Source organism: Fuscovulum sp. (genome assembly GCA_035192965.1).
Taxonomy (GTDB): Bacteria; Pseudomonadota; Alphaproteobacteria; order Rhodobacterales; family Rhodobacteraceae; genus Paragemmobacter.
Genome location: CP136571.1, coordinates 931,060 through 987,217, shown reverse-complemented (window position 1 = coordinate 987,217; position 56,158 = coordinate 931,060). Strand labels below are relative to the sequence as shown.

56 protein-coding genes (1 of these 56 cut by a window edge) are annotated in these 56,158 nt (G+C 65.4%); 31 read left to right on the top strand and 25 right to left on the bottom strand.

The window, feature by feature from the left end; all coding sequences use genetic code 11:
* Positions 1-106: 106 nt before the first annotated feature.
* The 8 genes from RSE12_04905 to RSE12_04870 all read right to left on the bottom strand — a co-directional run bounded on the left by RSE12_04905 (position 107) and on the right by RSE12_04870 (position 9,623).
* The gene (locus RSE12_04905; protein WRH63680.1) at positions 107-1,726 is read right to left on the bottom strand and encodes a GMC family oxidoreductase N-terminal domain-containing protein; all 1,620 of its coding nucleotides are present in this window, start codon (positions 1,724-1,726) and stop codon (positions 107-109) included.
* Positions 1,727-1,809: 83 nt separating this feature from the next.
* Positions 1,810-2,613: a carnitinyl-CoA dehydratase gene (locus tag RSE12_04900; GenBank protein ID WRH63679.1), complete on the bottom strand. Its 804-nt coding sequence runs from the start codon at positions 2,611-2,613 to the stop codon at positions 1,810-1,812.
* Positions 2,610-4,607, bottom strand: a complete 1,998-nt coding sequence (locus RSE12_04895; GenBank protein WRH63678.1) for an acetate--CoA ligase family protein — start codon at positions 4,605-4,607, stop codon at positions 2,610-2,612. The genes RSE12_04900 and RSE12_04895 overlap by 4 nt, the downstream gene beginning before the upstream one ends.
* 261 nt (positions 4,608-4,868) lie before the next feature.
* Entirely contained in the window at positions 4,869-6,032 is a 1,164-nt protein-coding gene (locus RSE12_04890) for an acyl-CoA dehydrogenase family protein (protein ID WRH63677.1), read from the bottom strand.
* An 11-nt stretch (positions 6,033-6,043) separates the two neighbouring features.
* On the bottom strand, positions 6,044-6,799 hold the full coding sequence (locus RSE12_04885) for an SDR family oxidoreductase (GenBank protein WRH63676.1): 756 nt from the start codon (positions 6,797-6,799) through the stop codon (positions 6,044-6,046).
* A complete protein-coding gene (locus tag RSE12_04880) occupies positions 6,796-8,250 on the bottom strand; it encodes a carnitine 3-dehydrogenase (GenBank protein WRH63675.1) in 1,455 nt (484 codons plus the stop codon). The genes RSE12_04885 and RSE12_04880 overlap by 4 nt, the downstream gene beginning before the upstream one ends.
* A 19-nt stretch (positions 8,251-8,269) precedes the next feature.
* Positions 8,270-8,707, bottom strand: a complete 438-nt coding sequence (locus tag RSE12_04875) for a hypothetical protein (GenBank protein ID WRH63674.1) — start codon at positions 8,705-8,707, stop codon at positions 8,270-8,272.
* A gap of 1 nt (position 8,708) precedes the next feature.
* On the bottom strand, positions 8,709-9,623 hold the full coding sequence (locus RSE12_04870; GenBank protein ID WRH63673.1) for a 3-keto-5-aminohexanoate cleavage protein: 915 nt from the start codon (positions 9,621-9,623) through the stop codon (positions 8,709-8,711).
* A 74-nt stretch (positions 9,624-9,697) separates the two neighbouring features.
* On the opposite strand from RSE12_04870, the gene RSE12_04865 reads away from it, so the two are divergent.
* Positions 9,698-10,687 (top strand): GlxA family transcriptional regulator, encoded by a 990-nt coding sequence (locus RSE12_04865; protein WRH63672.1) that lies wholly within the window; start codon positions 9,698-9,700, stop codon positions 10,685-10,687.
* A 248-nt stretch (positions 10,688-10,935) separates the two neighbouring features.
* Here the strand turns inward: RSE12_04865 and RSE12_04860 are convergent, their stop codons facing one another.
* Together RSE12_04860 and trpS are read right to left on the bottom strand one after the other, a co-directional pair.
* Positions 10,936-12,030, bottom strand: coding sequence for a hypothetical protein (locus RSE12_04860; GenBank protein WRH63671.1), 1,095 nt, complete (start codon positions 12,028-12,030; stop codon positions 10,936-10,938).
* Positions 12,031-12,045: 15 nt separating this feature from the next.
* Positions 12,046-13,092 (bottom strand): tryptophan--tRNA ligase, encoded by a 1,047-nt coding sequence (gene trpS, locus RSE12_04855; GenBank protein ID WRH63670.1) that lies wholly within the window; start codon positions 13,090-13,092, stop codon positions 12,046-12,048.
* 101 nt (positions 13,093-13,193) lie between these two features.
* Here trpS and RSE12_04850 point away from each other — a divergent pair, with 101 nt between their 5' ends.
* On the top strand, positions 13,194-13,877 hold the full coding sequence (locus RSE12_04850; protein ID WRH63669.1) for a rhomboid family intramembrane serine protease: 684 nt from the start codon (positions 13,194-13,196) through the stop codon (positions 13,875-13,877).
* A 3-nt stretch (positions 13,878-13,880) separates the two neighbouring features.
* Here RSE12_04850 and murJ read toward each other — a convergent pair whose 3' ends face one another.
* From murJ to RSE12_04835, 3 genes are read right to left on the bottom strand one after another with little or no spacing between them, the layout of a single operon-like run.
* The gene (murJ, locus tag RSE12_04845; protein ID WRH63668.1) at positions 13,881-15,425 is read right to left on the bottom strand and encodes a murein biosynthesis integral membrane protein MurJ; all 1,545 of its coding nucleotides are present in this window, start codon (positions 15,423-15,425) and stop codon (positions 13,881-13,883) included.
* The gene (locus RSE12_04840) at positions 15,425-18,223 is read right to left on the bottom strand and encodes a [protein-PII] uridylyltransferase (protein ID WRH63667.1); all 2,799 of its coding nucleotides are present in this window, start codon (positions 18,221-18,223) and stop codon (positions 15,425-15,427) included. Before RSE12_04840 ends, murJ begins: the two co-directional genes overlap by 1 nt.
* 22 nt (positions 18,224-18,245) lie before the next feature.
* On the bottom strand, positions 18,246-19,403 hold the full coding sequence (locus RSE12_04835; protein ID WRH63666.1) for a penicillin-binding protein activator: 1,158 nt from the start codon (positions 19,401-19,403) through the stop codon (positions 18,246-18,248).
* A 105-nt stretch (positions 19,404-19,508) separates the two neighbouring features.
* Between RSE12_04835 and rsmI the strand changes: the two genes are divergently transcribed.
* The 3 genes from rsmI to gshB all read left to right on the top strand — a co-directional run bounded on the left by rsmI (position 19,509) and on the right by gshB (position 21,998).
* Positions 19,509-20,384 carry a 16S rRNA (cytidine(1402)-2'-O)-methyltransferase gene (gene rsmI / locus RSE12_04830; protein WRH63665.1) on the top strand — a complete coding sequence of 292 codons (876 nt, stop codon included), beginning with the start codon at positions 19,509-19,511 and terminating at the stop codon, positions 20,382-20,384.
* A gap of 73 nt (positions 20,385-20,457) precedes the next feature.
* Positions 20,458-20,868, top strand: a complete 411-nt coding sequence (locus tag RSE12_04825; GenBank protein WRH63664.1) for a YraN family protein — start codon at positions 20,458-20,460, stop codon at positions 20,866-20,868.
* A gap of 185 nt (positions 20,869-21,053) precedes the next feature.
* A complete protein-coding gene (gene gshB / locus RSE12_04820; protein WRH63663.1) occupies positions 21,054-21,998 on the top strand; it encodes a glutathione synthase in 945 nt (314 codons plus the stop codon).
* Positions 21,999-22,105: 107 nt separating this feature from the next.
* On the opposite strand, the gene RSE12_04815 is transcribed toward gshB, so the two are convergent.
* From RSE12_04815 to cobU, 4 genes are all read right to left on the bottom strand, one after another.
* A complete protein-coding gene (locus RSE12_04815; protein ID WRH63662.1) occupies positions 22,106-23,620 on the bottom strand; it encodes a YifB family Mg chelatase-like AAA ATPase in 1,515 nt (504 codons plus the stop codon).
* A gap of 44 nt (positions 23,621-23,664) precedes the next feature.
* Positions 23,665-24,537, bottom strand: a complete 873-nt coding sequence (locus tag RSE12_04810; protein WRH63661.1) for a glutathione S-transferase — start codon at positions 24,535-24,537, stop codon at positions 23,665-23,667.
* 101 nt (positions 24,538-24,638) lie between these two features.
* Positions 24,639-25,223 carry a histidine phosphatase family protein gene (locus tag RSE12_04805; GenBank protein ID WRH63660.1) on the bottom strand — a complete coding sequence of 195 codons (585 nt, stop codon included), beginning with the start codon at positions 25,221-25,223 and terminating at the stop codon, positions 24,639-24,641.
* Positions 25,214-25,774 carry a bifunctional adenosylcobinamide kinase/adenosylcobinamide-phosphate guanylyltransferase gene (gene cobU, locus RSE12_04800; GenBank protein WRH63659.1) on the bottom strand — a complete coding sequence of 187 codons (561 nt, stop codon included), beginning with the start codon at positions 25,772-25,774 and terminating at the stop codon, positions 25,214-25,216. The genes RSE12_04805 and cobU overlap by 10 nt, the downstream gene beginning before the upstream one ends.
* A 71-nt stretch (positions 25,775-25,845) precedes the next feature.
* On the opposite strand from cobU, the gene RSE12_04795 reads away from it, so the two are divergent.
* The 21 genes from RSE12_04795 to RSE12_04695 all read left to right on the top strand — a co-directional run bounded on the left by RSE12_04795 (position 25,846) and on the right by RSE12_04695 (position 45,749).
* Positions 25,846-26,724, top strand: a complete 879-nt coding sequence (locus RSE12_04795; GenBank protein ID WRH63658.1) for an RNA polymerase factor sigma-32 — start codon at positions 25,846-25,848, stop codon at positions 26,722-26,724.
* Positions 26,721-27,542 carry a ChaN family lipoprotein gene (locus RSE12_04790; GenBank protein WRH63657.1) on the top strand — a complete coding sequence of 274 codons (822 nt, stop codon included), beginning with the start codon at positions 26,721-26,723 and terminating at the stop codon, positions 27,540-27,542. The genes RSE12_04795 and RSE12_04790 overlap by 4 nt, the downstream gene beginning before the upstream one ends.
* An 82-nt stretch (positions 27,543-27,624) precedes the next feature.
* Positions 27,625-28,821 (top strand): bifunctional phosphopantothenoylcysteine decarboxylase/phosphopantothenate--cysteine ligase CoaBC, encoded by a 1,197-nt coding sequence (coaBC, locus tag RSE12_04785; protein WRH63656.1) that lies wholly within the window; start codon positions 27,625-27,627, stop codon positions 28,819-28,821.
* 64 nt (positions 28,822-28,885) lie between these two features.
* Positions 28,886-29,353: a dUTP diphosphatase gene (gene dut, locus RSE12_04780; protein WRH63655.1), complete on the top strand. Its 468-nt coding sequence runs from the start codon at positions 28,886-28,888 to the stop codon at positions 29,351-29,353.
* Positions 29,350-30,387, top strand: a complete 1,038-nt coding sequence (locus RSE12_04775) for a HesA/MoeB/ThiF family protein (GenBank protein WRH63654.1) — start codon at positions 29,350-29,352, stop codon at positions 30,385-30,387. The genes dut and RSE12_04775 overlap by 4 nt, the downstream gene beginning before the upstream one ends.
* 525 nt (positions 30,388-30,912) lie before the next feature.
* On the top strand, positions 30,913-31,698 hold the full coding sequence (locus RSE12_04770; GenBank protein ID WRH63653.1) for a transporter substrate-binding domain-containing protein: 786 nt from the start codon (positions 30,913-30,915) through the stop codon (positions 31,696-31,698).
* Between the two features lie 52 nt (positions 31,699-31,750).
* Positions 31,751-32,548: an amino acid ABC transporter permease gene (locus RSE12_04765; protein WRH63652.1), complete on the top strand. Its 798-nt coding sequence runs from the start codon at positions 31,751-31,753 to the stop codon at positions 32,546-32,548.
* Between the two features lie 135 nt (positions 32,549-32,683).
* Positions 32,684-34,702, top strand: a complete 2,019-nt coding sequence (locus RSE12_04760) for a M3 family metallopeptidase (protein ID WRH63651.1) — start codon at positions 32,684-32,686, stop codon at positions 34,700-34,702.
* A 71-nt stretch (positions 34,703-34,773) separates the two neighbouring features.
* Entirely contained in the window at positions 34,774-35,640 is an 867-nt protein-coding gene (locus RSE12_04755; GenBank protein ID WRH63650.1) for a branched-chain amino acid aminotransferase, read from the top strand.
* Between the two features lie 190 nt (positions 35,641-35,830).
* Positions 35,831-36,286, top strand: a complete 456-nt coding sequence (locus RSE12_04750; protein ID WRH63649.1) for a universal stress protein — start codon at positions 35,831-35,833, stop codon at positions 36,284-36,286.
* 89 nt (positions 36,287-36,375) lie between these two features.
* Positions 36,376-36,531, top strand: coding sequence for a hypothetical protein (locus RSE12_04745; protein WRH63648.1), 156 nt, complete (start codon positions 36,376-36,378; stop codon positions 36,529-36,531).
* A gap of 104 nt (positions 36,532-36,635) precedes the next feature.
* Positions 36,636-37,196 (top strand): NifU family protein, encoded by a 561-nt coding sequence (locus RSE12_04740; GenBank protein ID WRH63647.1) that lies wholly within the window; start codon positions 36,636-36,638, stop codon positions 37,194-37,196.
* 6 nt (positions 37,197-37,202) lie between these two features.
* Positions 37,203-37,841: a tRNA (adenosine(37)-N6)-threonylcarbamoyltransferase complex dimerization subunit type 1 TsaB gene (gene tsaB / locus RSE12_04735; GenBank protein ID WRH63646.1), complete on the top strand. Its 639-nt coding sequence runs from the start codon at positions 37,203-37,205 to the stop codon at positions 37,839-37,841.
* A gap of 13 nt (positions 37,842-37,854) precedes the next feature.
* The gene (gene rimI, locus RSE12_04730) at positions 37,855-38,268 is read left to right on the top strand and encodes a ribosomal protein S18-alanine N-acetyltransferase (GenBank protein WRH63645.1); all 414 of its coding nucleotides are present in this window, start codon (positions 37,855-37,857) and stop codon (positions 38,266-38,268) included.
* Positions 38,269-38,469: 201 nt separating this feature from the next.
* Positions 38,470-39,465: a BMP family ABC transporter substrate-binding protein gene (locus RSE12_04725; protein WRH63644.1), complete on the top strand. Its 996-nt coding sequence runs from the start codon at positions 38,470-38,472 to the stop codon at positions 39,463-39,465.
* Between the two features lie 108 nt (positions 39,466-39,573).
* Positions 39,574-41,136 (top strand): ABC transporter ATP-binding protein, encoded by a 1,563-nt coding sequence (locus tag RSE12_04720; GenBank protein WRH63643.1) that lies wholly within the window; start codon positions 39,574-39,576, stop codon positions 41,134-41,136.
* Positions 41,136-42,242 (top strand): ABC transporter permease, encoded by a 1,107-nt coding sequence (locus tag RSE12_04715; protein WRH63642.1) that lies wholly within the window; start codon positions 41,136-41,138, stop codon positions 42,240-42,242. Before RSE12_04720 ends, RSE12_04715 begins: the two co-directional genes overlap by 1 nt.
* Positions 42,242-43,210: an ABC transporter permease gene (locus RSE12_04710; protein WRH63641.1), complete on the top strand. Its 969-nt coding sequence runs from the start codon at positions 42,242-42,244 to the stop codon at positions 43,208-43,210. Before RSE12_04715 ends, RSE12_04710 begins: the two co-directional genes overlap by 1 nt.
* Positions 43,194-44,006 (top strand): purine-nucleoside phosphorylase, encoded by an 813-nt coding sequence (locus tag RSE12_04705; protein ID WRH63640.1) that lies wholly within the window; start codon positions 43,194-43,196, stop codon positions 44,004-44,006. Before RSE12_04710 ends, RSE12_04705 begins: the two co-directional genes overlap by 17 nt.
* 73 nt (positions 44,007-44,079) lie before the next feature.
* Positions 44,080-44,997 carry a sulfite exporter TauE/SafE family protein gene (locus RSE12_04700; protein ID WRH63639.1) on the top strand — a complete coding sequence of 306 codons (918 nt, stop codon included), beginning with the start codon at positions 44,080-44,082 and terminating at the stop codon, positions 44,995-44,997.
* Positions 44,994-45,749, top strand: a complete 756-nt coding sequence (locus RSE12_04695) for a TIGR02186 family protein (protein WRH63638.1) — start codon at positions 44,994-44,996, stop codon at positions 45,747-45,749. The genes RSE12_04700 and RSE12_04695 overlap by 4 nt, the downstream gene beginning before the upstream one ends.
* Here RSE12_04695 and RSE12_04690 read toward each other — a convergent pair.
* The 6 genes from RSE12_04690 to RSE12_04665 form a co-directional block, all read right to left on the bottom strand.
* Positions 45,746-47,056, bottom strand: coding sequence for an MATE family efflux transporter (locus tag RSE12_04690; protein ID WRH63637.1), 1,311 nt, complete (start codon positions 47,054-47,056; stop codon positions 45,746-45,748). The genes RSE12_04695 and RSE12_04690 overlap by 4 nt on opposite strands.
* Before the next feature lie 99 nt (positions 47,057-47,155).
* Complete coding sequence (locus tag RSE12_04685) at positions 47,156-48,067, bottom strand: FAD:protein FMN transferase (GenBank protein ID WRH63636.1); 912 nt, start codon at positions 48,065-48,067, stop codon at positions 47,156-47,158.
* Between the two features lie 31 nt (positions 48,068-48,098).
* Positions 48,099-50,306: a PepSY domain-containing protein gene (locus RSE12_04680; protein WRH63635.1), complete on the bottom strand. Its 2,208-nt coding sequence runs from the start codon at positions 50,304-50,306 to the stop codon at positions 48,099-48,101.
* Between the two features lie 12 nt (positions 50,307-50,318).
* Positions 50,319-50,789, bottom strand: a complete 471-nt coding sequence (locus RSE12_04675; protein ID WRH63634.1) for a DUF2271 domain-containing protein — start codon at positions 50,787-50,789, stop codon at positions 50,319-50,321.
* 14 nt (positions 50,790-50,803) lie between these two features.
* Positions 50,804-51,169 (bottom strand): hypothetical protein, encoded by a 366-nt coding sequence (locus tag RSE12_04670; GenBank protein ID WRH63633.1) that lies wholly within the window; start codon positions 51,167-51,169, stop codon positions 50,804-50,806.
* A gap of 41 nt (positions 51,170-51,210) precedes the next feature.
* A complete protein-coding gene (locus RSE12_04665) occupies positions 51,211-51,519 on the bottom strand; it encodes a PepSY domain-containing protein (GenBank protein WRH63632.1) in 309 nt (102 codons plus the stop codon).
* 147 nt (positions 51,520-51,666) lie between these two features.
* Between RSE12_04665 and RSE12_04660 the strand changes: the two genes are divergently transcribed.
* The 3 genes from RSE12_04660 to RSE12_04650 are packed head-to-tail and all read left to right on the top strand — an operon-like array spanning position 51,667 to position 54,376.
* Positions 51,667-52,326 (top strand): response regulator transcription factor, encoded by a 660-nt coding sequence (locus tag RSE12_04660; GenBank protein ID WRH63631.1) that lies wholly within the window; start codon positions 51,667-51,669, stop codon positions 52,324-52,326.
* On the top strand, positions 52,323-53,672 hold the full coding sequence (locus RSE12_04655; protein WRH63630.1) for an ATP-binding protein: 1,350 nt from the start codon (positions 52,323-52,325) through the stop codon (positions 53,670-53,672). Before RSE12_04660 ends, RSE12_04655 begins: the two co-directional genes overlap by 4 nt.
* Positions 53,669-54,376 (top strand): VIT family protein, encoded by a 708-nt coding sequence (locus tag RSE12_04650; protein WRH63629.1) that lies wholly within the window; start codon positions 53,669-53,671, stop codon positions 54,374-54,376. Before RSE12_04655 ends, RSE12_04650 begins: the two co-directional genes overlap by 4 nt.
* A 27-nt stretch (positions 54,377-54,403) precedes the next feature.
* On the opposite strand, the gene RSE12_04645 is transcribed toward RSE12_04650, so the two are convergent.
* On the bottom strand, positions 54,404-54,910 hold the full coding sequence (locus tag RSE12_04645) for a PaaI family thioesterase (GenBank protein WRH63628.1): 507 nt from the start codon (positions 54,908-54,910) through the stop codon (positions 54,404-54,406).
* A complete protein-coding gene (locus tag RSE12_04640; protein WRH63627.1) occupies positions 54,907-55,353 on the bottom strand; it encodes a PaaI family thioesterase in 447 nt (148 codons plus the stop codon). Before RSE12_04640 ends, RSE12_04645 begins: the two co-directional genes overlap by 4 nt.
* Positions 55,354-55,491: 138 nt before the next feature.
* On the opposite strand from RSE12_04640, the gene RSE12_04635 reads away from it, so the two are divergent.
* Together RSE12_04635 and RSE12_04630 are read left to right on the top strand one after the other, a co-directional pair.
* Positions 55,492-55,875, top strand: coding sequence for a MerR family DNA-binding transcriptional regulator (locus tag RSE12_04635; GenBank protein WRH63626.1), 384 nt, complete (start codon positions 55,492-55,494; stop codon positions 55,873-55,875).
* A 186-nt stretch (positions 55,876-56,061) separates the two neighbouring features.
* Positions 56,062-56,158: the 5' end (the start) of a MerR family DNA-binding transcriptional regulator gene (locus RSE12_04630; GenBank protein WRH63625.1), read on the top strand. The gene runs 317 nt beyond the window's last position; 97 of the gene's 414 nt are visible here — the first part of the coding sequence; the start codon lies at positions 56,062-56,064; its stop codon lies off the right edge, out of view.

Below are 56,158 nucleotides of genomic sequence, written 5' to 3'. Positions count from 1 at the left end.
TCAGTCCAAACCAACGCCCGTCTGCCCGTCTCAAACGGGGTCGCAGCCCGTGGAAACGCCGTTCGAGGGGGCTCGATGCCCCCGAGGACGGCACCCCCGTTTGGGCTCACCGCGCGTCGGCCAGCACCAGATCGGCCCCCTTCCAGCCCAGCATCATCGCAGGTGCGTTGGTGTTCCCGGCGATCAGGTTCGGGAAACTGGATGCATCGATCACGCGCAACCCGGCCACGCCATGCACGCGCAGTCGTGCATCCACCACGCTGCTGGCCGCATCCGGCCCCATGCGGCAGGTGCAGGATGGGTGGTAAACCGTGCCGGAACGCTTTCGGAAATCGTCGATCAGGGCCTCATCCGTTGCCACCTCTGGCCCCGGCCGCAACTCTTCTGCAATCAGCCGCGCCAGCGGCGGCTGGGCTGCAAGATGCCGCAGATACTTCACCGCCAGCAGCATTTCCTGAACGTCATGGTCGGTTGAAAAGGCATTCGCCGTGATCACCGGGTGCCGCATCGGATCGGAAGATCCGATGCGGATATGCCCCCGGCTCGTCGGGCGGCAATTCGACAGGCCGATCGACATCCCCGGAAACGGGTCCGGCGTCAGGATCGGGCGTTCGCCATCCCGGGGGATCAGGGTGGAAAAGGCCTGCATGTAAAGCTGCATGTTCGGCCGATCCAGATCGGGCGATGTCCGAAAGAACCCGCCCCCATGGTTGATGGATTTCGACAGCGGCCCTGCGCCCGCCAGAACGTATTTCATGCCCGCAAGCAGCTTGCCCCACCAGGGACGCAACTCGTCATTGTAGGTCGGCACCTTCATCCGCCAGGTGTAGTTGATGCCCTGATGGTCGCTCAGATGATCGCCCACATTCGGGTTGTCGCGCAGCACCGGGATACCAAGACCCTGCAACAACGCCCCCGGCCCGATGCCCGACAGTTGCAGCAGTTGCGGCGAGTTGATCGCGCCCCCCGACAGGATCACCTCGGCCTTCGCACGCAGGGTGCGGGTCTGCCCGCCCTGCACATACTCAACCCCGACGGCGCGGCCCTGTTCGATCACGACCCGCGTCACCATGGCACCGGTAATCACCCTGCAATTCGGGCGGCTCATCGCGGGCCGCAGAAAGGCGCGCGCTGCCGAATTGCGGCGGGCCTTTCGAATGGTCATCTGATAGGTGCCCGTGCCTTCCTGCCGCGCGCCGTTGAAATCCGGGTTATGCGGCAGGCCCGCGCTTTCACAGGCCGCGACATAGTCTTTCACCAGCGGATGCAGTCCCGTGCGATTGGCCGAAACGAACAGCGGCCCGCCCGCGCCGCGAAAATCATCTCCCCCGGCCTCGGTATCCTCCATCGCCTTATAGGCTGACAGCACATCCTCCCAACCCCAACCGGGATTGCCCGCCGCGGCCCATTCGTCATAATCCGCCCGATGGCCCCGGATATAAACCATCGCGTTGATCGATGATGACCCGCCCAGCACTTTGCCCCGCGGCCAGTGATCCCGCTGTCCGGCAAGGCCCGGATCGGGTTCCGTCTTATAAAGCCAGTTCACCGCCGGATCGTAGAACAGCTTGCCATAGCCCAAGGGCAGCATGACAAAGAAGCGCCGGTCACTGCCCCCCGCTTCCAGCACCGTCACCCGGTGCTTGCCGCTAGCGGTCAGCCTATCGGCAAGCACACAGCCCGCCGATCCCGCCCCCACGATGATGTAGTCCGTCTCGTCGCTCATGGCCCACCTCTGCTGGTGGCGGAGCCTAGCGTCACGCCATAGGGCAGCGTGACAAGCAGCGACAGGAAACTGTCGTTTCCGTGTTACTTTCCCTTCCAGACCGGATCGCGTTTCTCGGCAAAGGCACGTGCGCCTTCCAACTGATCTTCGCTGGAATACAACCTGTCCACTGTAGGCATCTGCCGCTTGGTGATACGGTTCAGCGCATCCTGAAAGCGCAGCGCCTCGGCCTCGCGCACCACTTCCTTGATTGCGGCGTAAACCAAGGGCGGCCCGCTTTCCAACAGCCGCGCCAGGTCCCATGCCTTGGGCAGCAGATCCTCGGCTGTGGTGATCTCCTTCAGGATGCCCCAGCGCAACGCCTCTTCGGCATCGAACCAGCGCCCGGTCAGCAGCAGGTCCATCGCCACGTGATAGGGGATGCGCTTTGGCAACTTGATCGACGCTGCATCCGCCACCGTGCCCGACCGGATTTCTGGCAGCGCAAAGGTCGCATTGCCTGACGCAAGGATCAGGTCGCAGGAGAGCGCCAATTCCAGCCCCCCGCCACAGCAGATGCCGTTCACCGCCGCAATCACCGGCTTGTTCAGGTTGGGCAGTTCCTGAAGGCCCCCAAAGCCGCCCACGCCGTAATCACCATCCACCGCATCGCCCCCGGCGGCGGCCTTCAGGTCCCATCCGGGGCAAAAGAACTTTTCCCCCTCGGCCCGCAGGATAGCCACGCGCAGGCTGTCGTCATCGCGAAACTCGCGGAATGTCAGGCCCATGATCCGGCTGGTCGCCAGATCGATCGCATTGGCCTTGGGCCGGTCCAGCGTCACCTCCAGAACCGCACCTTCGCGCCGTGTCCGGATCGGGCCTTCGGTTCGCATCTGCATACCGCTCATTCCGCTTCCTCCCATATGACCGCGTCCACTGCGACCGCACCTTCGGCGGTCAGCATCAGCGGGTTGATCTCGATTTCCTCCAGCGATGGGGTGGCCTGCAACATCGCCTGCAAAGCCATCACTGCCCGCACCGCCGCTCCAACATCGGCCTTGGCCCGCCCACGATAGCCGTCCAGCAGCGGCCAGAGCCGCAGCTGCCGCAGCGCCGCCGCCACCTCATCCTGTGTCACCGGCAAGACCAGCGTCACCGTATCGGCCAGAACCTCTGCCGTGACACCGCCAAAGCCCAGCGTCACTGTCGCCCCATAAACCGGATCGCGGCGCAGGCCGACCAGAAGTTCGGCCACCACGCCCGCGACCATCTCTTCGGCCAGATAGCCTTGCGCCCCCGCCATCTCGGCTTGGCCCTCCAGCGCGGAAAGGCCAAGGCGGACAGCCCCCGCTTCGGTCTTGTGCGCGAAACCTAGCCCTTTCAGCGCCAGTGGCGCAGTCAGACCTGCTGCCTTTGCCACCAGTTCCGGCAAGGTCGCCGCGGTCACGGAACGCGGCACCACCACCCCAGCCCCGGCGATCAGCGCCTTGGAAGACGCCTCATCCCGCATCCGAAGTGTCCGCTCACCCACCACCGGCCAAGGCCGCCACCCCCCCAGGTTCGGCCCCGTCTGGGCGGCCTTGATCGCGCCCAGGGCGGTTTCCAGCCCCATCATCGGCACGACATTCGGCGCGGCCATCCGCATTGCCAGCGCCTCATCAAAGTTTTCGGGCAAAGACGCCACGGCAAAGGCGGGTTTGCCCGTAGTGGCCGCCGCAGCCACCACCGCATCCAGCGCGGGCTGGAAGCTGGAAGGATCACACCGGTCCGGGCGCGGCGGGTCGATGATGAAGATGCCGGCGTCATAGCCCGCCAGCATCGTGGTGAAGACATCCGTCGTCCGCGGCCCGTCCCCCCAGATGAAGGTGTGGTAATCCAACGGGTTGGAGATAAAGACGATAGGGCCCAGGATATCGCCCAGCCTTTGCCGTTGCGCGGCGGATGGCGGCGGAAAATCCACGCCGAAGGGTGCTGCAAGGTCGGCCACCAGCCCCGCTTCGCCCCCCGAACAGGATAGCGAACACAGGCGCGGGCCAATCTGCGGGCCGCAATGGTGAAAGATCTTCAACGTCTCGATCAGTTCGGCAGGCGTGGCCACTTCTGCCACGCCGCAGGCGCGCAAGAAGGCGGAAGAGGCGGCGCCGCCACCGGCCAGCGACGCAGTATGGGACGCTGCCGCCGTGCGCGACAGTTCGGTCTTGCCCGATTTGATGCAGACGATTCCTTTGCCCGCCGCCCGCGCGCGTTCGGCCAGATCGGCAAAGGCGGCGGCATCGTCGATGCCTTCGACATACATGCCCAGCGCGGTCACCCGCTCATCCGCCAACAGCGCACCTGCCAGCTCCGCCAACCCCACCTGCGCCGCATTGCCCAGGCAGGCCACATAGGCCACCGGCAAACCCCGCGCCTGCATGGTCAGGTTTATGACGATGTTGGAAGATTGCGACAGCAGCGCCACCCCCCGCTCTACCCGCACCCCGCCATGCTGATCCGGCCAGAGCAGCGCGCCGTCGAGGTAGTTGATGACGCCATAGCAATTGGGGCCGAGGATCGGCATGTCCCCCGCCGCCGCAACCAGCCGCGCCTGAAGATCGGCCTCCCCTGCCTCTTCCCAGCCGCTTGCGAAACAGGTCGCACCGCCCGCCCCCATCGCTGCCAATTCCGCCACCACATCCAGCGTGGCATGGCGGTTCACGCCGATGAAGGTGGCATCCGGGGCGTGGGGCAAATCGGCCAGCGACCGGAAACAGGGTGCCCCCCCAATCTCATCCCGCGTGGGGTGAACAGGCCAGACCGGGCCGTCAAAACCCATCTTCCGGCATTGCTCGACCACGTTTTTCGCCCAGCCAGAACCGAGGACGGCAATGGAACGCGGGCGCAGCAGGCGGCGAAGGTCCCTCATGCCTGCCCCCGCGCGCGGGTGGAAAGCCCCGGGGGCGCTTCGCCCCCCGGCCCCCCCGAGGATATTTTAGAACGGATGAAAAGGCAGGCCGTGCCCCCTGCCCCAAACCGGGACAGGAGGACTTCACCCGTTACGGTCATCGGCGTCCCCGCCTGTACCGTGATGTCAGTCTGGACCGAGAGATTTAACATTCCGTTACTTCATCTGTTTGAAAATATCCTCGGGGGGTCCGGGGGGCAGACGGCCCCCCGGCGGTTGGGTTCATGCACCAAAGGCCCGCAGCATCTGGCGGCTGATGATGTGGCGCTGAATCTCGGACGTGCCTTCCCAGATGCGTTCCACCCGCGCATCGCGCCAGATGCGTTCCAGCGGCAGGTCGTCCATCAGCCCCATCCCGCCGTGAATCTGGATCGCCTCATCCGCGATGAAGGCCAGCACTTCGGTGGCCTTCAGCTTGGCCATGCTCATATCCGCCTCGGTCACCGTGCCCTGATCGAACTTCCAGGCCGCTTCCCAAGTCAGCAATTCGGCCGCCTTCAACTCCAACGCCATATCGGCCAGCTTGAAGCTGATCCCTTGAAACTTGCCGATCTGTTGCCCGAATTGCTGGCGTTCGGCTGCGTATTGCACCGCATGGGTCAAGGCCCGTTCGGCCCGGCCAAGGCAGGTCGCAGCAACCTGAAGCCGCGTCGCGCCAAGCCAGGTATTGGCAACCTCAAACCCCTTGTGCACCTCGCCCAGGATCTGGCTTTTCGGGATGCGGCAATTGTCGAATTCCAGAATGGCGTTGGTATATCCCCGGTGGCTGACGTTCCGGTATCCGTCGCGCACCGTGAAACCGGGGGTGCCCTTGTCGACAAAGAAGGCCGTGATCAGCTTTTTCTTTCCACGCGGGGTGTCTTCTTCGCCACTGGCCATGAAACAGATGGCGAAATCGGCCAGATCGGCGTGGCTGATGAAATGCTTTGTGCCGTTCAGCACCCAGTCATCGCCATCCGGTTTCGCGCTGGCCTTCATCCCGCGCAGATCGGACCCGGCGCCCGGTTCCGTCATGGCAAGGCAATCCCATTTCTCGCCCCTGATGCAGGGATAAAGGTATTTCTGCCGCTGCTCTTCCGTCGCGGCCAAGAGGATGTTCGATGGCCGCGCGACACAGGTCCAGTGCAAGGCATAGTTGGCTTTGCCCAACTCTTTTTCATAAAGCAGCCAGGACAGCGTATCGAGGCCTGCCCCCCCCACCTCGGCCGGCATGTTGGCGGCATATAGACCTGCCTGCATCGCCTTGGCCTGAATCTCCTTTATCAGGTCCATTCGCAGGTGGCCTGTGCGCTCCACCTCCATTTCATGGGGATAAAGCTCGTTCTCGACGAAGCTGCGCGTTGTCTCGACGATCATCTGCTGTTCTTCGGTCAGGCCGAATTGCATGGCGGTCTTCCTTACGGATCAACGTTATAGGTCATGCCGTCGACGGCAAGCGCCTGCCCCGACACCATCTTCGCCCCGTCCGAGGCAAGGAACAGCGCCATGGCGGCCACATCTTCGGGATCGGTCAGCCGCTTCATCGCAGTGCCGCTGGCATAGCCCTGTCGCACGGCGTCAGGGGTCATGCCCTTGGCCACGGCCTCTGCCTCGATCACGCGGTCGATGCGGGGGCCGTTCACGGACCCAGGGCATATCGCGTTGGCGCGGATGCCGTAAGGGCCAAGCTCCATCGCCACGGTCTTCATCAGCCCGATCACGCCCCATTTCGCCGCCACATAGGGCGCGCGGAACGGCGTCCCATAAAGGCCCGAGGTGGAGGAGGTGAAGATCATCACCCCGGACCCCGCCGGTTTCATCAGCCGTGCCGCGTGCTTGGCCGCGATCATCGCACCATCAAGGTTCACACCAAGGCAGCTGTGCCATTCGCCAAGGTCCATATCCTCGATTGCAGCCGTCGGCCCCTTGATCCCGGCATTGGCGCAAAGCACATCCAGCCCGCCCCATTGCGCCGCGATGGCCGCGAAAAGCGTGACCATCTCACCTTCGTTCGACGCATCACAGCGCGTGGCGTTGATGCCTTGCGGCACGGCCAAAACGGCGGCGGCATCCACGTCTGTTACCCAGACGCGATCACCCGCATCGGCAAAGGCCCGCGCCATCACCAGCCCGATGCCATTCGCCCCCGCTGTGATCAAGACGCGGCGTGTCACTTCTTCTGGCCCACATGGCGGCCCGCGGCCTCCGGGCGCGGCAGGGATTTGTGCGCCTCGGCAATCGGCAGCAGGCGATCAAGGATGGCCGCAGGCGCGGCGCAGGTCTTGCCTGCCTTCATGTCCACATGCAGCAGCATCTGTTCCAGCGTGGCCACCGCCGCCCCGTCCTTCAAGATGCGGACAAAGACATGCAGGCGTTTCTCATCGGCATGCAGCACCTGCACCGTACCCGTCAGCGCATTACCCAGCTTGGCCTCGCCCAGATGCATGATGTGGGTTTCCGCAGTGTAATAGCTGAACCCTGTGCCAACATAGGCGATATCCGCCCCGATATGGCGCAGGAACGCGTCCGAGGTTTCTGACGCCGCGAACAGATAGCGGCTTTCGGTCATGTGGCCGTTGTAATCGATCCAGCCCGGCAGCACGGTCAGCCGCGCGCATTCCATCGGGCCGGTGCCGAGCACCGCCACGGGCATGGTGGCGCGGCGGCGGGCGTCATGTTCCAGAAGTACTTTGCCCGCACCCCAGTTGCGTTCCTTCAGCACCCGCAGGAAGCCGATCAGGTTCTGGTCGCGGATGCGTTCCAACTCACGGATCGTGTGGTGGCCCGATTGCGCATCCGACTGCCCGGCGATCAGGTCGACAAGTTCATCGTTGAACTCGGGCACATCCATCAGCTTGGTCCAGGGCCAGGTCAGGCAGGGGCCGAATTGCGCCATGAAATGCTTCATCCCTGCCTCACCGCCCGCAACGCGGTAGGTCTCGAACAGGCCCATCTGGCCCCAGCGCAGGCCAAAGCCCATGCGGATCGCCTCGTCGATTTCCTCGGTCGTGGCGACACCGTCCTTCACCAGCCACAGCGCCTCGCGCCACACGGCCTCGAGGAAGCGGTCGGCGATATGAGCGTCGATCTCTTTGCGCACATGCAGGGGAAACATCCCAATCTCGCGCAGCGTTTCCTTCACGCCTTCGATCAGCGCCGGGTCGGATTTGGCGGATGGCACAACCTCGGCCAGGGGCAGCAGGTAAACCGGGTTGAACGGGTGAGCGACAAAGATGGTCGCCGGATTGGCCGCATTCTGTTGCAATTCGCTGGGCTTGAAGCCGCTGGTCGATGATCCGATGGGCGTGTCCGGAGCCACCTGCTGGATCTGGGCAAAGACGCGATGCTTCAGGTCCAGCCTTTCCGACACGGATTCCTGAATGTAATCGGCACCTTCCACCGCCTCGGTGATCGTGCCGGCAAAGGACAGCCGCCCCTCATTGGGCATCGGGCCATCCGACAGCGCAGGAAGCGCCTTGCGCGCATTGGCGATCACTTCGCCAACTTTGCGCGGGGCTTCCGGATCGGGGTCGAACACCACCACGTCCCAACCATTGAGCAAGAACCGCGCCGCCCAACCGCCGCCGATGACCCCGCCCCCGATGATGCCCGCCTTGCGCGCCATGTCCGTCTCCCGTTTCTGTCTATCCGGCCCAGATCAAGGCCACTATCAGCAGGGCCACCACAGCGGCCCCGATCATCGCCATCCGCGGCAGGGTCGGCCCCGCCTGTCCTGCCCCGGCAGGCCGATCCCCCGACCGCCCCCCGGTCTCACTTCCGGCTTCCCGCCCTTTTCCGGCCAAACGCATCGCCTCGTCCGAAAAAGCCACCATCACCGCGGCGCCCGGCGGCATCTGTGGCAGCACCATCCCGTGCCGCGCAGCCAGCATCTCAGGCGGTACCTCGCCCTGCCGCACGGACTGCGCCTCTTCGGGTGTCACGCGCACCGAAGCGCCAACCGACAGCGCCTTGAGCAGAAAGCCAGTCTCCATCGGCTCCAACACCCACCCGTGGCCCAGCGGGATGACCTTGCCCGCCGCGATCAGGGCCTGGGGAGGTGGGATGGGGCCGACCTTTTCCATGCTATTTCGGCAGTGGCGGGCGTTTTTCCAGCTTCAGCCGCGCGCGCACTTCGGCCGGTGTGATCACCCGCGCGCCCATGTTTTCGATGATGCTGCAGGCCCGCTCCACAAGCTGCGCATTCGTGGCCAGCACGCCCTTTTCCAGCCAGAGGTTATCTTCCAGCCCCACCCGCACATTGCCACCCGCCAGCACGGCAGCGGCAACATAGGCCATCTGGTTGCGCCCGATGGAAAAAGCCGACCAATTCCAATTGCTTGGCACATTGTTGACCATCGCCATGAAGGTGTTCAGGTCATCAGGCGCGCCCCACGGCACGCCCATGCACAGTTGCACAAGCACCGGATCGGGGATCGCGCCTTCCTTGACCAGTTCCTTGGCCAGCCAAAGGTGGCCGGTGTCAAACGCCTCGATCTCGATCCGCACGCCTGCCGCCGTCATGCGCCGCGCCATGTCGCGCAGCATGCCGGGGGTGTTGACCATGACGTAGTCGGCTTCGTTGAAATTCATGGTGCCGCAATCAAGCGTGCAGATTTCCGGGCGGCATTCCACGACATGCGCCACCCGTTCCGTGGCGCCGGCCATATCGGACCGCGGGCCGATGCGGCCCATATCTTCGGTCCCTTCGAAATAGATGTCGCCGCCCATCCCGGCGGTCAGGTTCAGCACCACGTCGGTGGCAGAATCCCGAATACGTTCAGTCACTTCGCGGTAAAGCGCGGGGTCACGGGCGGGCTTGCCTGTTTCGGGATCGCGGACGTGGCAATGCACCACGGCCGCACCGGCCTTGGCGGCGGCGATGGCACTTTCGGCGATCTGCTGGGGGCTGCGCGGCACATGCGGGCTGCGGTCCTGTGTGCCGCCCGATCCGGTAACGGCACAGGTGATAAAAACCTCGCGGTTCATGGCCAGCGGCATGAAGATCCCTCCCTTGAATTGGGTGCCAGATTAACGGCCTTGCGCCGCTCTGTATTGCACTTTACGCAATATTCATGCCGCAAAGCGCCAGACCTGACAAAGCAAGCATCTTCACGGCCAGCCGGGAACCGCTAACCATCGCGGTGCTGGTGCTGCCGCATGCGTCGATCCTGGAGGTGGCATCCGTGCTTGATCCGATGCGGGCGGCGAACCGGCACCTGGGGGAAGAGGCCTATCGCTGGCGGGTGGTGTCGCCCGATGGGCGGCCGGTGCCGCTGACATGCGGGATTGAACTGCCCTCTTCCGGGCCGCTGGGCGCGGCAGAGGGGGCGGATGTGCTGATGGTGATTGTGGGCTATCGGCAGGAAGAGGTGGCGACGCGGGCTTTTTTGCGCGACTTGCGGCGGATCGCGGGGCGGTTTCGCATGGTGGCCGGGGTGGATGCAGGGGCCTGGGTGATGGCGCGGGTGGGGTTGCTGGATGGCTATCGCGCCACCGTCCATTGGGAGGAACTGGAGGATTTTGCCGCTGCATTCCCGCAAATGGAGTGTCTGCCAGACCGCTATGTCATTGATCGCAATAGGGTAACTGTCGGTGGGGCAGGGCCTGCGCAGGATTTGATGCTGCATCTGATAGGGGCGCGGCACGGGGCGCCGCTGGCGCGGCAGGTGGCGGCGTCATTCCTGACGACCGAGCGCGCGGGGCATGAACCGCAGGTCGCCCCACCGCAGCGGGATGCGCGGCTGGATGGGCGGGTGGCCGAGGCGATTGCGCGGATGGAGGCGCGGCTGGACGACCCGCCCGCGATGGCGGGGCTGGCGCGGGAGGTGGGGCTGTCGCCCCGGCGTATGGAAAGCCTGTTCCGCCAATACCTTGGCGAAAGCCCGGCCGCCTATGGCCTTGGCCTGCGATTGCAGGCGGCGCGGCGGATGGTGACGGACACGCGCCACCCGCTGGCCGAGGTGGCGCTGCGGACGGGGTTTTCATCGCCCTCGACGCTCAGCCGGGCGTTCAGCAAACGGTTCGGCATTGCGCCCGGTCGGTTGCGGCGGGAACGAGGCTAAGTCCCTGCGGGCGCTGGGTTTATTTTCGACTTTTGGCGGGAGTCCCAGTGCAGCGCGCGGTGCAGCGCCCGGTGCAGACGGGCGTATGCACGCAGCGCACGGTCATCGGGCGTTAACCATGGATGGAATCGACCAAATTCCTTGGAAGGAATTTGCAAAATTCTTCGAAGAATTTTGGTTGCGCTCTTCCACACTGGACACGCTTCCGACAAGGGTCCCATGGGTATTTGGGCCAAGGTGAAACAGCCTCAGCCCAGATCCTTTGTCTCGGCTGTGGCGCGGCGGAGGGCGGCGAAAAGGCGGCTTTGCAGGGCGTTGCCGATAAGGAGCGCCGCCGAGAGCAGGAGGCCAACGATCCCCGCAGTGAGCGCATAGGCCGTGCTGGTGATCCGCACCGTGGCGCGCAACAGGCGGGCCTTTCCCAACACCTCGGCCCTTGCCACCACGCGGGGACCCAGCGCCTCGGTCGCGCGGGCGAGGCGGGTGGCATCGGTGGCATCATCAACAAGTGGCAGCAGGTGCAGCGCGGTGGTGGTGTCCGAGGCCGCGCGGATGCGTTCCAGATCGGCGGCGATGCTGACAATCGGGGCGAAGGCATCTGCCCGCAGGCTGGCCGCGATGTCATCCATGCTGCCTGCCCGGCGAAGCGCGATCCAATCCACCCCGTCGGTCGGCGCGCGGGCGAGCGTGGCGTTGAGCCGGGGCGAGAGGCGGCCCATGTTGCGGGCAAGCTTCAGGCCCGATGCCCCGGCCTTGGCCACCAGCGATGTGCCACCCGAGGCGACGACGGTGACCGTTGCGCCCAGCCCCACGATGGCGAGGGTGACGTCGATCCGGTCAACCTCTTCCCCCGCCATGTAGTCAATCGCACCCCGGGTGATGGCGGCCATGTCGCCGATGGGGGTTAGGGCGATGGGGGCATGGCAGAGAAAGACGTTGGAGAGCGAACAGGCGGCAGGGTCATAGGCGCAGGCGGCGCAATTGGCGGCATTGGCAAAGAAGCCCGCATCTTCGGCGCGGGCGGCATCAAAGGCGGCGCGCAAGTCCGGGGGCAGGCTTTGCCCCTGTTCGGTGGCGAGCGCCTCCAGCGCGTCGAGCGCGATCCAGTTGCGCGGGCTTTCCGCAAGACGCGCGGTGATGCGGTCGGGGATGGTGATGGGTGCAAGCCGCGCCAGTTGGCGGTTGACGGCCGCCGCAACCTCATCCCCTGCCGCGTCGCGATAGGGGGAAAGGGCAGGATCGGCCCAGATGCGGGCAGCGGCGGCAAGGGTCAGGGCCAGCGACACGACAAGCGCCAGCGTCAACCCCCGCCGCATCCAGCGCCGGAGCCGGTGCCGGATCATCCGCCCGCCACCGGATCAGCCCCGGCGCGAGCGGATCATGCCCACGATATCATAGACCTGATCCAGAATTGGCCGGGCGATGGCATCGGCGCGGTCCGCCCCTGCGCCGAGGATACGGTCAATCTCGGCCGGGTCCTGCATCAGGCGGTTCATTTCCAGCGTGATGGGTTCCAGCTTTGCCACCGCCAGATCGGCCAGCGCGGGTTTGAACGTACCAAACTGCGCGCCGGCATAGTCAGCAATCACCTGTTCCGCCGTATGCCCGGCAAGGGCCGCGTAGATGTTCACCAGATTGCGCGCCTCGGGCCGGTCTTTCAGACCGTCGAGAGTGTCCGGCAGCGGTTCTGGGTCGGTCTTGGCCTTGCGGATTTTCTTGGAAATCGTGTCGGCGTCATCTGTCAGATTGATGCGCGATTGATCGGACGGGTCGGATTTCGACATCTTCTTCGTGCCGTCGCGCAAGCTCATCACCCGTGTTGCCGCGCCTTCGATGACCGGTTCGACGATCGGGAAGAAGTTCACGCCATAGTCATTGTTGAACTTGATCGCGATGTCGCGGCACAGTTCCAGATGCTGTTTCTGGTCATCGCCCACGGGAACATGGGTGGCCTTGTAGGCCAGAATGTCGGCAGCCATGAGCGAGGGATAGGCGAAGAGGCCCAGCGAGACGTTTTCCGAATTCTTGCCAGCCTTGTCCTTGAACTGGGTCATCCGCGACATCCAGCCCATGCGGGCGATGCAGTTGAAGATCCAGCCCAGTTCGACATGTGCCGCAACCTGCGACTGGTTGAACAGGATCGACCGCGCGGGGTCGATCCCGGCTGCGATGAAGGCGGCAGCGCCTTCGCGGGTTTGCTGGCGCAGTTTCACCGGATCTTGCCAGACGGTGATCGCGTGCATGTCGACCATGCAGTAGATCGTTTCGATCCCTTCGTCCTGCTTTTCCACGAAACGCTTCAGCGCGCCGAGGTAATTGCCCAGCGTCAGCCCACCGGAGGGCTGAATGCCGGAGAAGATGCGGGCGGGAAAGGAAGCCTGAGGCGTTTGGACCGGCTCGGCCATGATATGCTCCGTCTGGATAAGGTCGGGCTTTCGGCTTATCGCTGGGGCGGCGGGGCGTCAATCGACGCCGTGGACCGCCGAACCTTGGAAGTGGAAGCACGATGCAGGACCGGAATGCCCCCCCTTTGAACCCGTTGCCGGTGATTGTGTGGATCCTCGCGCTGCCCATCATCGCGATGGAGGTGGTGCTGGGCTTGGGCGGATCGGGCATCGTGGGCGGGATGGAGGGCGCGGGCTGGCGGTTGCAGGCGCTGGAGCGGTTCGTGTTTTCGCCCCCGCTGATGCGGCAGATGATCGAGACGGGGGTTTATCCGGCGGAGCATCTGATGCGGCTGGTGACCTATGTCTTTGTGCATGGCGGCACGACCCATGCGCTGTTCGTCGTGGTGATCCTGCTCGCGCTGGGGAAAATGGTGGGTGAAGTTTTCCGCTGGTGGGCGGTGGTGGTGGTGTTCTTTGGTGCGGCCATTGCCGGGGCGTTGGCCTTCATGGCGGTGCCGGGAAATGCGGCGCCGTTGTTCGGGGGCTATCCCGCGGTGTACGGGCTGATCGGGGCGTTCACCTTTCTGCTTTGGGTCAATCTGGCGGCAGTGGGGGCGAACAAGTATCGCGCGTTTACCTTCATCGGGTTCCTGCTGGGGGTGCAGCTTCTGTTCGGGCTGTTCTTCGGTGGGGGGTATGAATGGGTGGCCGATCTGGCGGGGTTCGCCTGCGGGTTCCTGCTTTCCTTCGTGGTCAGCCCCGGGGGATGGGGGCGGGTGCTGGCGAAGATGCGGCAGCGATAGGGTTTAGCGCTTGCGGCGCAGGGCAGAGGTCACGTCGGACAGGCGGGCCGCGCCGAGGGTGAAGGCGGCGGCGGCGTAGGTGGCTATGCCCGCGGTGACGAGGGCGGCAAGGGCGGCGTAGCGCCAGCCTTCGGTACCGAGCGCGGGGCCAAGGGCGATGGTGCCGCCCCAAAGCGCCACGCCCATCAGGAGGCTTGCGGCGATGATGCGCGGCATTCGGCGACGGAAGCGGTCATCAAAGCGGGCCTCGGGGCCCATTTTGCGGGTGCCGTGCCAGAGTTGGAAAACCATGGTCCAGCCTGCGATGGTGGTGGCGAGTGCCGCGGCGGCGAAGCCGATCAGCGGCAGCAGGCCCACGGCGACGACGGCATTCACGATCATCGACCAGACGGCAAAGCGGAAGGGGCTGCGGGTGTCTTCGCGGGCATAGTAGAGCGGCTGGAACACCTTGTGCAGCACAAAGGCGGGCAGGCCCGCGCCGTAGATGGCCAGTGCCAGTGCGGTGGCGGCGGCGTCATCCGCGCCGAAAGCGCCGCGCTGGAACAGGACGGTGGTCAGCGGCAGGGCGATGACCACAAGGGCCACGGCGGCGGGGATGGTCAGAAACAGCGCGAATTCGGTGCCGCGGTTGAAGGAGGCGCGGCCCCCTTCGGCATCGCCCGCGCGCAAGCGGCGGGAAAGGTCGGGCAGCAGGACGGTGCCCACGGCGATGGCGACGACGCCGAGGGGGAGTTGGTAAAGGCGATCAGCGTAGGAAAGCCAGGCCACCGCGCCTTCGGTGAAAGAGGCGACCTGACGGCCTACAAGAAGGTTCACCTGCACCACACCGCCCGCCAGCACGGCAGGGGCTGCGATGATGGCAAGGCGTTTGAGTTCCGGGGTCATCCGGGGCCAACCGGGCGTGAAGCGAAAACCCGCGCGGTGGGCAGAGACCCATGTGAAAGCCAGTTGCGCGACGCCGGTGAGTGGCACGGTCCAGGCCAGCGTAAGCCCCATATCCCAGCCCCAATGATCCGCCAGAAGCATCGCGGCGATGAACATCAGGTTCATCAGGACGGGCACGAAACTGGCTTCGGTAAAGCGGCCAAAGGCGTTCAACACGCCAGACAGCAGCGCCACCAGCGAGATGAAGAGGATGTAGGAAAATGAGATGCGGCCGAACAGCACGGCAAGGTCAAACCGTGCGTCGCCCGCAAAGCCCGACGCCATGAGCCAAACCAGCCAGGGCATGGCAAGCGTGCCCAGAACGGAAAAGACGATCAGGATACCCGCCAGCCCGTTAAAGGCATCGCGGGCAAAGCCCTGCGCATCTTCGCCGCCTTCCAGCTTTTTGGAAAACATCGGTACAAAGGCCATGTTGAACGCGCCTTCGGCAAAGAAGCGGCGGAACATGTTGGGCAGCGAAAAGGCGATCAGGAACGCCTCGGCCACCGGGCCCGCGCCCAGATAGGCGGCCATCATCACATCCCGCGCAAAGCCCGCGCCGCGCGACAGCAGCGTCCAGCCCCCGACGGTGAGGATCGACCGGATGAGACGGATCGGTTGCATCAGCCCTGACCCTGCGCCCGTTCCGCGCCTTCGGCGATGGCTTGGCGCAGCTTCTTTTCCAGCGCTTCCTGCTTGCTTTTGGCGTGGAGTTTCAGGCCGAACATGTCTTTCACATAGAAGCTGTCGACCACCTGCGCGCCGAAGGTCGCGATCACGGCGCTGGCGATATAGATGTTGTTGCCCGCCAGCGTGCGCGTCAGATCATAGAGCAGACCGGGGCGGTCGCGGGTATCCACCTCGATGATCGTATAGATATCGGACCCTTCATTGTCGAAGGTGATATGGGTGGGAAAGCGGAATTCGCGTTCGCGCTTTTTCACCTTGTCGCGGTCTTTCAGCGCGTCGCGCGGGACAACCTCGCCGCGCAATGTCTTGTCGATCATGGCCCGCAGGCGCGGCAGGCGCATCACCTCATAGGGGCGGCCATCGCCATCCTGCACCCAGAAGACGGCGGTGGCATAGCCGTCCTTGGATGTATAGGTCCGCGCATCAACGACGTTTGCCCCCACCAGCGCCAAGGCCCCAGCAAGGCGCGAAAAGATACCGGGGTGATCGGCAAGCGCGAAACAGGCGCGGGTGGCATCGCGATCCGGGTCGGGGTGCAGGTCGATACGGATATCAGTATCCGGCAAGTCCTTCAGCAGATGGGCAAAGACGCCATGCGTTTCGGTCGGCAGGCCCTGCCAATAGGGCGCGTAATGGCGCGTGGTTTCATGCCGCAGATCGGCGGCGGGCCAATCGGCCAGGCGTTCGCGCAGGGCGCGCTTTGCCTCATCCTCGCGGTTTTCGCGGTTGAGCGATTCAAGCCCCGCCTCCAGCGCTGTGGCGGTCTGGCCATAAAGCTGGCGCAGAAGCATGGCCTTCCAGTTGTTCCATGTGCCGGGGCCGACGCCGCGGATATCGCAGACGGTCAGCACGGTCAGCAGATCCAGCCGCTTGCGCGATTTCACCACCTTGGCGAAATCGCGCACGGTGCGCGGATCGCCGATATCGCGTTTCTGCGCGGTGTCCGACATCAGCAGGTGATAGCGCACCAGCCATTCGACGGTTTCCGTTTCCTCGGCCGACAGGCCAAGGCGCGGGCAGACGCGGCGGGCGATCTGTGCGCCAAGGATCGAATGATCGTCAGGCCGGCCCTTGCCGATATCGTGCAGGAACAGCGCGATATAGAGGATCTTGCGGTTCACCCCGGCTTCGAGGATTGCCGAGGCAACCGGCAACTCCTCAACCAGTTCACGGCGTTCGATCTGCGCGAGGATCGAGATGCACTGGATGATGTGTTCGTCCACCGTGTAGTGATGGTAGACGTTGAACTGCATCATCGCGACGACGGGTTCAAACTCGGGGATGAAGGCGCCCAGCACGCCCAATTCGTTCATCCGGCGCAAGGCGCGTTCGGGGTTGCCGTGTTTGAGCAGCAGGTCGAGGAAGATCTGCACCGCCTCGGGGTCGGATTGCATGTCTTCGTCGATCAGATCCAGCCGGGCGGCGATCTGGCGCATGATGTTGGGGTGCAGCAGATAGCCGGTGCGAAGCGCCTCTTCAAAAGCGCGCAAGATATTCAGCTTGTCGGCGAAAAAGCCCTGCGGATCGACGATATCCAGCCGCCCCTGCACCAGCTTGTAGCCCGGCTTTACCCGCTTGGTCCGGCGGAACATGCCCATCAGGCTGGCCTCTGCCTTGGCGTGGCGGGCCTCAAGCTGAGTCAGGAAGACGCGGGTCAGTTCGCCCACGCGGGTGGCGTGGCGGAAATAATCCTGCATGAAATGTTCAACGGCGCGTCTGCCGCCTTTGTCCGTATATCCCATGCGGGCGGCGACCTCGACCTGCAGGTCGAAGGTCAGCTGATCCATGGCGCGACCGGTGATGTGATGCAGATGGCAGCGCGCGGCCCATAGGAAATCTTCGGCGCGGGTGAAGACATCGTATTCTTCGCGGCTGAGCAGGCCCGCCGCGACCAAACCTTCGGAATCGGCCACACGGTTGAGGTATTTGCCGATCCAATACAGGGTTTGCAGATCGCGCAGGCCGCCCTTGCCCTCTTTCACGTTGGGTTCCAGAACGTAGCGCTGCCCGCCCTGCCGTTTGTGACGATCGGCGCGTTCGCGCAGCTTGGCGTCGATGAATTCCGGGCCGGTGTTGCGGAACAATTCACCCCAGAGCCTGTCGCCCAGTTCGGTGGCGAGCGGTTCGTATCCGGCGATGAAGCGGTGTTCCAGAAGGGCGGTGCGGATGGTGATATCCTCGCGCCCGAGACGCAGGCAATCCTTCACCGTGCGCGAGGCATGGCCGACCTTCAGCTTCAGGTCCCACAGCATGTAGAGCATGGATTCGATCACCGATTCCGCCCAGGGCGTGATCTTCCACGGGGTGAGGAACAGCAGGTCGACATCGGAATGCGGGGCCATTTCCGCCCGGCCATAGCCGCCTACGGCGAGGACGGTCATGCGTTCCGCCTCGGTCGGATTGGACAGAGGGTGCAGGGTGCGGCGGGCGATGTCGAAGGCGGTGGCGACAAGGCCATCGGTCAGGTGGGCCTGGGCCCGGATCAGGGCGCGGGCGTCATGCGGGCGCGCGGTGAAGGCCGCGGTCAGCGCGGCGTTGCCCTTGGTGCGGGCGTCCGTCAGATGGCGGACTGTGATAGCGCGCGCGGCCTTGGGATCGGCGGCGCTGGCAAGATCGGCGATGATGGCCGCGCGCAGGGCGGGCACGTCGATGATCTGCGCCCCCGGCAGGATCATGCCGGGGGGTTCGGGGGGAAGTGCGCGGTCGGATGGGGCCAGCGCGGCCTTGGTCATGGCGGGCGGCCCTGTCGTCGCGTCAGAAGCCCGCGCCGCCAAAGCTGCGCGGTGCCGGGTCGATCAGGGTGACAGCGCTGTTCTGGATGCGCGCGATGGCAAGGCCGCGTTCGTTGGTGCCATCGTTCAGCAGGCGGAACACGCCGTTTACGCCGACAAAACCCGCCCCTTGGGTGAGCGAGGCGCGGTCCATGCCGCGGCCCTGCTTGGCCAGCGCGCCGATGGCGGCGATGCCATCATAGGCGATGGCTGACACCGGATGCGGCTGTTCGCCGAACGCCGCCTGGTAGCGGGCCTGATATTGCGCGAACAGCGCCGGATCGGGCATGGCGAAGATGCCGCCCTGCACGCCGGGCAGCGACAGGGTGGCGGCCGGAATGTCCCAACGGGTAAGGCCCACATATTGCGTGGTGGCCGGGCTGACGCCGTTTTCCGACAGAAGCTGCGTGACCAGCGGCAATGCGCCCGCCGTATCGGCGGTCAGGAAGACCGCCTGCGCGCCGGTGGATTTCGCCTGCGCCGCGATGGCGGGGACGGCCTGAACGATGCCGTTTTGCGAGAATTCGTAAGACCCGGTCGCCACGATGCTGCCTCCGGCAGCGGTCACGCCGCGCTGGATGGCCGTGCGTCCCGCTTCGCCCTGGGCGTTGCGGTCATGCACGATCATGATCTTGGACTGGCCGTTGCGGACGGCATAGGTGGCAAGGCGGCGGGCGGTGTTGTCGAAGGTCGGGCCAAGGACAAAGACATTGCCCCCGGCGATGGCCGGGTTGTTCGAGAAGCTCAGCACGTTCACCCCGGCAGAGGCCACGGCGACGCCTGCGGCATTCGCCTCTTCGGCGAAAACGGGGCCGAGGATCACGACCGCGCCATCGGCAATCGCCTGCGTGGCGGCGGCGCTGGCCTGTCCGGGCTGGCCAGCGGTGGGATAGACACGCAGGTCGATCTGCACGCCACCAAGATCGGTGATCGCCAGACGCGCGGCGTTTTCGATCGACCGGGCGAGAAGCTGGTCACTGGCCTGCCCCGACCCCGACGGCACCAGAAGAGCCACCGGCACGGCGTTGCCCGATGGAACGGTGGTGCCCACGCTGGGCTGACAGGCCGCAAGCACAACCGCAGACAAGGCAAGAACAGCCCGACCCAACGACTTGCGGGCAGTGCGCAAAACAGAGAACATGCGGTTTCCTCACTCCTTGGTCGCGGCAACGCGCGCCGGCCTTTAACTGCGGGCAAGCGTAAGGGGTTCCACCGGGGAAGTAAACTTGTCAGGGGAGCCCCGCGCATGCCTTCGCCCAACCCGGCCTGGGAGATCAAACCGCTTGCCGCAGGTCTTTACCTTGTCGCCACCCCCATCGGCGCGGCGCGCGACATCACGCTGCGCGCGCTGGATATCCTTGCCTCGGCCGATGTGCTGGCGGCCGAGGACACGCGCACGTTGCGGCATCTGATGGAAATTCACGGCATCCCGCTGAACGGGCGGCAAGTGATCCCGTGCCATGACCATAACGAGGCTGCCGCCGCCCCGCGCCTGCTGCGTGCGGTGGCAGAGGGAAAGTCGGTCGCCTATGCGTCCGAGGCGGGCACGCCGCTGATATCGGACCCCGGTTTCGTGATTGCGCGGGAAGCGGTGGCGCAGGGGTTGCCGGTGATCGCAGCGCCCGGTGCATCGGCGCTGCTGTGTGCGCTGGCGGTTGCGGGCTTGCCGGCGGACCGATTTCATTTCGCTGGCTTCCCCCCGGCCACGCACAGCGCGCGGCTGCGGTTTCTGGAGGAGTTGCGCGAGGTGCAGGCGACGCTGGTGCTCTACGAATCGCCCAAGCGGCTGGCGGCGTCGCTGGCCGATGCTGCCACCGCGCTGGGGCCGGGCCGACAAGGCGCTGTGTGCCGGGAATTGACCAAGCGATTCGAAGAGGTGATCCGCGCACCGCTGGGCGAACTGGCAACGACCTTTGCCGCACGCGAGGTGAAGGGAGAGATCGTGGTGCTGATCGACCGCGCCGACCTGACCCGCGCCGATTCCACCACCTGGGAAGAGGCGCTGGACCGCGCCATGACCACCCTGTCGGTCAAGGACGCCGCCGCCATGGTGGCCGAAGCCTTCGATCTGCCGCGCCGGGATGTGTATCAGGTGGCGCTGGCGCGGGGAAAAGGGCGTTAGGGAAATCTTCGGAAATTTGTTGCAGTCTTGGGGGGAGCGGGCAGAATCCGGGCGGCAGTAAGGGGTGAAGTGGATGCAGATTTGTGACGATGTTCGGGGCATCACGCCTGCCGCTTCGGACGCGCAGGTGGTTCGGGGAAAAAGGTCCTATCTGGCAGGATTGGCCGCGGAAGATCAGGTCGCGCGCCATTATTCGGGTGGCGGGATGCCGGTCTGCGCGCGCCGTTGGCGCGGACGTGCAGGTGAAATCGATATCATCGCCCGGGATGGGGACAAGGTGGTTTTCATCGAGGTGAAGCAAAGCCGCACACATGACGAGGCGGCAGCGCATTTGACCCCTTGGCAGATGCAGCGGATCTGGAACACGGCCGAGGAATTTCTGGCAGGCGAACCGCAAGGGGCGCTGACCGATGTGCGCATCGACGTGGCTTTGGTTGATGGCATGGGGCGGATCGAAATCCTCCAGAACGCCTATGCGGCCTGAGACTTGCCATTTCGCGGTTGCGGGTGGCTAGGCGCGGCAATCGGGCAGGGTGCGGTCGGACGATTCATTCACGCGGGTTGCTGTTCTGCCCGGCAGGAGGCCATGGCCGCAGACAGGCGCGGGACTGGTTTGCATCCGGGGCGCGGTTGCGCCATCAAGGGGGGACTGACAGCCCGGAGTGAAAGATGCCTCTCAAGGTCGCCCTGCAGATGGACCCGATCGGTTCGGTGAACATCAACGCTGATTCCACCTTTCGGATCGCGCTTGAGGCGCAGGCACGGGGGCATTCGCTGTTTTTCTACACGCCGGACCGGCTGGCCTTTGTCGAAGGCCGGGTGATGGCGCGGGGTTGGCCGATCGAGCTGCGCCGCGAGGTGGGCAATCACGTGACCTATGGCGAGGAAACCGAGGTCGATCTTTCCGATTTCGACGTGGTCTGGCTGCGGCAGGATCCGCCTTTCGATATGGGCTACATCACCACGACGCATCTGCTGGACATGATCCATCCCGGCACGCTGGTGGTGAATGATCCATTCTGGGTGCGCAACTTTCCGGAAAAGCTGCTGGTCCTGCGCTTTCCCGATCTGACGCCGCCCACGGCGATTGCCCGCGATCTGGCCACGATCCGCGCCTTCAAGGCGCGCCATGGCGACATCATCCTGAAGCCGCTTTATGGCAATGGCGGCGCGGGGGTGTTCCGTCTGGACCCGAATGACCGCAACCTCGCCTCGCTGCACGAAATGTTCACCGGCATGAATCGCGAGCCGCTGATCGTGCAGAAGTTCCTGCCGGATGTGTCAAAGGGCGACAAGCGGGTGATTCTGGTGGATGGCGAGCCCATCGGTGCGATCAACCGCGTGCCGCAGGATGGCGAGACACGGTCGAACATGCATGCGGGGGGGCGGCCCGAAAAGATTGGGCTGACAGAGCGCGATCTGGAGATTTGCGCGCGGATCGGGCCGGTTCTGCGCGAAAAGGGACAGGTTTTCGTGGGCATCGATGTGATCGGCGACTGGCTGACCGAGATCAACGTAACCTCGCCCACAGGATTGCAGGAACTCGAGCGGTTCGACGGCACCAATGGGGCTGCACGCATCTGGGAAGCGATCGAGGCGAAGCGGTCGCGGTAAGGGCGAATTTTCTGCGAAAATTCGGGGCTGCCTTCTGCGAAGGCAGTTTTGTGCGCGGCTCAAGTGAGCCTGGGCTGACGCTGAATTTTCGCAGGAAATTCGTTGCGTCAGCCCTTTGCTCCGATGACCAGACGGTAACCGACGGCTTCGGCGATGTGTGGGCGGCGGACGGCTTCGCTGCCGTCCAGATCTGCGATGGTGCGGGCCACGCGCAGGATGCGGTGATAGCCGCGCGCCGTCAGGCCGAAGCGTTCGGCGGCGCGCGCCAGAAAATCACGCCCCTCGGCATCGGGGCTGGCGGTTTCTTCCAGCAGGCTGCCCTCCATATCGGCATTCACCCGCAGGCTGGGATGGGCGGCGAAGCGCGCGGCCTGTCGGGCGCGGGCGGCGGCGACGCGGGCGGCGACGGTGGCAGAGGTGTCGCCGGTCGGCGGCAGATCAAGATCCTGCCACGCCACGGGCGGTGCCTCTACCCGCAGATCGAAGCGGTCCATCAGGGGGCCGGAGATGCGGCCCAGATAATCCTCGCCGCAGATCGGGGCCTTGGTGCAGGCGCGGGCCGGATCGGTGAGATAGCCGCATTTGCAGGGGTTGGCGGCGGCGATCAGCAGGAAACGGCAGGGATAGCGGATATGGGCATTGGCGCGGGCGACCACGACCTCGCCCGTCTCAATCGGTTGACGCAGGGTTTCCAGAACGGGGCGCGCGAATTCCGGGAATTCATCCAGAAAGAGCACCCCATTATGGGCAAGGCTGATTTCACCCGGTTTCGCGCCTTTGCCGCCGCCCACGATGGCGGCCATGGACGCGGTATGATGCGGTTCGCGGAAGGGGCGGCTGCGGGAGATGCCGCCTTCGCTGATCAACCCCGCCAGCGAATGCACCATGGAGGTTTCCAGCGCCTCTGCCGCCGAAAGGGGCGGCAGGATGCCGGGCAGGCGGGCGGCAAGCATGGATTTGCCCGAGCCAGGGGTCCCGATCATCAGCATGTGATGGCGGCCTGCGGCGGCGATTTCCAGCGCCCGCTTGGCGCGTTCCTGACCCTTGACCTCGCGCAGGTCGCGGGGGGCGGGGCCGGTGGTGACCTCGCCCGCCTCGGCGGGCGTCAGGGCCATCTGGCCGGTGTAGTGGCGGACGACCTCATCCAGCGAGGCTGCCGCGAGCACCTGCACCGCGCCGACCCAGGCCGCCTCGGGGCCCGAGGCGCGGGGGCAAAGGAGCGCGCGGTCTTCCTCGGCGGCGGCCATGGCAGCAGGCAGCGCACCTGCAACGGCGATCAGGCGGCCGTCGAGGGACAATTCGCCCAACGCCACCGTCGCCTCGACCATATCCTTGGGGATGATGTCGAGCGCGGCGAGCAGGGCCAGCGCGATGGGCAGATCGAAATGCGAACCTTCCTTGGGCAGGTCGGCAGGGGAGAGGTTCACGATGATCCGGCGCGAAGGGAGCGCGATGGACAGGGCGGCAAGGGCGGCGCGCACGCGTTCCTTTGCCTCGGACACGGCCTTATCGGGCAGGCCCACCACGCCGAAATAGGGCATGCCGGGGGCCACGGCGCATTGCACCTCGACCATCCGCGCCTCAACCCCTTCGAAGGCGACCGTAAAGGCCCGTGCCAGCATGATCCCCGCCCTTTTGCCCGGTGTGAGCCTAGGGCGGGAATGGTTTACGATCGGTAAATTGCCATGAAAGCGGGCCAGGCTTCGGGGTCGGCCACCGTTTTGTCGCGGCAGAATGCGTTGCAAAAGCCAAAGCGGCGGCCATCCAATTCCAGCGCATGGGTGACAGGGGTGCCGGAATAAGGGCAGAGGGCGTTTTCGGTATCCAACCCCTCGACCGCCCGCGCGGGCAGCGGCGTGGGGCCGGGCCAGGGGCGGGTGGGATAGTCGCGGCGGTAGTAGTCCTGATCCGCGCCGTCGAACAGGCCCATGGCCCGCCAGCGGCGGAAGGACGGGTGCGAAAGGTGGGCCGCGACATAGTCCATCCCGGCAGAGCCCATGGGAAGGTTATAGGTGGCGACGCGGGTGGCCACAGGGGCGAAGAAGGCATCGGCGGCCGAATAGTCGCCACAGAGCCAGGGGCCGGTGCTGCCCGTCTGTTCCCGCGCCCAGCCCCAGATCACCTGCAACCTGTCCAGATCGGCCAGCACCTCGGGCGGGGGGCTGCAATCGGTATAGCTGACACGCAGGTTCATCGGGCAATAGCCGCGCAGGGCGGTAAACCCTGCATGCATTTCGGCCGCCAGAACGCGGGCAATGGCGCGGACCTTTGGGTCTGCAGGCCACAGCCCCGCCTCGGGGTGGCGGGAGGCAAGTTCCTCGGCAATGGCGATGGTTTCTGGCACAACCACGCCATCGGGGGTGCGCATGGTGGGCGCGGTTTTGGCGGGGTGAAACTGCTTGAGCAGGGTGGGCAGTTCATCGGTATAGAGCCGCGCGCGGTGGAGCTTTACCGGAATGCCGAAAGCATCGAAGAAGAGCCAGCCCCGCAGGCTCCAGGATGAATAGGCACGGTCGCCGATCACGAGGTCATAGGTCATAGGTACATCCCCTGTTTCGGGGCGACCCTAGCCTGCCGCAGCGCGGCAGGGAAATGGCCTTTGCTGATGCGATACATCACGGGCTGTGATCACGAACGGCGTCAGGGGCAGTGGTTGACCGCAATCAGCGCACGTCCTTGCGGGCCATGGTGGATGCGGGTGACCGACAGATTGTCGATGCCTTGGGCGAAGACCTCGGCCGGGGTGCAGGCGCGGGCGGCCTGCACCTGTGTAAGGATGGCACCGAAATGCGCGACGATCACCAGATCGCGCCCAAGGTGGGCCGATACCAGCCGGTCCACGGCGGCGGTGACGCGGGCGGCGGCTGTGTTCCAGCTTTCGCCACCCGGCGGCGTGTGGTCGCCCGGGTCTTCCCAATAGGCGCGGGACAGGTCGGGGTGGGTTTGGGCGATCACATCCCAGGGCTGGCCGTCCCATTCCCCGAAATGCAATTCTCGGAGGGCGGGATCATGCGGCAGGCGGTGGCGGCCAAGGGCCAGCGCATCGGCTGTGGCAGAGGCGCGGATCAGATCGGACGAGATCAGCACCGCATCTCGTGGCAAATGGGCATCCAGCCGGGCAATGCGGGCATGGTCAGACAGATCGGCAGGCACATCGCGCCAGCCGACCATGGTTTTCTCATGCGTCGGGCCGTGACGGACCATCCAGAGCCGGGTCACATCCATGACGGCATCCGCCCTTTGAGCAGCAGAGGCAGCCCCGCCATCACGCCGACCACCAGATCGGCCTGCGCTGCCAGGCGCTGGTTCAGCCGCCCCTGCGCATCGCGGAAGGTGCGGGCAAGGGCATTGTCGGGCACGATGCCCCATCCAACCTCATTCGACACCATAATCACCGGGGCGGGGCAGCCCGCCAGTGCAGCCAGCAGTGATGCGGTTTCCGCCTCAAGATCATGGTCGGCCAGCAGGTGGTTGGTCAGCCATAGGGTGGCGCAATCGACCAGCACCACCTCGCCCTGCCCTGCCCCGGCCAAAGCGGCGCAGAGGTCAAGCGGAGCCTCGACCGTTTCCCACCCTGCCCCCCGGTCGGCGCGGTGGCGGGCGATACGGTCGCGCATCTCATCATCCCAGGCCTCGGCCGTGGCGATATAGCGGCGCGGGCGGGTGCTGCCGGTGGCAAGCCGTTCGGCAAGGGCCGATTTGCCCGACCGTGCGCCGCCGATCACAAAGGTGAATCGTGGAAGCAAGAAAATTTCGTCGGTGATTGATCCAGTCAAGTGCGCGCCCCGTATCTATCCTTGAAAATGGCAGGAAATGCCTCTGCGCGTTGTCTGACTGGGGGTTCATCATGGCGCTCGACGGATATAACGACCAAACGATGTCTCGCCAAGCGATGCGGGCGGAACTTCTGGATGCGGAAACGGAATTGCGGCTAGCCTATGCCTGGCGCGATCAGCGCGATGAACAGGCGCTGCATCGGCTGGTGACAGCCTATATGCGTCTGGCGATCAGCATGGCGGCGAAGTTCCGCCGTTATGGCGCGCCGATGAATGACCTGATCCAAGAGGCCAGCCTTGGCCTGATGAAGGCGGCCGAGAAGTTCGATCCCGATCGCGGGGTGCGCTTTTCCACCTATGCGGTGTGGTGGATCAAGGCGAGCATTCAGGATTACGTGATGCGGAACTGGTCCATGGTACGGACGGGTTCCACCTCCAGCCAGAAGGCGCTGTTCTTCAACCTGCGCCGGGTGCAGGCCAAGCTGGAGCGTGAGGCATCGCAGCGCGGCGAAACGCTGGATCAATTCCAGCTGCGTCAGTTGGTGGCCACCGAAGTGGGCGTGTCGCTGGCGGATGTAGAGATGATGGAAGGGCGGCTGTCCGGTTCCGACTTTTCATTGAACGCGGCGCAGTCGACAGATGAAGACGGGCGCGAATGGATTGACGCGCTGGAAGATGATGGCCCGCAGGCGGCCGAGTCGGTGGAAGTGGCGCATGATGCGGAACGCCTGCGCCAGTGGCTGGTGACGGCAATGGCCGCGCTGAACGCGCGCGAGCGGTATATCGTGGCCGAACGCAAGCTGAAGGATGAGCCGCGCACGCTGGAATCGCTGGGCGAAGAGCTGGGCTTGTCGAAAGAACGGGTGCGTCAGTTGGAAGCCGCAGCCTTCGCCAAGATGCGCCGCAGCCTGGAGCAGCAATCGCGCGAGGTTGTCGCGTTGCTGGCATGATCCGCGCCGTGATCCCCGTGCTGCTGGCGCTGCATCTTGGCGGGGCGGCAGCAGCACGTGAGATCGCGCCGGATGCCTTGGACAGCCTGCCGATGGTGGATGTCGTTGTGCTGGGCGAGGTGCATGACAACCCGGCCCATCACCGCAATCAGGCGCGCGCCTTGCGTGCCATCGCCCCTGCCGCGTTGGTGTTCGAGATGTTGCAGCAGCAGCATGTGGATGCCCTGCCCGACGATCTGACAGACCGCGATGCGGTCCAGGCCGCGACGGAGTGGGAAGCGCGGGGCTGGCCTGATTTTTCCATGTATCACCCGCTGTTCACCGCCGCGCCCGACGCCCGCATCTATGCGGGCGATGTGGCACGCCCCATCGTGACGCGGGCGCTGCGTGAAGGGGCCGCGGTGGCCTTTGGCGACGCGGCGGTGCAGTTCGGGCTGACGACGCCCTACCCGCCCGAGGTGCAGAAGGAACGCGAGACCGATCTTCTGGCCGCGCATTGCTTTGCCATGCCTGCCGACGCGATGGGCGGCATGGTGGAGGCGCAGCGCCTGCGCGATGCCGTGCTGGCGCAGGCGGCGCTGACGGCACTGCGCGAAACGGGCGGCCCGGTGGCGGTAATCACCGGGGTGGAACATGCGCGCACCGATATCGGGGTGCCCGCGCTGATCCGGCAGGCGCAGCCGGGGGTGACGGTGCTGTCTATCGGGCAGGTGGAACAGGTGCCGGGCGGGCGGCCCCCGCATCATTTGTGGATCGTGACGGATGGCGTGGCCGACCGGGGCGATCCCTGCGAAGCCTTCGGGTCGACCGAAGGCTGATGCGCGCCGATCAGGATGCAAGGTTGAGTTTGCGCCCGCGCACCCCTACACCAAGGGCTGACAGGACAAGCGGAGCCTTCCGATGCTGGCCGACAAGCGCATCCTTTTGATCATCGGGGGCGGCATTGCCGCCTACAAGTCGTTGGAACTGATCCGGCTTTTGCGCAAGGCGGGCGCGGCGGTGACGCCCGTGCTGACCAAGGCGGCGGCAGAGTTCGTGACGCCGCTGTCGGTTTCGGCCTTGGCGGGAGAGAAGGTCTATACCCAGTTGTTCGACCTGACGGATGAGGCCGAGATGGGCCATATCCAACTGTCGCGTGTTGCGGACCTGCTGGTCGTGGCCCCGGCGACCGCGGACCTGATGGCCAAGATGGCGCAAGGGCGGGCGGATGATCTGGCATCGACCCTGCTTTTGGCCACGGACACGCCGGTGATGATTGCCCCGGCGATGAACGTGCGGATGTGGCAACACCCGGCGACGCAGCGGAATATCGCGGTGCTGCAAGAGGATGGCGTCCGCCTCATCGGCCCGGATGAGGGCGAGATGGCCTGTGGCGAATACGGGCCCGGGCGGATGGCGGAACCCGCAGCGATACTAGAGGCGATCCAGGGCGCGCTACCGGCGGGGCCGCTGGTGGGAAAGCATGTGCTGGTGACCTCGGGGCCGACGCATGAACCGATTGATCCGGTCCGCTATATCGCCAACCGATCCTCTGGCGCGCAGGGCACGGCGATTGCGGCGGCGCTGCGCGATCTGGGCGCGCGGGTGACGTTCGTGACAGGGCCAGCCACAGTGCCGCCACCCCACGGGGTGGATGTGGTACGGGTGGAAACTGCGCGGGCCATGCTGGCAGCGGTGGAGGCGGCACTTCCCGCCGATGCCGCCGTAATGGCGGCGGCCGTGGCCGATTGGCGGGTGGCCGAGGAATCGCGCAGCAAGATCAAGAAGGTGGCAGGCGCGGCCTTGCCCGTGCTGAGCTTTGCCGAAAATCCCGATATCCTGAAAACCGTGGCGCAATCCCTGACCCACCGCCCCCGGCTGGTGGTGGGTTTTGCCGCGGAAACCGATGATGTGCTGGCGCATGCGCAGGCAAAGCTCGCGCGCAAGGGATGCGATTGGATCGTGGCCAATGACGTATCGCCAGAAACCGGCATCATGGGCGGGGCCGAGAATGCGGTGACGTTGATTTCTGCCGCAGGATCAGAGGCTTGGCCGCGCCTGCCCAAGGATGAGGTGGCGCGCAGGCTGGCCCTGCGGATCGCCGGGGCGCTGGCGTGAAGACAAAATTCTTCGAAGAATTTTGCCAAGAATTTTCGAAAATTCTTGGGTGCAGGAGGGGTGAATGACGCCAGTGCTGAAAGTGCTGTGGGAAGACTGGGCGGATCGCGCCCTTGGCCTGCCCGCCTATGAAACGCCCGGCGCGGCGGGGGCGGACCTGCGCGCCAATCTGCCGCCGGAACAGCGGGATACAGGGTTCACGCTGGCCCCGATGCAGCGGGCGATCGTGCCGACGGGGCTGCGGGTGGAGATCCCGTTCGGGTTTGAGATGCAGATCCGGCCCCGGTCGGGCCTTGCGCTGAAGCATGGCATCACCCTGCCCAACACGCCCGGCACCATCGACAGCGATTATCGCGGGCCGCTGGGTGTGGCGCTGGTCAACCTTGGGGATGCGCCCTATGTCATCGCCCATGGCGACAGGGTGGCGCAAATGATTGTGGCGCCCGTTATTCAGGTGGGATTTCAAGTGGTTGACAGCCTGACGGATACGGCGCGGGGCGAAGGCGGCTTCGGGTCCACGGGGACGCGATGATCCTTGTTCTGGCGATGGCGGGGGCGCTCTGGGGGATCGGGGCGCTGATGAAGGTGCCGTCATCGGTGCGGTTTGCCATGCTGGCGCTGCTTTGGGCGGCGGTGGTGGGGCTGCATGTGGCGCTGCCGGACGGGCATCCGCTGCGGTTGGCGACAGGCGGCGCGGCGCAGGGCTGGGTTGCGCTGGGGATCCTCGCGGCGCTGGTGCTGGCCTATCGGGCGGGGCTGCGGCGGTTGCGGGCGAAGGTGGCCCCTGCGGCGGCGCAAGCGCCGTCAGGGGCCTTTCGCCAGGCGGAACTGGATCGCTATGCGCGGCATATCATGCTGCGGGAAATCGGCGGACCGGGGCAGAGAAAGCTGAAGGATTCCAAGGTGTTGGTGATTGGCGCCGGGGGGCTTGGCTCGCCTGCGCTGCTGTATCTGGCGGGGGCCGGGGTGGGGGTTCTGGGCTTTGTCGATGATGACATGGTCGATGGGTCCAACCTGCAGCGCCAGATCATCCATGCCGATCAGCGGATCGGGATGCCCAAGGTGTTTTCCGCCGAAATCGCCCTGCGCGCGCTGAACCCGTTCATCGAGTTGCGTCCCTATCACCGGCGGCTGGACGAAGCGGCGGCGCGGGCGCTGTTTGCCGATTATGACCTGATCCTCGACGGGACCGACAATTTCGACACCCGCTATATGGTGAACCGCCTGGCGGTGGAATTGGGCAAGCCGTTGATTTCCGGGGCAATCACGCAATGGGAGGGGCAGCTTTCACTGTTTGATCCGGCCCATGGCGGGCCGTGCTATGAATGCGTCTTTCCCACCCGGCCGGCGCCGGGGATGGTGCCGACCTGCGCCGAGGCGGGGGTGGCCGCACCATTGCCCGGGGTCATTGGCGCGATGATGGCGATGGAGGCGGTCAAGCAGATCACCGGCGCGGGCGAAGGGTTGCGCGGGCGGCTGATGATCCATGATGCGCTTTATGCCGAGACGCGGGTGATCGGGATCACGCCGCGCGCCGATTGCCCGGTTTGCGACGCAAAGGGTTGAGAACGCAGGATTTACGGTTCGGATTTGGTGCAAAAGGCGGTGCCGCTGACGGTGCAGCGCGTGGTGCAGACGGCTGTGCATACGCGCGGTGCGAGATTGGTTCGTTAACCATCGGCGGAGAAAGACAGCGCGGGCTTGCGGGATTGCGCCAATCGCGGGGGTTTGGAAACCGGATACTTAGGGTTTGCCCCTAAGACAGGCGACGAGAGCGCGGTATCCCGATGTGAGGTCAAGGGCGGGGCTGGATCAAGGGCGGGTCAGGCCTGTGCCTGCTGCTGGTCGGCGGTTTGGTCTGGCGGCGATCTGGGAGGAGAGCGAAGTGCGGCGGTCGGGGATTGGCGCAGGGATGGGGTTGGATGGACCGCGGCGTTGCGAACAGGGGGTGCCGGGGGTGCTTTGCCGAAGAAACAGCCGCCAGCGCGGCAATTGCAGCGTCGCCGATGCCTTGGCCGGTGGCAGCCACTTGCCTTTGCGCGCGGTCAAGGGAATAGTCCCGCATCCTCAATCTCTGCCGGAGTGCGACGCATGAAATTCCTGCCCTTTCTTGGCCTGATGGCCGCCACCCTGACCGCCCCCGCCTTTGCCCAGGACGTGCCTGATCTGGCCGGGCGCGAGGTGGTGGTGGTGACCGAGAACGCCTATCCGCCGCTGCAGTTTCTGGACAAGACCGGGCAGGCCGTGGGCTGGGAATATGACGCGATGGCGGAAATCGCCAAGCGGCTGAACATCACTGTGAAGTACGAAAACATCTCTTGGGATGCGATGATCCCGGCCGTGTCGGAAGGGCAGTTCGATCTGGGCATGACGGGCATCACCATCCGCGATGACCGCAAGGACAAGGTCGATTTCTCGGACGCCTATATGCGGTCGGAGATGCTGATGATGGTGCGCGGCGATGAGACGCGGTTCACCGATGCAGCCAGCTTTGGCGCGAACCCCGACCTGCTGATGGCCGCGCAGCCCGGCACCACGCCGTTCTATGTGGGTGTCTATGAGGTGCTGGACGGGAATGAGGAAAACGCCCGGATCGTGAAGTTCGAAACCTTTGGCGCGGGGCTTGAGGCGCTCAAGGCCGGGGATGTGGACCTTGTGCTGTCGGACAGCACTGCCGCCAATGGTTATGTCGCGGGGTCCGAAGGCGCGCTGAAGATCATCGGCGAACCGCTGGGGGCCGAGGATTTCGGCTTCATCTTCCCCAAAGGTTCCGATCTGGTCGCCCCGATGAATGCGGCGATTGCCAGCATGAAGGCCGATGGCACGCTGGATGCGCTGAACACCAAGTGGTTCCTCGAATACAAGATGAGCGAGTGAGCCAGTCCGTTCCTGAAAAGGGGGCCCCGGCAGACAAGCCGGGGCCTTTCGCATGACCCCGAACCCGAAACTGGAAAACGATTTTCCCTGGTGGCTGCTGATCGTGGCCGGCCTTGGCGTTTGGCTGTTCTATGAGGTCTGGGCCAATGCGGACTATGCCGCCGTGATGGCCACGCTGTCGCGGGGCATCTGGATCACGATCATGGTATCGGTCGTGGGCTATGCCGGGGCCTGCCTTCTGGGCCTTGCGCTGGCGGTGGGGTGCCTGTCGCGGTTCCTGATCCTGCGGCAGGTGTGCCGGTTCTATATCGAAGTGATGCGTGGCGTGCCGATCATCGTGCTGCTGCTTTACGTGGCCTTCGTTCTGTCGCCCTTGGTGGTGGCGGGGTGGAATGCGGTGGCGGAACCACTTGGGATGGACCCGATCCGCACGCGGGATTTTCCGCTGCTGTGGCGAGCAGTGCTGGCGTTGGTGCTGGCCTATGCGGCCTTTCTGGCCGAGATTTTCCGCGCCGGATTGCAGGCGGTGGATGAGGGGCAAGTGGAAGCGGCCAAGGCGCTGGGCCTGAACGGGTGGCAGCGGTTCCGGCATATCACATTCCCGCAGGCGTTCCGGATGATCCTGCCGCCCTTGGGCAATGATTTCGTGGCGATGGTGAAGGATTCGTCGCTGGTGTCGGTGCTGGGCGTGGGGGATATCACGCAGCTGGCCAAGGTGACGGCGGCGGGGAATTTCAAGTATTTCGAGACGTACAACGTTGCCGCGCTGATCTATCTGACCATGACCATCGGGCTGAGCCTGCTGATGCGGCGCCTAGAGCGGCGGTTGAAGGCGAAGGACGGGCGCTGAGGTGCCGTCCAGGAGCGGGGGGCCAGCCCCCCGCACCCCCCGGGATATTTGGGCAGAGAAGACAATAGGAGCGCTTCGGGGGTGGACCCGGGCGGCTGGGCTGCCTAGCTTTGTGGGCAAAGGAGACCTCATCCCATGACCAATCCCCTGCTTGCCCCCTGGACCGCCGCCTTTGGCCTGCCGCCCTTTGCCGCGATCACGGATGCCGATTTCGGCCCGGCCTTTGACGTGGCGCTGACGGAGGCGCGGGCGGCGGTGGCGGGAATTGCGGAGCAGGAGGCCGCGCCGACATTCGCCAATACCATCGCGGCGCTGGAACTGGCGGAAGGGAACCTCGATCGGGTGTCGGGGGTGTTCTACAACCTTGCCGGGGCTGACAGCACGGAGGCGCGCGAGGCGCTGATGCGCGATCTGGCCCCGAAGATGAGCGCCTTTGCCTCTGAGGTGACCAACAACAAGCGGCTGTTCGCGCGGATCGATGATCTTTGGGCGCGGCGGGATGGGCTGGCGCTGGAGCCGGAGCAGATGCGGGTGCTGACGCTGTATCGGCGGATGTTCGTGCGGTCTGGGGCGGAGTTGGAGGGCGCGGCGGCGGAGCGGCTGACGGCAGTCAAGGCGCGGCTGGCGGTGCTGGGGACGCAGTTTTCGCAGAACCTGCTGGCAGATGAGCGGGACTGGTTCATGCAACTGGCCGAGGAAGACCTTGAGGGGCTGCCGGATTTCGTGGTGGATGCCGCGCGGGCGGCGGGCAAGGAGCGGGGGCAGAACGGGCCGGTGGTCACGCTGAGCCGGTCGCTGATCGTGCCGTTTCTCCAATTCTCGCCCCGGCGGGAATTGCGGCGCGTGGCCTATGAGGCCTGGGTTGCACGTGGGGCGAATGGCAATGCCCATGACAACCGCGCCATCGCGGCGGAAATTCTGGCGCTGCGCGAGGAGCGGGCAAAGCTGCTGGGCTATGCCAGTTTTGCGGATTTCAAGCTGGAACCCGAGATGGCCAAGACGCCCGCGGCGGTGCGCGATCTGTTGATGCGGGTGTGGGAGCCTGCCAAGCGCAAAGCGATGGCGGATGCGGGCGTGCTGGAAGCGATGCTGCGGGCGGATGGGGAGACGGGCGATCTGGAGCCGTGGGATTGGCGGTTCTATTCCGAGCGGCGGCGCAAGGCCGAGCATGATCTGGATGAGGCGGCGCTGAAGCCATACCTTGGGCTGGAGGCGATGCTGGGCGCGATGTTCGGCTGTGCCACCCGTCTGTTCGGGCTGGAGTTCCGCGAGATCGCGGGGCCGTTCTATCATCCCGATGTGCGCGGCTGGGAAGTGACGCGGGCCGGCACCCATGTGGCGGTGTTTCTGGGCGATTACTTTGCGCGGTCGTCGAAACGGTCGGGCGCGTGGTGTTCGGCGATGCGGTCGCAGCGCAAGCTGGGCGGCGATCAGCGGCCGATCGTGGTGAACGTGTGCAATTTCGCCAAGGGCGAGCCGAGCCTGTTGTCATGGGATGATGCGCGGACGCTGTTTCATGAGTTCGGTCACGCGCTGCATCAGATGCTGTCAGATGTGACGCATGGGTTCATTTCTGGCACCTCGGTGGCGCGCGATTTCGTGGAGTTGCCCAGCCAGTTGTATGAACACTGGCTGGAGGTGCCTGCGGTGCTGGAGGAATATGCCCGGCATTGGCAGACCGGCGCGCCGATGCCCGCCGACATGCGAGCGCGGCTCTTGGCGGCGGGGACCTATGACCAGGGGTTCGGAACGGTGGAATTCGTGTCATCCGCCCTTGTCGATCTGGCCTTCCATGAGGGGGCGGCGCCGGCTGATCCGATGGCGAAACAGGCCGAGGTGCTGGAGGCGCTGGGGATGCCCCGGGCGATCCGGATGCGCCATGCGACGCCGCATTTCGCGCATGTGTTTTCGGGCGACGGGTATTCGGCGGGCTATTATTCCTACATGTGGTCAGAGGTGATGGATGCCGATGCCTTTGCCGCGTTTGAGGAGGCGGGCGATCCGTTCCACCCGGAAACCGCGGCCAAGCTGGAAAAGCATATCCTAAGCGCGGGCGGATCGGAGGAGGCGGAAGAGTTGTATACCCGCTTCCGCGGCCGGATGCCGGGGGTAGAGGCGCTGTTGCGCGGGCGGGGGCTTCTGGACGCCGCCTGATCATCGGGCGTGACGGGCTGGCGCCTGCCTTCGCGGGGTGGTTAATTGCGCCCGGACGCAAGGAGATTTGCATGACATTCGGCACGAATATCCGCACCTTTTGGCAGGGGCGCTGGCACGAGGGTGATGTCGCGGTGATGAAGGCCGCGGATCATGGCATCTGGCAGGGGTCTTCGGTCTTTGACGGGGCGCGGATGTTTGACGGGCTGGTGCCCGATCTGGCGAAGCATTGCGCGCGGGTGAATGACAGCGCGCGGGCGCTGATGATCACGCCCACGATGGAACCGGGCGAGATGGAGGCCGTCATCCGCGAGGGCCTGCGCGCCTATGGGCGGGACGCTGCGGTCTATGTGCGGCCGATGTATTGGGCGCTGGACGGGTCTGATCTGGGGGTGGCCCCGGCGCAGGGGGCGACGGGCTTTGCGATCAGCCTGGAGCAGGTGGCGATGCCGGCGGCAGAGTTCCAGACGACGGTAACGCGGACCCGGTTCCGCCGCCCGGTGCTGGAGGACAATGTCTGCAACGCCAAGGCGGGGTGTTTGTATCCCAACAACGCGCGGATGCTGGTGGAGGCCAAGGCCAAGGGTTTTGGCAATGCGCTGGTGGCCGATGCGATGGGCAACCTTGCGGAAAGCGCTACGGCGAATGTGTTTCTGGTGAAGGATGGTGCGCTGTTCACGCCAATCCCGAATGGCACCTTTCTGGCCGGGATCACGCGGGCGCGCCACATCGCCAATGCGCGCGCAGCGGGGATCGAGGTGCATGAGACGGTGCTGACTTTTGAGGATGCCCATGCCGCGGATGAGGTGTTCCTGTCAGGGAATTTCGCCAAGGTCACATCGGTGCGGGCCTTTGACGGGACCGAGTATCGGTCGCGCGCGGTGACGGAACGGATGCGTGGGCTCTACATGGACTGGGCGGCATCGCAGCCGGTGTGAGGGGGGCGAAATCTGACGCAGATTTCGCGCCGGAATTTGACGCAAATTCCGGGTTGCGCCGACGGGAAACGCAGTCGGGACGAGTGCGCCCGGAGTTTGCGTCAAACTCCGTCGCGGTTTTTGCGTCAAGAACCGCTCTCTTGCGCGCGGCCCTGCGCGGCCTATGATCGGGGTTCCACAGGAGTAGGACATGCGGAAATTCCTCGTCATCCTGGATGACACGCGCGAATGCCTGAACGCGATGCGCTTTGCCGCGCTGCGGGCGGCCCATACGGGCGGGGGGGTGACCATCCTGTCGATCATCCCGCCAGAAGAGTTTCAGCACTGGATGGGCGTGGCCGATCTCATGCGGGCCGAGGCGCGCGAACGGATCGAGGCGCATTTCGAGGTCTTTGCCAAATGGATGCGCGACCGGCAGGGGATCAACCCGGAACTGGTGATCCGTGAGGGCGATCCAGTGAACGAGATCCTTGCGCAGGTGAAGGAAGACCCCGAAATCGGGATTCTGGTGTTGGGCGCGGGGACGGAGAAATCCGGGCCGGGGCCTCTGGTCACGCAGATGACGCGCAATTCGGGGAACCTGCCCATCCCCATCACCATCGTGCCGGGCGACATGTCCAAGGAACGGCTGGAAAGCATCACCTGACGCAATGCTGCGGTGCAGCAAGAATCGGTGACAGGCGCGGGTATCTTTGCCAGACTGCCCACAGGGAGGACTGAACAAGGAGCATCACCATGCGCCCTTTGTCGCCCCTGCCGCTGCGCGCGATCCGGCCGCGGCCCTATTCCATCTTCCTGCCCGCGCCCTTGCGCCTGCTGATGCGGCGGGCCACCCATCCGCTGCGTTGCCGGGCGGTGCTGGCCCAGATGTATGACTATTGGGAGCCATGATCGCACTGTGAAGCGCAGATTAGAACGGTTCCAAACTTGACAGTGAGCGGGCCAAGGCGCATATCCGAGGGAAGTTGTCGGACAAGCCCCCCGGAGGTGGCACCATGTTCATCCAGACCGAATCCACGCCGAATCCCGCGACGTTGAAGTTCCTGCCGGGGCAGACCGTGCTGGAACTGGGCACGGCGGATTTCCCGAATGCGGAAGCGGCGCAAAAATCGCCGCTGGCACGGCGCATCTTTGCCACGGGCGGTGTGGCGGGCGTGTTCTTCGGCACCGATTTCGTGACCGTGACCAAGGCCGAGGCCGTGGAATGGGATCATGTGAAGCCCGCGATTCTGGGCGCGATCATGGAGCATTACCAATCGGGTGCCGTCACGATCGAAGGCGAAGGCGCAGCCGGGGGCCATGCCGAACATACCGGCGAGGATGGCGACATCGTGCGCCAGATCAAAGAGCTTCTGGATACCCGCGTGCGGCCTGCCGTGGCGCAGGATGGCGGCGACATCACCTTCCACGGCTTTGACCGGGGCGTGGTTTACCTGCACATGCAGGGTGCCTGTGCGGGCTGCCCGTCTTCGACGCTGACGCTGAAGATGGGGATCGAGAACCTGCTGCGGCATTACATTCCCGAAGTGCTGGAAGTCCGCCCCGTCGCGGCCTGATCCTTCGTGCAGCCTTGCATCCTTGCCTTTGACACATCGGCCGCGCATTGCGCGGCCGCTTTGCTGATCGGCGACCGGATCGTGGCATCAAGTTTCGAGCCGATGGAAAAGGGGCAGGCTGAACGCCTGCTGCCTCTGTGCGAGGATCTGCTGGGGGCGGCGGGCCTTGGCTGGCGTGATTTGACGGCGGTGGCGGTGGGAACCGGGCCGGGGAATTTTACCGGGGTGCGGATCGCGGTGGCGGCGGCGCGGGGTTTGGCGCTGTCGCTGGGGGTTCCGGCGATTGGCGTGACGCGGCTGGACGCGCTGGCCCATGGCCTGCCCCGCCCGCTGATGGTGGTCGAGGATGCGCGGCGGGCCGAGGTTTACGTGCAGGAATACGATGCCGAAGCGGGAGAGGCGCGGCTGACCGAGATCGCCGCCCTGCCCCATGAGACGATGATGCGGGATTTCGTGGGCTCTGCCGCGTCGCTGGCGGCAGAGGTGACGGGGGGGCGGGTGCTGATCCAGCCGCTGCCGCTGACCCATGCGATGGCCTTTATCGCGGCGGCGCGCGAGGGGGCGCAGCCGCGCCCGGCGCCGTTCTATCTGCGCGGGGCGGATGCGGCCCCGCCCTCTGATCCGCCGCCCGTGATCCTGCCATGACGGTGATCCTGCCATGACGCCCGCCGCGCTGGCCGCGCTGCATGCACGCTGCTTCACCACCCCGCGCCCCTGGAGCGAGGCAGAGTTCGCGGATTTCCTGGCCGATCCGCTGGCGTTTCTGCTGATCGAGGGGGATGCCGGGTTTCTGCTGGGGCGCGTGGTGGCGGGCGAGGCAGAGTTGCTGACGCTGGCCGTCGCGCCCGAGGCACGGCGGCGCGGGCTGGGGCGCAAGTTGCTGGCAAGGTTCATTTATCAGGCGCGGCTGCGGGCAGCCGAGACGGCCTTTCTGGAAGTGGCCATCGACAATGCGGCGGCGCGCAACCTGTATCTGGCATCGGGCTTTGGCGAATCCGGGCGGCGTAAGGGGTATTACTATGCCCCCGATGGAACGCGCAGCGACGCGTTGGTGATGGTTCGGGCGCTGTGATCGACGCTTTCCCTTGCGTCAGTCGCCAGAAATTTGATCAGAAGATCAAACTGCGGCTGTCCGCCTCGCAAAGAGGTGTTGACCCGCTTTCGGGAATCCGCCCTAAACTAGCGCCATGCGCCCCGGACCACTGGCATGGGATTCCGGCCATGGGGACGTTGAGCGACAAGAAACGACCATAACGATAACCGGGAGATTACGATGACCCTGATGAAGCATTTCCTTGGCGCCGCTGCTACGCTGGCGCTGACCGCGGGTGTTGCCGCGGCTGAACCTGCGATCATTTTCGACCTTGGCGGCAAGTTCGACAAATCCTTCAACGAGGCGGCCTTCAACGGCGCAGAGCGTTGGGCGCAGGAGACGGGCGGCACCTACAAGGAGCTGGAGATGCAGGACGAGGCCCAGCGCGAGCAGGCGCTGCGCCGTCTGGCCGAAGCCGGATCGAACCCGGTCGTGATGACGGGCTTTGCCTTTGGTGACGTGCTGGCCAAAGTTGCCCCGGATTTCCCGGACACCAAGTTCGCGATCATCGACATGGTGGTGGAACAGCCCAACGTGAAATCCGTCGTGTTCAATGAACATGAAGGGTCCTACCTCGTGGGGATGATGGCGGGTCTGGCCTCCAAGAGCGGCACCGTCGGCTTCATCGGCGGGATGGACATTCCGCTGATCCGCAAGTTCGGCTGCGGCTATGCGCAGGGCGTAAAGGCCGTGAACCCCGATGCGACCGTTATTCTGAACATGACCGGCACCACCCCCGCCGCATGGAATGATCCGGTGAAGGGCGCAGAACTGGCCAAGGGCCAGAAATCGCAGGGCGCAGACGTGATCTATGCGGCCGCTGGCGGCACGGGCGTGGGCGTTCTGCAGGCGGCTGCCGACGAAGGCATCCTGTCGATCGGCGTCGACAGCAACCAGAACTACATGCACCCCGGTTCGGTGCTGACCTCGATGCTCAAGCGTGTGGACAACGCGGTTTACGAAGCGTTCAAGGAAGGCGAAGCACTGACCCCCGGCATCAACGTGATGGGTCTGGCCAATGAAGGCGTGGGCTATGCGATGGACGAGAACAACGCATCGCTGGTGACCGCCGAAATGCAGGCCACCGTCGACGCGGCGGCGGAAAAGATCAAATCGGGCGAGCTGGTCGTGCACGACTACATGTCCGATGACACCTGCCCTGCGGCCACGTTCTGATCGGCTGACCTGACACACATGGATGCCGCGCCAATCCCTTGGCGCGGCATCTGCAATAGAACGGGACCGAAGCCGCGGAAAGACCGGCGCGGGAACAGGGGGAACGACATGGCGACTGGTGGGGCAGATGCGCGCTATGCCATCGAGCTGAAGGGCATATCAAAGGCCTTTGGTCCGGTGCAGGCCAACAAGGATATCCACATCGCCGTGCCCAAGGGCACGATCCACGGGATCATCGGCGAAAATGGCGCCGGGAAATCGACGCTGATGTCGATCCTTTATGGGTTTTACCGCGCCGATTCGGGCGAGATTTTCATCAATGGCAAACTGACCGCCATCCCAGACAGCCAGAGCGCCATCCGCGCCGGCATCGGGATGGTATTTCAGCATTTCAAGCTGGTGCAGAATTTCACTGTGCTGGAAAACGTGGTTCTGGGCGCGGAAGAGGGCGCACTGCTGGCGGGGTCGCTGTCCAAGGCGCGCAAGGTGCTGGCCGATCTTTCGCGCGAATATGAGCTGGACGTCGATCCCGATGCGGTGATCGAGGATCTGTCGGTGGGCCATCAGCAGCGGGTGGAAATCCTCAAGGCGCTGTATCGGCAGGCCGATATCCTTATCCTGGATGAACCGACGGGGGTGCTGACGCCCGACGAGGCGGACCATCTGTTCCGCATCCTGAAAGGGCTGCGCGATCAGGGCAAGACGGTGATCCTGATCACCCACAAGCTGCGCGAGATCATGGAAACCACCGACAATGTCAGCGTGATGCGGCGCGGCACGATGGTTGGCACAGTCAAGACCGCCGAAAGCAGCCCCGAGGAGTTGGCCGAGCTGATGGTGGGCCGCAAGGTGCTGCTGGAGGTCGAAAAGCGGCCTGCGGTGCTGGGCAAGGTGGTGCTGAAGGTGGAAGACCTGCGTGTTAAGGATGAGCACGGGGTGGAGCGGCTGAAGGGCATCAGCTTCGAGATCCGTGCGGGCGAGATTCTGGGCATTGCCGGGGTGGCCGGGAACGGGCAATCCGAACTGCTGGAGGCGCTGGGCGGCATTGCCAAGGCGACCGGGCGGATCACGCTGAAAGGGGAAGACCTTCCCCTGTCCGGCAAGGGTGCCGATGGGCAAAGCCGCCGCGCGGCAGGCATCGCCCATGTGCCGGAGGACCGGCAGCATCTGGGCCTGATCATGGATTTCACGGCCTGGGAAAACGTGGCCTTCGGCTATCACAACGCGCCGGAATATCAGAAGTCGCGGCTCTTTATGGATAACGACGCGCTGCGCGCCGATACGGAACGCAAGATGGCGACATTCGACGTGCGCCCGCCGATCCCCACGCTGGCGGCCAAGAATTTTTCGGGCGGCAACCAGCAAAAGATCGTGGTCGCGCGCGAGATTGAACGCAATCCCGACCTGTTGCTGATCGGTCAGCCGACACGGGGCGTGGATATCGGGGCCATCGAATTCATTCACAAGCAGATCGTGGCGCTGCGCGATCAGGGCAAGGCGATCCTGCTGGTATCGGTGGAACTGGACGAGATTCGCAGCCTGTCGGACCGCGTCGCCGTGATGTTTGACGGGCGGATCATGGGCTTCCGCGATCCGGAAACCACCGATGAACGCGATCTGGGGCTGCTGATGGCGGGCATCGCCGAGGGCAGCAAAGGGGAGGCCGCCTGATGGAACGCTTGCCGAAATGGGCGGATGTCGTGCTGGTGCCGCTGGTCAGCCTGATGCTGGCGGCGCTGATCGCGGCGCTGGTGATCCTGGCCATCGGGCAAGACCCGTGGGAGGCGATCACGGTGATGGTCAAGGGATCGGTGATGGATTCCTATGGCTGGGGCTATACGCTGTATTACGCCACCAGCTTCATCTTTACCGGGTTGGCGGTGACGGTGGCCTTTCATGCCAGCCTGTTCAACATCGGGGGTGAGGGGCAGGCGCAATTGGGCGGGCTTGGCGTGGCGCTGGCCTGTCTGTTCATCCCGTGGCCGCATTGGACGCTGGCCTTGCTGGGGGCCACCATGGCGGCGGCGCTGTTCGGGGCGGCATGGGCCGCGATCCCGGCCTATCTGCAGGCGCGGCGCGGCAGCCATATCGTGATCACGACGATCATGTTCAACTATATCGCAGCGGCGGTGCTGATCTTTCTGCTGGTCGATGTGCTGCGCCCGGACGGGCAGATGGACCCGGCGACCGCCAACTTTCCCGAAGCGGCCCGCCTGCCCACACTGAACCAGATCCCCGGCTTCAACCTGTTCTTCACATCGAATGTGCCTGCGAACGTGACGCTGTTCATCGCGTTGGGCATGGCGGTGGTGGTGTGGCTGCTTCTGTGGCGCACGCGGCTGGGCTATGCGATCCGCGCCTTTGGCAAATCCGAGGCGGCGGCGAAATATGCGGGCATCAGCCCGTTCATGATCATCATGGTGGCAATGCTGATTTCCGGCGGGCTGGCCGGGATGATGGCCATCAACAACGTGATGGGCGAGGCGGAGCGGCTCTTGCAGAACTCGGCCTCCGGCGCGGGGTTCATCGGGATTGCGGTGGCGCTGATGGGGCGCAACCATCCGGTTGGCGTGGTGCTGGCGGCGCTGTTGTTCGGGTTCCTGTTTCAGGGCGGGGCGGAACTTGGCCTGTGGACCAAGATCCCGATTGAGATGCGGACAGTGGTGCAAGGTTTGGTGATCCTGTTCACCGGGGCGCTGGATGTGATGGTGCGGATGCTGCTGACCTGGATATTCAATCTGTTCCGGGCTGGCCGGGTGGCGAAGGGGGCCGCGTGATGGATTACGCAACGCTTTTGCAACTGCTCGACACCACGCTGCGGCTGGCGACGCCGCTCTTGTTTGCCTGTCTGGCCGGGCTTTATTCCGAACGGGCGGGGATTTTCGACATCGGGCTGGAAGGCAAGATGCTGATGGCCGCGATGGCATCGGCCTCTGTCGCGTTTCTGACGGGGTCGGTCTGGGCCGGATTGCTGGCCGGGATGGGGGCGTCGCTGGTGATGGCGGGGCTGCACGGGGTGGCGTCGATCACCTTTCGCGGCAACCAGCTGATTTCTGGCGTGGCGCTGAACTTTGTGGCGTCCGGCATCACCGTGCTGATCGCGCAGCGCCTGTTTGGGCAGGGCGGGCGGACGCCGCCCTTGTCGGGTGACGCGCGGTTTGAGGCGATCACCCTGCCCTTTGCCGAGGAATTGCGCGGCGTGCCGGTGCTGGGGCCACTTTATGCCGACGTGATTTCCGGCCATCCGCTGCTGGTCTATGTGGCGCTGGCGATGGTGCCGCTGACATGGTGGGTGCTGTATCGCACGCGGTTCGGGCTGCGGCTGCGCGCGGTGGGTGAAAACCCGGCGGCGGTGGATACGGCGGGGATTTCCGTGGTGGGCCTGCGCTTTGCGGCCGTGGCGATCACCGGCATCCTGTGCGGGCTGGCAGGTGCCTATATGGCGACCGCGCTGCAAGCGGGGTTCGGGCGTGAGATGACGGCGGGGCGTGGCTATATCGCGCTGGCGGCGTTGATTTTCGCCAAATGGCGGCCCGTGGCGGCGCTGTGGGCCTGCCTGCTGTTCGGGTTCTTTCAGGCGCTTGCGCTGCGGCCTGACGTGGTCGAGGCGGTGGTGCAGGTCAAGATCCCCGTGCCGTTCCTGGATGCCCTGCCCTATGTTCTGACGGTGCTGGTGCTGGCGGGCTTTGTCGGCAAGGCCATTCCGCCGCGCGCAGGGGGGGAGCCTTATGTCAAGGAACGTTGAGGAACTGGCGGCCCTTGTCCGGTCACGGGCGGGGGATGCGCCGGTCCGGCTGGGCCTGATCTTGGGGTCGGGGCTGGGGCATCTGGCGGGGACGGTGGACGGGGTGGCGATCCCCTATGCCGATCTGCCGGGATTTCCGCACGCAGGCGTGTCAGGGCATAACCCCAATCTGGTGATCGGCGATCTGGAAGGGGTGCGCGTGGCGGTGTTCGGCGCGCGCGAGCATTACTATGAAAACGGCAATCCCGGCGCGATGCGGCCTGCGCTGGAACTGCTGAAGGCGCTGGGGGGCGAGGCACTGATCGCCACCAATGCGGCGGGCAGCTTGCGCGCCGATATTCAGCCCGGCGATTTGATGCTGCTGTCGGATCACATCAACTTTTCCGGGCTGAACCCGCTGATCGGGGAACGCACCGATGCGCGTTTTGTGCCGATGGGGGATGCGCATGACCCGGCCCTGCGCGCCGCCCTGCGGGCAAGTGCGGCGGCTGAGGGCGTGGCCCTGCCGGAAGGCGTGTATGCGTGGTATTCCGGGCCGTCCTTTGAAACGCCTGCCGAAATTCGTGCGATCCGCATTCTGGGCGGCGATGCGGTGGGCATGTCCACGGTGCCAGAAGTGATCCTGGCGCGGTTCCTGGGTCTGCGGGTTGCGGCGATTTCCACCATCACGAACATGGCGGCGGGCCTGTCGGATGAGAAGATCAGCCATGAGCATACCAAGGCCATGGCCCCGCTGGGTGCGGCAAAACTGGAACGGGTGCTGCGCCATTTCCTGCGACATCTGCCGCAAGGCTGACGGGCGTTTGACATCGCGGACAAAGGCGCGCAACCCTTTGGCCTGACTGCCGCTTCTTTCCCCGGCCTTGCCCATGCAGCTTTACCTTCCGATTGCCGAGGTATCGGTCAATGCCTTCCTCCTTTTGGGGTTGGGCGGGATCGTGGGCTTTCTGTCGGGCATGTTCGGCGTGGGCGGCGGGTTTCTGATCACGCCCTTGCTGTTTTTCATCGGCGTGCCGCCTGCGGTGGCGGTGGCGACCGGGGCTAATCAGGTGGTGGCCTCATCGGTTTCGGGCGTGCTGGCGCAGGTGCGGCGCAAGGCGGTGGATTTCCACATGGGCACGGTGCTGCTGATCGGCGGGATGGCCGGATCGGGCGTTGGCATCTGGGTGTTTCAGTGGATGACGCGGCTGGGGCAGGTCGATCTGTTTGTGCAACTGTCCTATGTGCTGTTTCTGGGTCTGATCGGGGCGATGATGCTGCAGGAAAGCCTGCGGTCGTGGTTTCGGTCACAAAAGGGCGGGCCGGTGCGGCGGTCACATGTGCATACTTGGGTGCATGGCCTGCCGCTGAAGATGAAGTTTCGCGCGTCGGGGCTGTATATCAGCGTGCTGCCGCCGCTGGCGGTGGGGGCGCTGGTGGGGTTTCTGGCGGCGATCATGGGGGTGGGTGGCGGGTTCGTCATGGTGCCTGCGATGATCTATCTGCTGGGGATGCCCACGAAGGTTGTCGTCGGCACATCGCTGTTCCAGATCATTTTCGTCACCGCCTTCACCACGTTGATGCATGCGGTAACCAGCCAGACGGTGGATATTCTGCTGGCCTTCCTTTTGATCGTGGGCGGCGTGATCGGGGCGCAGATCGGCACGAGCATCGGGGTGCGGCTGAAGGCCGAACAGTTGCGCATCCTGCTGGCGCTTCTGGTGCTGGCGGTATCGGTCAAGATCGCGCTGGACCTGCTATTGCGCCCGTCCGAGTTGTACTCCGTGGTGCCGGGGATATTGCCGTGAAGTGGCTGGTGCTTGCCCTTGCGCTGCTGCCCCTGCCCGCGATGGCGGCGGAAAGCATCGTGGCGGGGCTGAGCCAGAACCGCGTGTCGATCACCGCCGATTTCGATGGGTCCGAGATTTTGGTCTATGGCGCGGTGAAGCGGAACGCCCCCGCCCCCGACGAGCCGATCGAGGTGATCATCACCGTCGAAGGACCTGCCACGCCTGTCACGATCCGCAAAAAGGAACGGCGGCTGGGCATCTGGATCAACACCGACGCGGTCGAGGTGGATGCCGCGCCCAGCTTTTACGCCGTGGCCACGACCGGGCCGCTGCGGCAAATCCTGTCGGAAACCGAAGACCTGCGCCACCGCGTCACCCTGCCCCGCGTGATCCGTACCGTGGGTGCGGCGACCGAGGCGGGGGGGCCGGACGCCTTTATCGACGCGATGCAGCGCATCCGGCTGGCCGAGAGCCGCTATAAGGTGTTGCAGGGCGCGGTGGAGTTCACCGAACAAACGCTGTTTCGCGCCGATATCGTGCTGCCGTCGAACCTGACCGAAGGCGAATACCGGGTGCGCATCTTCCTGACGCGGGATGGCCGGGTGGTGGATGTGCAGAACCGGGTGGTGGGGGTGCGGAAAGAGGGGCTGGAGCGGTTGTTGTTCAACCTGTCGCGCGAACAGCCGCTGATCTATGGGCTGCTGTCGCTGTTGATGGCGGCGGGGGCGGGCTGGGCGGCCTCGGCCGGGTTCCGTATCCTGCGCAGCTAAGCGGGCACGGCGCGGGCCAGCGCGCCGGGTGCCACCCGCGCCATGCTGATGCCGCGCGCGGCGTTCAGCACCATCAAGGCGGCCCAGAGGCCGTGATTGCCAAAGGCTGGCGGCAGAATGGCCAGTGCGACAGCATAGATCGCCACCGACAGCATCATGGTGCGCCGCATCAGGGTGGTCAGCGTGGCGCCGATGAAAATGCCGTCATAGATCCAGGAGGCAACCCCGATCAGCGGGGCGGCCACCAGCCATGGCAGGAAGGCGCGGGCCTCGGCGCGCACATCGGGGGCGGTGGTCATCAGGTCGATGATCGCAGGGCCCGCCAGCGCGAAGGCGGCAGCCAGCAGGGCGGCCCCGGCAAAGCCCCATTGCATCGCCAACCGTCCGGCGCGGCGCAGGTCATCGCGCGCCCGCGCACCAACGGCCTGCCCCACCAGCGTTTCCGCCGCAAAGGCGAACCCGTCCAGCGCATAGGCGGTGATGGACAGGAATTGCAGCAGCACCTGATTGGCGGCCAGCGTCACATCGCCCTGCCGCGCGCCCAGAAAGACAAAGGTCGTAAAGCTCAGTTGCAGCAGGACGGACCGGATCATGATGTCGCGGTTGACCGCCAGCATCACCCGCAGCGCGGCACGGTCGGGCAGCCGTGCCAGCGCCGCGCGCCAGACCGGGATCAGCCCGTCGCGGCAGAGCCAGAGGCCAAGGAAAAGCCCCGTCCATTCCGCGATCAGGGTGGCGGCGGCCACGCCGCCCACGCCCCAGCCAAGGCCGAGGACGAACCAAAGGTCGAGGATGACGTTCACGCCGTTGATCCAAAGCTGCAACAGCAGCACCGCGCGGGTGCGTTCCACCGCGATCAGCCAGCCGGTCACGGCATAGGCGGCGATGGTGGCAGGCGCGCCCCAGATGCGGATGGCAAGGTATTGCTGGGCGAGGGTTTCGACCTCTTCCCCCGCCGGGGCGATGGCGAAGGCGGCTTGGAACAGAAGCCCCTGCCCCGCGATGAAGACCAACCCCGCCACCGCGCCGATCAGCAGGGCGCGCAGCAGGATGGCCCCCCGTTCGGCCATGTCACCCGCGCCATGCGCCTGTGCGGCAAGGCCCGAGGTGCCCATGCGCAGGTAACCGAAAATCCAGTAGAGCGAGATCAGGATCACCGACCCCACGCCCACCGCCCCGATGGGGGCCGCTTGTCCTAACTGCCCCACCACGCCGGTATCCACCGCGCCCAGCAGCGGGACCGTGGCATTGGACAGCACGATGGGTGCGGCGATCTTCAGCAGGCGGGAATGGGTGATGGCGGTCATGGTGGGGTGACCATGGCGGAAGGGGGCGGCGGGGGAAAGGGGGGTATTGGCAGCGCGTCCGCGGCGGTCGGGGCGGGCGCAAGAGGTGCCCGGATCGGATCAGGCGGCGAACAGGCCTGTGCCCGTGGCGGCCAGCCCTGCCCCCTCTGGCATTAGAAACAGCGTGTGCAGCCCTTGCCGCGCGGCAAGGGCGCGGCCCTTTGGTGCGCCCATGACCATCAGCGCGGTCGCCATGGCATCGGCCATCATGCAGGACTGGCCCATCACCGTGACCGAGGCGGGGGAGTTCACAAGCGGGGCAGCAGTATCCGGGTGCATCGTATGGGCCAGACGCGTGCCCCGGATATCGACGAAATGCCGATAGTTGCCAGATGTGGCGACGGCGGCATCGGCCAGCGCGATCACGGAATGATTGCCGCGCGGGGTGGCCTGTCCGGGATCGTCCGGCCTGTCGATCCCCACGGTCCAGGGGTGGCCATCCCGCCGCGTGCCCAGCGCCCGCACCTCGCCGTCGATCGAACACAGGGCGTGGGCAACACCCAGCGCGCGGGCGGTTTCTGCCAGCCGGTCGACACCGTAACCCTTGGCGATACCCGACAGATCAAGCGACAGCGGTGCGGTCTTGCGCGCAAGGCCCATCGCCGCATTGATCTGCAGTGCATCGGTCGCGCGGATACGCGGGGCGGCACTGGCGGCACGGATCGCCGACAGGTCCATCGGTGCAGGCCCGAACCCCCAGGCGCGCACCGCCACGCCCATGTTCATCTCGAACGCCCCTTCCGTCGACGCGCTGATGGCAAGGCCCGCCTCCACCACGGTGAGCAGCGCGCGCGGCAGGGGCAGCCAGACATTCAGCGGGGCCGCATTCAGGCGCATCAGCGCGCTGTCGGGTTTCCATGTGGACATCTGGTCATCCACCTCATCCACCGCCGCTTGCAGGGCGGTGGTCAGGCGAGCGCGGTGATCTTCGGGAAGCGGGCCATCCACCAGCACCTGCCAGACTGTGCCCATCGTTGGCCCTGACAGGGCCCGTTCCCCGCGATCAGTAACTGTCTTCGGCATAGCGCCCCCCGGCCTGCAAACTCTGTGTGGTGACGCCGATGGGGGCCAGAATCTCTTCCAGCGCGCCGCGCACGCCTTGCGCCATGTCGCGCCCGCCACAGACCATGATCCGCGCGCCTGTGGCGACAAGGGCGCGCACCCGGTCGGCATCGGCGCGCAGGCGATCCTGCACATGCTGGCGCGGTTCCGTGCGGGAAAAGGCGGTGTGCAGGTCCGTCAGGCGGCCATCGGCGGCCCATGTGGCCAGATCCTCCTGATACAGGAAATCCGCATCGGGGTGCCGCGCCCCGAACCACAGGTGGATCGGCCGCCGCGCCGCATTGGCGCGCGCAAAACCTGCCAGCGGCCCGATGCCCGTACCCGCGCCTACAAGGATAAGCGGGGATGATCCGGCATCCGGTTGAAAGCCGGGATTGGGTTTGACGAAGCAGCGGATGCGCTGGCCGGGTTGCAGATCCATCAACTGCCCCGAACACAGGCCGCCCGGTTGCTTGCGCACCACAATCTCGGCAAAGCCATCCCGTGTGCCGGAGGCCAGCGAATAGTAGCGCGGCAGAAGGCTGCCTTCGGGCAGGATGCCCAGCAGATCGCCGGGGCGAAAGCGGGCCATGGCCTGCCCGGACAGGCAGCCGACAAGGGTGGCGCGCGGCAGGGCAAAGCGCAGGATCGCGGTGGGGGCCTGCACCGCCTGCCCGTAATCGCGGCGCGAGATCAGGGTGATCGCCGTGCTGCGCGGTGCGGCGGGTTGATGGACCACATCCAGCGCGATGCCCATGGCCGCGCCCAGATCACGCGACCAGCGGGCAAAGCCCTGCGCTGATTGGCGGTCGATCCGGTCCAGTGGCAACAGGCTGGCCCAGCCTGCCCGCCGCGCGGCGGCGTCAAGCCGTTCGGCAAAGGCGCAGAAGGCTGGAAAGCTGCGGTCGCCAAAGCCAAGAACGACAAGCGGGACAGAGGGCAGCGGGGGAAAGGCGGCCAGCCGATCTTCCATGCCAAGGGCCGAGGCCGGGGCATCCCCATCGCCCCATGTGGCCGCCATGACGATGATCTGTTCGGCCTGCGCATAGCCCGCGGGGGCAAAGGCCGACAGCGGCGCAAGGTGAACGCTTTGCCCCGCCGCCTGTAAAGCGCGACCCAGCGCCGTGGCAAAGCCCCAGGTGCTGCCACCTTCGCTGGCGACAAGGATCACGGTCCGGGCTGCCCCTACGCTGGCCATGCGGGAAAGCGCGGCGCGGTTGCGCGGGCGGCGCAGCCAGATCAGCGCGCCGGTGACAGACAGAACCGGAACCGTCAGCGTCAGCAGGCCAAGGATCACGCCCCAAAGCGCCGCCCCTTCGCCCGTGTGCAGCAGATAGACCCATTCACCGATCCGCGCCCATGGCCCCGGTGCCGCCCAGACCAGCAGCGCGCCCGTGCCCTGATCAACATAACCGGTGCCTGCGTCGGTGGTCACGGTGAAGACATCCGCCCCATCGCCGGCATAGGGAAAGGTCAGATCGCGCAGATCGGCCACGGACAGGGCGGCGAGGGCGGGCATGTCTGCGGGGGAAAGGCCGGTCTGGCCGCTGACAGCCGTTGGAAAGGCGGGATTGGCCTCATCCGCGGGCAGAAGATCAAAGGTCGATGCTGTCATCCACAGTGCCGTCAGCGCCGTCAGCATCAGCGTCGCCACGGCGATGCGGGCGGTTTGCCCATGCCAGCGCCCGGCGGCAGGGCCGCGCAGGGCAGAAAACCAGCGCCGCCACCCGCCCTGCCGCCGCGCGATCAGGACCGCGCCGGAACAGGCCAGCACCAGCAGGGCCAGCGCGCCTGCGGCGGTGGTCCAGCGTCCGGCATCCTCCATCAGCAGGGCGCGGTGAAAATCGGTGAGCCAGTTTCGCAGCGCAGACGGATCAGCGCTACCCGCGTCCCGCCCGGTGGCCGGGTCCACCACTGCCGCCCCCGGCGCATCGCCATCAAACCAATAGGCGGTGATCCTGCCCGACGGCGCGCGGCGGATCTGCTCCACCGTCGGATGCACGAGCAGAACTTTGGCCGCAAGATCGCCCACCGTCTGCTCCGACAGGGCGGCCGGTGCAGTGACGGCCTCAATCGCCGGAAAGACCGACAGCATTGCCCCGCTGAGCGACAGCGCGATCAGAAGGGCAGCGGCCAGAAGGCCCGGCCAGCGGTGAAGGGCGCGCAGCATGCCGGTCACCTGTCAGAAGGCATAGGTGAAATCGGCGACGTAGCGCCGCCCTGCCACGGGCTGGCCTGCGCCTTCCGTCGTCAGCAGCACGGCGATTTCGCCGGGGCTGTCGCGCATATCTTCGACCGCTGCATCGACATGCAGTGTATAGCCCGCATCGAACAGGGCATCGGCAAGATCCATCGTCAGTTCAAGGCTGCGCCCGGCCCCGACACTGGCCCCGGTGATGCCGTCTACCTGCGCCACATCGCCCCCGGTCAGCCGGGCCCAATCAGACAGATGCTTGTAATACTTGGACTTCCCCCCTGCCATCCACAGGCTGCCGGCATAGGCACCCGAAGGGTCGGTCACATAGATTGCGAGATAAGCCCCCTGCCCCCCGTATTGAGACAGATTGGCCGTCAGGGTGACAGGGCGGGCCAGAGCAAGGCCGGGGGCGATGATCGCGGTGGTCAGTGCCAATGCGGCAAGAAGCGGTTTCATGTCGGATATTCCTGTCAGTTCGATTTGACCTGCGGCGCGGTGCCGTTGGTGAAAAGCCCGTTCTGCGGCGGGGCGACGGTGCCTGCGGGCGCGGCGTTGCCCGCCCCACCCTGCGCGCAGGACGGATCGTCGGCTGCGGTGCAATCGTCGCTGTCGCCGCCATTGTCATCGCCGGACCCGCTGCCGCCGCCATTGGACCAGAACCAGCTTCCCTCTTCCCCGTCCTCACTGACACGCAGGGGCGCAAGCGATGGGCCGGCGGCGGCCATCGGCGCATCATAGGCAAAGCCATGCGCCGCTACCGGTGCGTTCGCGGCCTGCGCGTCCGGTCCGGCAACAAGGGCGCTGCCTGCAAGGACAAGGGCGACTACCTGTTTCATTTTCCGTTTCTCCATCTCAGGGCGGGTGCAAGACCCGGTGTTCAGTCTTCGTTTTCGCTGCGGCTGCCGCCGCCATGGCCGTGGCCGTCGAACTCCATCTCGACGATCGACAGGGTGGCGGGGTCGAGCTTCACCTCGATCCAGCGGCCCTGTGCATCTTGGCCGGTGACCTCGTAACAGCCGTCATCGAGACGGATGCGATCCACGCGCCAGCCATTCGTTGCCGCCAGTTCCATCACCGCATCGCGCGGCTGCCACTCGGCCATCGGGACGGCGCAATCGTCATCTGCCAACGCCGGTGCGACGATCAGCAGGCAGGCGATGACAAGGCTTGTTGACAATCGGATCATGCGTGACACTCCGCAGGGCTTATCCACGCTGCCCTTTTGTGCCGTGAAACTGACGCCTGCCTGAAGCGCGGGGAAAATCTGCTTCAGGTCGCCGTCAGGTTGGCGCGGTAACAGGCGTGCAGAACGGCCCGAAGGGACACCATGCCGATGCGGATATTGCTGATCGAAGATGATCGCGTGATCGCGACCGCCATCCGCGAACAGGCCGAGGGCGAGGGTCATTCCGTCGACTGGGCGGCGCGGCTGGATGCGGCGGATGATGCGCTGGCCACCGCGCATTTCGATCTGATCCTTCTGGATCTGATGCTGCCCGACGGGCGCGGCCTGCCCTTTCTGCGCAAACTCCGCGCCGGGGGGGCAAAGACGCCTGTCATCATCATGACAGCGCTGGATCAGGTGTCCGACAGGATCGACGGGCTGAATGCCGGGGCCGATGACTATCTGGTCAAACCCTTTGATCTGAGCGAGTTGTCCGCGCGCATCGGCGCAGTGTCGCGCCGCTATGCGGGCAACCCGAACCCCTGCATCGACCTGCGCGATCTGTCCATCGACCTTGCCGCGCGCCGCCTTTTGCGGGCGGGCAAGCCCGTGCCGCTGACGGCGCGGGAATGGGTGCTGCTGGAGGCGTTCCTACAAAAACCGGGGCAGCTGCTTTCGAAATCCGTGCTGGAGGAACGCCTGTATTCCTTTGATGCCGAGGTCGAAAGCAACACGACCGAGGTGCATATCAGCCGCCTGCGCAAAAAGCTGGGGGCGGATGTCATCGTCACTGAACGCGGGCTTGGCTATCGGTTGGCGCAGCCATGAGGCCGGGGTCGATCCGCATCCGTTCGGCCATCGCGCTGTCGGTCATCGTCACGGCTTTGTGGCTGGCGACGGCGGTTCTGACCGCGCGGCTCTTGTCAGCGGAACTGGATGAGGTGTTCGATTCCGCCTTGCAGGAAACGGGGCAACGCATCCTGCAACTGGCGGTGGTCGATGTTCTGAACCGCGAAGAGGCGGGCATCACCCGCCGTGTCACCGGCCTTGCCGCGCATGACGAACATTTCACCTATGTGGTGCGCGACGATCGGGGGGGTGTCCTGCTTACCTCGCACCGCGCCGATCCGGGCGATTTCCCCGCTTTCCCGCAGTCCGGTTTCCACGACGCAGAGGTCCATCGCTATTATCAGGAATCCGCCGTGCGCGGGACGGTCATCCTGACCATCGCCGAACCCCTGTCCCACCGGAAGGAGGTCGGGGTGGAAATGGCCATCGCGCTGGCCCTGCCGCTTTTGGTCATGGTGCCGCTCAGCGTGGTGGCCATCTTTTACGGGCTGGGCTTCGGGCTGCGCCCGCTGGAGGCGCTGCGCAATCAGCTTTCGCGCCGGGGGGCCACGGCGCTTTCCCCGGTGGTGGTGGATGGATTGCCCGCCGAGCTGCGCCCGATTGCCGATACGGTGAATGATCTTCTGGCGCGGCTGGATATGGCCTTTGCCGCCGAACGCAGCTTTGCCGCCAATGCCGCGCATGAATTGCGCACGCCGCTGGCCGGGGCCTTGGCGCAGGTGCAGCGCCTGCGCCAGCAGACGACTGACACAGAGACCCGCCGCCGCGCGGATGAGGCGGAACAGACGCTGAAACGCCTGACGCGCCTGTCGGAACGGCTGATGCAACTGGCCCGCGCCGAAGGGGCGCGTCTGGTCTCCGACACCCCGACCGATCTTTGCGCCATCCTGTCGCTGGTGGTGCGCGACTTTGACCATGGGCCGGATGCGGGCCGCGTCGCCCTTGCCCTGCCCGATGCGGCGGTGATGTCGCTGGTGGACCCGGATGCCGTGGCCATCGTGGCGCGCAACCTGATCGAGAACGCGCTGCGCCATGGACAGGCCGGGGCGGTGCAGGTCCGGCTGGATACGGGCGGCACCCTGACGGTTGACAATGACAGCCCCGTCATCCCGCCCGAACAGCTTTCCCTGCTGACCGACAGGTTCGTCCGGGGCGCATCCGGGGGCGATGGCAGCGGGCTTGGCCTTGCCATCGTGCAGACAATTGCCGGGCGCATCGGATCGGACCTTCGCCTTCTCTCTCCCCTTCCCGGGCAGACCGCCGGGTTCCGTGCTGCACTTCTGTTGCAGGCACATCCACCAAACAGAATGGACCCATTGCCATGACCCTTCCCTATCAATCCGCGCATGAGGAATTGCACTACCTTGACCGGGCTGGCTGGCTGCGCGCGGCTGTCCTTGGAGCGAATGACGGCATCGTATCGGTATCATCGCTGATCGTCGGGGTGGCCGCTGCCGACCCCAGCCGCGCCGCGATCCTGATTGCCGGGGCGGCCGGGCTGGCGGCGGGGGCAATGTCGATGGCCGCCGGGGAATATGTGTCGGTCAGTTCGCAATCGGATGTGGAACGCGCCGATATCGCGCGGGAACGACAGGCCCTGCAGGACACGCCCGCCGCCGAGGAAAAGGAACTGGCGTCGATCTATGAATCCCGTGGCCTGTCACGGGAAACCGCCGCGCTGGTCGCGCGCGAGCTGACCACGAAAGACGCGCTTGGCGCGCATATGCGCGATGAGCTGGGCCTGTCAGACCTGCACGCCGCCAATCCGTTGCAGGCGGCATTGGCATCGGGGCTGACCTTCACGGTGGCGGCTGCGGTGCCGCTGGCCGCCGCCGCCATCGCGCCCGAGGCGCAGATCATTCCGGCGGTCGTCGTGGCCACGCTGATCAGCCTTGCCGGGCTTGGCGCGCTGGGGGCCTATGCCGGGGGCGCGCCGAAACTGCGGGCCACGGCGCGGGTGCTGTTCTGGGGCGCGGCGGCGATGGCGATCACCGCGGGTGTGGGCCGGATCTTTGGCGTGTCGGTGTGATGGCCGCGGCGGGGTGCACCCGCCGCGTCACTCGGCCGTTTCAGGCATCAGGAAATGCCCGGTCCCTTGGGCGAACAGGCGGGATCGGTTGTCTTGCCACGCCTCGACATGCACCGAGGCATAGCGGCGGCCAGAGCGGTTGACGCGCGCGCGGGCATAGGCATCGCGCGGCAGGCCCGTGCGCAGATAATCCACTGTGAAATCAATGGTCTTGGGCAGGCGCAGCGGCGTGGCCGCAATCGCGGCAGGGTCAAGTTTACCTGCCTCCATCTCTTCCCACAGGATCGACCAGGACAGTTCGATGATCGCCGCCACCTCAAGGAAAGCCGCCGTCACCCCGCCATGCAGGGCGGGCAGCGCGGGGTTGCCGATCAGCTTTTCGTCAAAGGGCAGGATGGCCGTCAGCTCATCGCCGCGCCGGTCGAACTGGATGCCGAGGTATTGGATATAGGGCACGCCCGACAGCAATGATTTTAGCGCGCCGTCGCGGCGCTGCTTGATCACCTGCACGGGTTCGGGTCTGGCGCGGGTCATGTCATCCCCTTTGGTCGGTCAAGGGTGAAGGCCCCGGTGGCGGCAGCGACGGGGCGGGTGTCATCTTCATCCGTCGCGGTGACGCGGACAAAGGCGACAGAGCGGGTGACGTGATAGCATTCCGCCCGCGCGGTGATGGTCTGGCCCGGCGTGGCGGCGCGGAAATAGTCGATCCGCAGGTCCAGCGTCGCGGTGGTGGTGGGGGCCGCCGGGTGACACATCACCGCCGCCCCGCTGGCCGTATCCATCAGCGCCGAAACCGCGCCGCCATGCAGCACGCCCGTCGCCGGATCGCCCACGAAACGCTGGTCATAGGGCATGGTCATCACCACCCGCCCTTCGCCCAGACTTTCCAGCCGCATTCCCAACGCGCGGGAATGGGGTATCGCCTCGATAAAGCGCCGCGCAAGCGCCACCACATCCGGTGCCGTAAGGTCGCTCATTGCCAAACCCCTTTTGCACCCATTAATCCGCGCCCCGCCCGCGATGTGCAAGACCTGCCCTATGGTCAGTGTCACCCTCAGGCGGCGATTGCGCGATGGCCCCGGTTGGGCCTATGCTGATCCGGTAGGAGTACGCCGATGTCCGAGACCCGCCTCAGCTTCAAGGAGATGTGCGCGAAGTTCGACGTGACGCCGCGCACGCTGCGGTATTACGAATATATCGAACTGTTGCAGCCCGAAAAGGAAGGCCGCGCCCGGTTCTATGGCCCGCGCGAGGTGGCGCGGATGACGCTGATCCTGCGCGGACGGCGGTTCGGCTTCAGCCTTGAGGAAATCCGCCAATGGCTGCTGATCTATCGGCAAAAGGGCACGCGGCCGCAGCTTGAGGCATGGTTGTCGATGGCCGACCGCCAGCTTGCCGCCCTGTCGGCGCAGGTGGAAGAGATGCAGACCTCGATCGCCGATCTGCACGCGCTGCGCGAGACGGCGGTGGATGAGCTGTCAAAGCTGCCAGAAGACTGATCGCGACAGACTGATCTCCACAGACCGAACCCCGCACGTCCCGCGTCACGCCCGACCTCGGGCCACGACATAACGTCATGCGGGACCGTGACGCCACGTTACGTTTACGTTCACGTCAACTCGTCTGGTAAGGTTCCGTAACATCACCAGATTCCGTGCATCATTGGATGCAAGACGAGTGAACAGATGACCGCACCACTGACCGCCAAGGAAGACTTGCTGACGATCCGCGACATGTGCGCCGCCTTTGACGTGACGCCGCGCACCCTGCGGTTCTATGAGG

Bases quoted from the DNA above. Each gene is read 5' to 3' on its own strand.
- RSE12_04690 (WRH63637.1), bottom strand. From the start codon at position 47,056: ATGACCGCCATCACCCATTCCCGCCTGCTGAAGATCGCCGCACCCATC.
- RSE12_04635 (WRH63626.1), top strand. From the start codon at position 55,492: ATGTCCGAGACCCGCCTCAGCTTCAAGGAGATGTGCGCGAAGTTCGAC.
- RSE12_04905 (WRH63680.1), bottom strand. From the start codon at position 1,726: ATGAGCGACGAGACGGACTACATCATCGTGGGGGCGGGATCGGCGGGC.
- RSE12_04835 (WRH63666.1), bottom strand. From the start codon at position 19,403: ATGTTCTCTGTTTTGCGCACTGCCCGCAAGTCGTTGGGTCGGGCTGTT.
- RSE12_04870 (WRH63673.1), bottom strand. From the start codon at position 9,623: ATGCCGCTGGCCATGAACCGCGAGGTTTTTATCACCTGTGCCGTTACC.
- RSE12_04700 (WRH63639.1), top strand. From the start codon at position 44,080: ATGCAGCTTTACCTTCCGATTGCCGAGGTATCGGTCAATGCCTTCCTC.
- RSE12_04680 (WRH63635.1), bottom strand. From the start codon at position 50,306: ATGCTGCGCGCCCTTCACCGCTGGCCGGGCCTTCTGGCCGCTGCCCTT.
- RSE12_04675 (WRH63634.1), bottom strand. From the start codon at position 50,789: ATGAAACCGCTTCTTGCCGCATTGGCACTGACCACCGCGATCATCGCC.
- RSE12_04670 (WRH63633.1), bottom strand. From the start codon at position 51,169: ATGAAACAGGTAGTCGCCCTTGTCCTTGCAGGCAGCGCCCTTGTTGCC.
- RSE12_04790 (WRH63657.1), top strand. From the start codon at position 26,721: ATGATCCGCGCCGTGATCCCCGTGCTGCTGGCGCTGCATCTTGGCGGG.
- RSE12_04715 (WRH63642.1), top strand. From the start codon at position 41,136: ATGGAACGCTTGCCGAAATGGGCGGATGTCGTGCTGGTGCCGCTGGTC.
- RSE12_04810 (WRH63661.1), bottom strand. From the start codon at position 24,537: ATGACCTATGACCTCGTGATCGGCGACCGTGCCTATTCATCCTGGAGC.
- RSE12_04840 (WRH63667.1), bottom strand. From the start codon at position 18,223: ATGACCAAGGCCGCGCTGGCCCCATCCGACCGCGCACTTCCCCCCGAA.
- dut (WRH63655.1), top strand. From the start codon at position 28,886: ATGACGCCAGTGCTGAAAGTGCTGTGGGAAGACTGGGCGGATCGCGCC.
- RSE12_04895 (WRH63678.1), bottom strand. From the start codon at position 4,607: ATGAGGGACCTTCGCCGCCTGCTGCGCCCGCGTTCCATTGCCGTCCTC.
- RSE12_04825 (WRH63664.1), top strand. From the start codon at position 20,458: ATGCAGATTTGTGACGATGTTCGGGGCATCACGCCTGCCGCTTCGGAC.
- RSE12_04660 (WRH63631.1), top strand. From the start codon at position 51,667: ATGCGGATATTGCTGATCGAAGATGATCGCGTGATCGCGACCGCCATC.
- RSE12_04860 (WRH63671.1), bottom strand. From the start codon at position 12,030: ATGATCCGGCACCGGCTCCGGCGCTGGATGCGGCGGGGGTTGACGCTG.
- RSE12_04665 (WRH63632.1), bottom strand. From the start codon at position 51,519: ATGATCCGATTGTCAACAAGCCTTGTCATCGCCTGCCTGCTGATCGTC.
- RSE12_04760 (WRH63651.1), top strand. From the start codon at position 32,684: ATGACCAATCCCCTGCTTGCCCCCTGGACCGCCGCCTTTGGCCTGCCG.
- RSE12_04740 (WRH63647.1), top strand. From the start codon at position 36,636: ATGTTCATCCAGACCGAATCCACGCCGAATCCCGCGACGTTGAAGTTC.
- RSE12_04795 (WRH63658.1), top strand. From the start codon at position 25,846: ATGGCGCTCGACGGATATAACGACCAAACGATGTCTCGCCAAGCGATG.
- RSE12_04890 (WRH63677.1), bottom strand. From the start codon at position 6,032: ATGCAATTCGGCCTGACCGAAGAACAGCAGATGATCGTCGAGACAACG.
- RSE12_04710 (WRH63641.1), top strand. From the start codon at position 42,242: ATGGATTACGCAACGCTTTTGCAACTGCTCGACACCACGCTGCGGCTG.
- RSE12_04865 (WRH63672.1), top strand. From the start codon at position 9,698: ATGCCGCAAAGCGCCAGACCTGACAAAGCAAGCATCTTCACGGCCAGC.
- RSE12_04850 (WRH63669.1), top strand. From the start codon at position 13,194: ATGCAGGACCGGAATGCCCCCCCTTTGAACCCGTTGCCGGTGATTGTG.
- RSE12_04880 (WRH63675.1), bottom strand. From the start codon at position 8,250: ATGGCGCGCAAGGCGGGCATCATCGGGGGCGGGGTCATCGGCGGCGGT.
- RSE12_04770 (WRH63653.1), top strand. From the start codon at position 30,913: ATGAAATTCCTGCCCTTTCTTGGCCTGATGGCCGCCACCCTGACCGCC.
- RSE12_04685 (WRH63636.1), bottom strand. From the start codon at position 48,067: ATGGGCACAGTCTGGCAGGTGCTGGTGGATGGCCCGCTTCCCGAAGAT.
- RSE12_04815 (WRH63662.1), bottom strand. From the start codon at position 23,620: ATGCTGGCACGGGCCTTTACGGTCGCCTTCGAAGGGGTTGAGGCGCGG.
- RSE12_04775 (WRH63654.1), top strand. From the start codon at position 29,350: ATGATCCTTGTTCTGGCGATGGCGGGGGCGCTCTGGGGGATCGGGGCG.
- RSE12_04875 (WRH63674.1), bottom strand. From the start codon at position 8,707: ATGGAAAAGGTCGGCCCCATCCCACCTCCCCAGGCCCTGATCGCGGCG.
- RSE12_04655 (WRH63630.1), top strand. From the start codon at position 52,323: ATGAGGCCGGGGTCGATCCGCATCCGTTCGGCCATCGCGCTGTCGGTC.
- RSE12_04900 (WRH63679.1), bottom strand. From the start codon at position 2,613: ATGAGCGGTATGCAGATGCGAACCGAAGGCCCGATCCGGACACGGCGC.
- RSE12_04805 (WRH63660.1), bottom strand. From the start codon at position 25,223: ATGGATGTGACCCGGCTCTGGATGGTCCGTCACGGCCCGACGCATGAG.
- RSE12_04755 (WRH63650.1), top strand. From the start codon at position 34,774: ATGACATTCGGCACGAATATCCGCACCTTTTGGCAGGGGCGCTGGCAC.
- trpS (WRH63670.1), bottom strand. From the start codon at position 13,092: ATGGCCGAGCCGGTCCAAACGCCTCAGGCTTCCTTTCCCGCCCGCATC.
- RSE12_04720 (WRH63643.1), top strand. From the start codon at position 39,574: ATGGCGACTGGTGGGGCAGATGCGCGCTATGCCATCGAGCTGAAGGGC.
- RSE12_04640 (WRH63627.1), bottom strand. From the start codon at position 55,353: ATGAGCGACCTTACGGCACCGGATGTGGTGGCGCTTGCGCGGCGCTTT.
- coaBC (WRH63656.1), top strand. From the start codon at position 27,625: ATGCTGGCCGACAAGCGCATCCTTTTGATCATCGGGGGCGGCATTGCC.
- RSE12_04765 (WRH63652.1), top strand. From the start codon at position 31,751: ATGACCCCGAACCCGAAACTGGAAAACGATTTTCCCTGGTGGCTGCTG.
- RSE12_04745 (WRH63648.1), top strand. From the start codon at position 36,376: ATGCGCCCTTTGTCGCCCCTGCCGCTGCGCGCGATCCGGCCGCGGCCC.
- RSE12_04750 (WRH63649.1), top strand. From the start codon at position 35,831: ATGCGGAAATTCCTCGTCATCCTGGATGACACGCGCGAATGCCTGAAC.
- RSE12_04725 (WRH63644.1), top strand. From the start codon at position 38,470: ATGACCCTGATGAAGCATTTCCTTGGCGCCGCTGCTACGCTGGCGCTG.
- rimI (WRH63645.1), top strand. From the start codon at position 37,855: ATGACGCCCGCCGCGCTGGCCGCGCTGCATGCACGCTGCTTCACCACC.
- murJ (WRH63668.1), bottom strand. From the start codon at position 15,425: ATGCAACCGATCCGTCTCATCCGGTCGATCCTCACCGTCGGGGGCTGG.
- rsmI (WRH63665.1), top strand. From the start codon at position 19,509: ATGCCTTCGCCCAACCCGGCCTGGGAGATCAAACCGCTTGCCGCAGGT.
- RSE12_04645 (WRH63628.1), bottom strand. From the start codon at position 54,910: ATGACCCGCGCCAGACCCGAACCCGTGCAGGTGATCAAGCAGCGCCGC.
- RSE12_04705 (WRH63640.1), top strand. From the start codon at position 43,194: ATGTCAAGGAACGTTGAGGAACTGGCGGCCCTTGTCCGGTCACGGGCG.
- gshB (WRH63663.1), top strand. From the start codon at position 21,054: ATGCCTCTCAAGGTCGCCCTGCAGATGGACCCGATCGGTTCGGTGAAC.
- RSE12_04650 (WRH63629.1), top strand. From the start codon at position 53,669: ATGACCCTTCCCTATCAATCCGCGCATGAGGAATTGCACTACCTTGAC.